The 57,671-nt window shown below is 74.2% G+C and carries 41 protein-coding genes (2 of these 41 running past the window's edge); 20 read left to right on the top strand and 21 right to left on the bottom strand.

The genetic code is table 11. The features are described from left to right. Together OP18_RS14510 and OP18_RS14505 are read right to left on the bottom strand one after the other, a co-directional pair. Positions 1-1,923: the 5' portion of a tetratricopeptide repeat protein gene (locus OP18_RS14510; protein ID WP_033359365.1), read on the bottom strand. The gene continues 723 nt to the left of window position 1, outside the view; only the first 1,923 of its 2,646 coding nucleotides appear in the window; it begins with the start codon at positions 1,921-1,923; the stop codon falls past the left edge of the window. A gap of 220 nt (positions 1,924-2,143) precedes the next feature. Then, positions 2,144-4,855: a glycoside hydrolase family 9 protein gene (locus OP18_RS14505; protein WP_043787524.1), complete on the bottom strand. Its 2,712-nt coding sequence runs from the start codon at positions 4,853-4,855 to the stop codon at positions 2,144-2,146. 150 nt (positions 4,856-5,005) lie between these two features. On the opposite strand from OP18_RS14505, the gene OP18_RS14500 reads away from it, so the two are divergent. Beyond that, entirely contained in the window at positions 5,006-6,106 is a 1,101-nt protein-coding gene (locus OP18_RS14500) for an endonuclease/exonuclease/phosphatase family protein (RefSeq protein ID WP_033359364.1), read from the top strand. Positions 6,107-6,154: 48 nt separating this feature from the next. Here OP18_RS14500 and OP18_RS14495 read toward each other — a convergent pair whose 3' ends face one another. Further along, positions 6,155-6,580: a RipA family octameric membrane protein gene (locus OP18_RS14495; protein WP_156089523.1), complete on the bottom strand. Its 426-nt coding sequence runs from the start codon at positions 6,578-6,580 to the stop codon at positions 6,155-6,157. A gap of 126 nt (positions 6,581-6,706) precedes the next feature. Between OP18_RS14495 and OP18_RS14490 the strand changes: the two genes are divergently transcribed. Next, complete coding sequence (locus tag OP18_RS14490) at positions 6,707-7,177, top strand: TIGR00725 family protein (RefSeq protein ID WP_033359362.1); 471 nt, start codon at positions 6,707-6,709, stop codon at positions 7,175-7,177. A 189-nt stretch (positions 7,178-7,366) separates the two neighbouring features. On the opposite strand, the gene OP18_RS14485 is transcribed toward OP18_RS14490, so the two are convergent. The 3 genes from OP18_RS14485 to OP18_RS14475 are packed head-to-tail and all read right to left on the bottom strand — an operon-like array spanning position 7,367 to position 10,785. Beyond that, entirely contained in the window at positions 7,367-9,316 is a 1,950-nt protein-coding gene (locus tag OP18_RS14485) for a hypothetical protein (RefSeq protein ID WP_033359361.1), read from the bottom strand. Next, positions 9,313-9,807: a hypothetical protein gene (locus tag OP18_RS14480; RefSeq protein ID WP_052386717.1), complete on the bottom strand. Its 495-nt coding sequence runs from the start codon at positions 9,805-9,807 to the stop codon at positions 9,313-9,315. The genes OP18_RS14485 and OP18_RS14480 overlap by 4 nt, the downstream gene beginning before the upstream one ends. 18 nt (positions 9,808-9,825) lie before the next feature. Beyond that, positions 9,826-10,785 (bottom strand): hypothetical protein, encoded by a 960-nt coding sequence (locus OP18_RS14475; protein ID WP_081970751.1) that lies wholly within the window; start codon positions 10,783-10,785, stop codon positions 9,826-9,828. A gap of 540 nt (positions 10,786-11,325) precedes the next feature. Here OP18_RS14475 and OP18_RS57130 point away from each other — a divergent pair. Beyond that, positions 11,326-12,762, top strand: coding sequence for a TIR-like protein FxsC (locus OP18_RS57130; protein WP_052386716.1), 1,437 nt, complete (start codon positions 11,326-11,328; stop codon positions 12,760-12,762). A 13-nt stretch (positions 12,763-12,775) separates the two neighbouring features. Here the strand turns inward: OP18_RS57130 and OP18_RS14460 are convergent, their stop codons facing one another. Beyond that, positions 12,776-13,243: an SUKH-4 family immunity protein gene (locus OP18_RS14460; protein WP_033359360.1), complete on the bottom strand. Its 468-nt coding sequence runs from the start codon at positions 13,241-13,243 to the stop codon at positions 12,776-12,778. Between the two features lie 819 nt (positions 13,244-14,062). On the opposite strand from OP18_RS14460, the gene OP18_RS14455 reads away from it, so the two are divergent. Further along, entirely contained in the window at positions 14,063-15,871 is a 1,809-nt protein-coding gene (locus OP18_RS14455; RefSeq protein WP_052386715.1) for a sensor histidine kinase, read from the top strand. 128 nt (positions 15,872-15,999) lie between these two features. On the opposite strand, the gene OP18_RS14450 is transcribed toward OP18_RS14455, so the two are convergent. Next, positions 16,000-16,728, bottom strand: a complete 729-nt coding sequence (locus OP18_RS14450; protein WP_245635379.1) for a MerR family transcriptional regulator — start codon at positions 16,726-16,728, stop codon at positions 16,000-16,002. Between the two features lie 13 nt (positions 16,729-16,741). Then, a complete protein-coding gene (locus OP18_RS14445) occupies positions 16,742-18,148 on the bottom strand; it encodes a serine hydrolase domain-containing protein (RefSeq protein WP_033359359.1) in 1,407 nt (468 codons plus the stop codon). A 153-nt stretch (positions 18,149-18,301) separates the two neighbouring features. Between OP18_RS14445 and OP18_RS14440 the strand changes: the two genes are divergently transcribed. Both OP18_RS14440 and OP18_RS14435 read left to right on the top strand, forming a co-directional pair. Then, positions 18,302-18,940, top strand: coding sequence for an MmyB family transcriptional regulator (locus OP18_RS14440; RefSeq protein WP_052386714.1), 639 nt, complete (start codon positions 18,302-18,304; stop codon positions 18,938-18,940). A gap of 35 nt (positions 18,941-18,975) precedes the next feature. Beyond that, positions 18,976-22,587: a caspase, EACC1-associated type gene (locus OP18_RS14435; protein WP_033359358.1), complete on the top strand. Its 3,612-nt coding sequence runs from the start codon at positions 18,976-18,978 to the stop codon at positions 22,585-22,587. Here the strand turns inward: OP18_RS14435 and OP18_RS14430 are convergent, their stop codons facing one another. The 5 genes from OP18_RS14430 to OP18_RS14410 form a co-directional block, all read right to left on the bottom strand. After that, the gene (locus OP18_RS14430) at positions 22,588-23,286 is read right to left on the bottom strand and encodes a hypothetical protein (protein WP_156089522.1); all 699 of its coding nucleotides are present in this window, start codon (positions 23,284-23,286) and stop codon (positions 22,588-22,590) included. It lies immediately after the preceding gene. 86 nt (positions 23,287-23,372) lie between these two features. Continuing rightward, positions 23,373-24,215, bottom strand: a complete 843-nt coding sequence (locus tag OP18_RS14425) for an SDR family NAD(P)-dependent oxidoreductase (RefSeq protein ID WP_033359356.1) — start codon at positions 24,213-24,215, stop codon at positions 23,373-23,375. 34 nt (positions 24,216-24,249) lie between these two features. Beyond that, the gene (locus OP18_RS14420; RefSeq protein ID WP_033359355.1) at positions 24,250-25,554 is read right to left on the bottom strand and encodes a flavin-containing monooxygenase; all 1,305 of its coding nucleotides are present in this window, start codon (positions 25,552-25,554) and stop codon (positions 24,250-24,252) included. 84 nt (positions 25,555-25,638) lie between these two features. Further along, positions 25,639-26,154, bottom strand: a complete 516-nt coding sequence (locus OP18_RS14415) for a hypothetical protein (protein WP_156089521.1) — start codon at positions 26,152-26,154, stop codon at positions 25,639-25,641. Between the two features lie 333 nt (positions 26,155-26,487). After that, positions 26,488-27,126 carry a TetR/AcrR family transcriptional regulator gene (locus OP18_RS14410; RefSeq protein WP_033359353.1) on the bottom strand — a complete coding sequence of 213 codons (639 nt, stop codon included), beginning with the start codon at positions 27,124-27,126 and terminating at the stop codon, positions 26,488-26,490. A 45-nt stretch (positions 27,127-27,171) separates the two neighbouring features. Here OP18_RS14410 and OP18_RS14405 point away from each other — a divergent pair, with 45 nt between their 5' ends. The 3 genes from OP18_RS14405 to OP18_RS52475 all read left to right on the top strand — a co-directional run bounded on the left by OP18_RS14405 (position 27,172) and on the right by OP18_RS52475 (position 29,913). Further along, positions 27,172-28,485 (top strand): MFS transporter, encoded by a 1,314-nt coding sequence (locus tag OP18_RS14405; RefSeq protein ID WP_033359352.1) that lies wholly within the window; start codon positions 27,172-27,174, stop codon positions 28,483-28,485. Positions 28,486-28,561: 76 nt separating this feature from the next. Further along, complete coding sequence (locus OP18_RS14400; RefSeq protein WP_162189793.1) at positions 28,562-29,392, top strand: polysaccharide deacetylase family protein; 831 nt, start codon at positions 28,562-28,564, stop codon at positions 29,390-29,392. A gap of 56 nt (positions 29,393-29,448) precedes the next feature. Next, positions 29,449-29,913, top strand: coding sequence for a hypothetical protein (locus OP18_RS52475; RefSeq protein WP_052386712.1), 465 nt, complete (start codon positions 29,449-29,451; stop codon positions 29,911-29,913). A gap of 547 nt (positions 29,914-30,460) precedes the next feature. Here OP18_RS52475 and OP18_RS14390 read toward each other — a convergent pair. Then, entirely contained in the window at positions 30,461-30,763 is a 303-nt protein-coding gene (locus OP18_RS14390) for a DUF1905 domain-containing protein (protein WP_033359419.1), read from the bottom strand. Positions 30,764-30,891: 128 nt separating this feature from the next. On the opposite strand from OP18_RS14390, the gene OP18_RS14385 reads away from it, so the two are divergent. After that, complete coding sequence (locus tag OP18_RS14385) at positions 30,892-31,458, top strand: dihydrofolate reductase family protein (protein WP_033359351.1); 567 nt, start codon at positions 30,892-30,894, stop codon at positions 31,456-31,458. Here the strand turns inward: OP18_RS14385 and OP18_RS14380 are convergent. Together OP18_RS14380 and OP18_RS14375 are read right to left on the bottom strand one after the other, a co-directional pair. Then, a complete protein-coding gene (locus tag OP18_RS14380; protein ID WP_033359350.1) occupies positions 31,448-32,563 on the bottom strand; it encodes a CU044_5270 family protein in 1,116 nt (371 codons plus the stop codon). The two genes, OP18_RS14385 and OP18_RS14380, sit on opposite strands and share 11 nt — an antisense overlap. Next, the gene (locus OP18_RS14375) at positions 32,560-33,081 is read right to left on the bottom strand and encodes an RNA polymerase sigma factor (RefSeq protein WP_052386711.1); all 522 of its coding nucleotides are present in this window, start codon (positions 33,079-33,081) and stop codon (positions 32,560-32,562) included. The genes OP18_RS14380 and OP18_RS14375 overlap by 4 nt, the downstream gene beginning before the upstream one ends. A 125-nt stretch (positions 33,082-33,206) precedes the next feature. Between OP18_RS14375 and OP18_RS59605 the strand changes: the two genes are divergently transcribed. From OP18_RS59605 to OP18_RS14355, 4 genes are all read left to right on the top strand, one after another. Further along, entirely contained in the window at positions 33,207-35,432 is a 2,226-nt protein-coding gene (locus OP18_RS59605; protein ID WP_052386710.1) for an Hsp70 family protein, read from the top strand. Next, positions 35,432-36,103: an ankyrin repeat domain-containing protein gene (locus tag OP18_RS14365; protein WP_033359349.1), complete on the top strand. Its 672-nt coding sequence runs from the start codon at positions 35,432-35,434 to the stop codon at positions 36,101-36,103. The genes OP18_RS59605 and OP18_RS14365 overlap by 1 nt, the downstream gene beginning before the upstream one ends. A 64-nt stretch (positions 36,104-36,167) precedes the next feature. Then, positions 36,168-37,016, top strand: a complete 849-nt coding sequence (locus OP18_RS14360; RefSeq protein ID WP_033359348.1) for a metalloregulator ArsR/SmtB family transcription factor — start codon at positions 36,168-36,170, stop codon at positions 37,014-37,016. Then, the gene (locus OP18_RS14355; RefSeq protein ID WP_033359347.1) at positions 37,013-37,615 is read left to right on the top strand and encodes a dihydrofolate reductase family protein; all 603 of its coding nucleotides are present in this window, start codon (positions 37,013-37,015) and stop codon (positions 37,613-37,615) included. Before OP18_RS14360 ends, OP18_RS14355 begins: the two co-directional genes overlap by 4 nt. Positions 37,616-37,817: 202 nt before the next feature. Here OP18_RS14355 and OP18_RS14350 read toward each other — a convergent pair whose 3' ends face one another. Next, positions 37,818-39,917: an MMPL family transporter gene (locus tag OP18_RS14350; protein WP_033359346.1), complete on the bottom strand. Its 2,100-nt coding sequence runs from the start codon at positions 39,915-39,917 to the stop codon at positions 37,818-37,820. A gap of 134 nt (positions 39,918-40,051) precedes the next feature. Between OP18_RS14350 and OP18_RS14345 the strand changes: the two genes are divergently transcribed. After that, the gene (locus OP18_RS14345; protein WP_033359345.1) at positions 40,052-42,313 is read left to right on the top strand and encodes an exo-beta-d-1,3/1,6-glucosidase; all 2,262 of its coding nucleotides are present in this window, start codon (positions 40,052-40,054) and stop codon (positions 42,311-42,313) included. A 9-nt stretch (positions 42,314-42,322) separates the two neighbouring features. On the opposite strand, the gene OP18_RS14340 is transcribed toward OP18_RS14345, so the two are convergent. Continuing rightward, complete coding sequence (locus OP18_RS14340; protein WP_211273545.1) at positions 42,323-43,507, bottom strand: PP2C family protein-serine/threonine phosphatase; 1,185 nt, start codon at positions 43,505-43,507, stop codon at positions 42,323-42,325. A 222-nt stretch (positions 43,508-43,729) separates the two neighbouring features. Between OP18_RS14340 and OP18_RS57115 the strand changes: the two genes are divergently transcribed. Genes OP18_RS57115 through OP18_RS14320 form a run of 4 tightly spaced genes read left to right on the top strand, consistent with a single transcriptional unit; the run spans position 43,730 to position 52,826 of the window. Next, complete coding sequence (locus OP18_RS57115) at positions 43,730-45,169, top strand: hypothetical protein (RefSeq protein ID WP_033359344.1); 1,440 nt, start codon at positions 43,730-43,732, stop codon at positions 45,167-45,169. Next, on the top strand, positions 45,166-47,295 hold the full coding sequence (locus OP18_RS14330) for a CHAT domain-containing protein (RefSeq protein ID WP_052386709.1): 2,130 nt from the start codon (positions 45,166-45,168) through the stop codon (positions 47,293-47,295). The genes OP18_RS57115 and OP18_RS14330 overlap by 4 nt, the downstream gene beginning before the upstream one ends. Beyond that, positions 47,292-51,815 (top strand): hypothetical protein, encoded by a 4,524-nt coding sequence (locus tag OP18_RS14325; RefSeq protein ID WP_033359343.1) that lies wholly within the window; start codon positions 47,292-47,294, stop codon positions 51,813-51,815. The genes OP18_RS14330 and OP18_RS14325 overlap by 4 nt, the downstream gene beginning before the upstream one ends. A gap of 12 nt (positions 51,816-51,827) precedes the next feature. Next, on the top strand, positions 51,828-52,826 hold the full coding sequence (locus OP18_RS14320; protein ID WP_033359342.1) for a hypothetical protein: 999 nt from the start codon (positions 51,828-51,830) through the stop codon (positions 52,824-52,826). A gap of 63 nt (positions 52,827-52,889) precedes the next feature. Here OP18_RS14320 and OP18_RS14315 read toward each other — a convergent pair whose 3' ends face one another. Next, a complete protein-coding gene (locus OP18_RS14315; RefSeq protein ID WP_033359341.1) occupies positions 52,890-54,611 on the bottom strand; it encodes an MOSC and FAD-binding oxidoreductase domain-containing protein in 1,722 nt (573 codons plus the stop codon). Between the two features lie 86 nt (positions 54,612-54,697). Beyond that, positions 54,698-55,522: a DUF4142 domain-containing protein gene (locus OP18_RS52465; protein ID WP_081970747.1), complete on the bottom strand. Its 825-nt coding sequence runs from the start codon at positions 55,520-55,522 to the stop codon at positions 54,698-54,700. A 276-nt stretch (positions 55,523-55,798) separates the two neighbouring features. Between OP18_RS52465 and OP18_RS14305 the strand changes: the two genes are divergently transcribed. Next, positions 55,799-57,671, top strand: the 5' portion of a protein-coding gene (locus OP18_RS14305; protein WP_052386707.1) for a ricin-type beta-trefoil lectin domain protein. It continues 929 nt past the right edge of the window; the window shows 1,873 of its 2,802 coding nt (coding positions 1-1,873); its start codon is at positions 55,799-55,801; the stop codon falls past the right edge of the window.

Genomic DNA, 57,671 nt, shown 5'->3' with positions numbered 1-57,671 from the left:
GAGCGCGGCCGAGGCGCGGGCCTGCCCGGCGCGGTCACCGGCCCGGCGGTACAGCTGCAGCGCCTCCCGCAGGTGCCGGGCGGCCGGGCCGTCGTCGCCGAGCCGCAGCCGGGTCGCGCCGAGGGCGGTGAGCGCCGCGGCCTGCCCGGGCACGTCCCCGGCGTGGCAGGCGGCCCGGTGCGCCTGGCCGTGGACGCTCAGCGCGTCGCCGTGGTGGCCGCCGTTGAGGTACCCGGCGAGCGTCGCGGACAGCGCCGTGGTGTGTCGGTGCCAGCCGTGGACGGCGGTGTGCCCGGCGACGGCGACGAGGTTGGACCGCTCCGTGTCCAGCCACGCGCGGGCCGCGTCGACGCCGCCGGGCGGGTCGGCCGGTGCCGCGACCCGCGGGCGGAGGTGCGCCTCGGCCGGCGCGAGCACGTCCATCGCGGCCGCCGCGGCGCCGAGGTAGTGGTCGAAGAGCCTGGTCAGGGCCGCCCGGCGGGCGGGCGGGGCGTCCTCGTCACCGGCCCGCCCGGCGGCGTAGACGCGCACCAGGTCGTGCAGCGTGTACCGCCCTGGCGTCGTCTCCTGCAGCAGGTGGTCCCGGCGCAGCTCCCGCAGCCCGCGACCGGCCGCTTCCAGCCGGTCGCCGGCCCCCGCCGCGCCCCCAACACCGGCCGCCGCGAGATCGCCGTCGCCGGCCAGCGCCGCCGCACTGAGATCGTCGCCGGCCGGCGACGCGAGGTCACCGTCGCCGGCCAGCGCGGCCGCCGCGGCGACGTCGAAGTCCTGGCCGGGGTGCAGGGCGACCAGGCGCAGCAGCCGCTGCCGGTCCGCCGGCAGGTCCTGGTACGACAGGGCGAGGGCCAGCTCGACGCCGCTGTCGAGCCGGCGGTCGCGGTGCCGCTCGTCGAGCCGCTCGGCGTGGTCGGTCATCGTCCACCCCGGCTTGGCCCGGATGTGCCCGCCGACGAGGCCGAGCGCGAGCGGCAGGTGCCCGCAGCGGGCGGCGACCCGGGCGGTGGCGTCGGGGTCGCGGCCGGCCGGCACGCCGGGCGCGGCGGCGGTCAGGAAGTGCACCGCCTCCTGCGGGGTGAACACGTCGACCGGCACGTCCGTCACGGCCGGCAGGCCGTGCAGCGCCCGCCGGCTGGTCACCAGCGTGACGCATCCGTCGACGGCCGGGACCAGGGGCCGGGCCTGCTCCGCGTCGGCGGCGTTGTCCAGCACGATCAGGCTGCGCAGCCCGGTGAGGCGTTCCCGCAGGGCGTCGCCACGGCCGGGCAGGTCGTGCGGGACGCGGTGGCCGGGGACGCCGAGCAGGCGCAGGAACCCGTCCAGCACGGCGGCCGGGTCCGCGGGCGGCTGCGCCGGGTCGGGGTGGAAGCCGCGCAGGTTGACGAACAGGACCCGGTCGAAGGGCTGGTCCTGGCTGAGCAGGTGGCCGGCCTGCACGGCGAGCAGCGTCTTGCCGACCCCGGCCATGCCCACGATCGCGAACGTGCCGGGCCGCCGCCGGACCGCGGCGCGCAGCCGGTGCAGCACCCCGGCACGGCCGGTGAACTCCGCGAAGGGCTGCGGCAGGCGGTCCTGCACCCGGACCTGCGCGGCCGCGGCCGTCTCGCCGCCGACGACCCGCAGCGCCTGCTGCCACTGCGTGGCGTAGCCGGGGTCGGGGTGCAGCGCCGCCGCGACCGCCGCCACCAGGTCCGGGTTGAGCCGGCGCCGGCCGGGGCGGAAGCAGTCGGCGACCGTGGTGCGGCGGGTCAGCTCGCCGGGCGGCCGGCCCGCCGCCGTCCAGGCCGCGTTGACGCGAGCGGTGATCGTCTCGTACGACACGTCGCCGGCCCACACCTTGAGTGCGCGCAGGCAGCCGGCCAGGTCGTCGAGGGTGCCCGCGCGCCCGGGGTCGGGCGGCGCCGAGAACGCTGGGGTGGAGGGCATGCACGCTTTCCGGCGGATCGGTGGTCGCTCGCCAGCCAACGTATGCCATCGACGCCGGTGCCGCCCACACCGCCGTCCGGATTCGTCCGGGATACGTGCCCGGCCGGGCCGCGGCGCGCAGAGTCGGCGGTGGACGGGGGCGGGTGAGCTGTGCCGTGCCCGGCGCACCCGGATCGACGCCGGCCGGGCCGAGGGGGCCGGCCGGCGTCGACGTGCGGCGTCAGCCGCAGGTGGTGCCGTTGACGGTGAAGACCGCCGGGTTGGTGTTGGTGCCGCTGTACGAGCCGTTGAAGCCGATGCTCACGGTGCCGCCGGCGGGGACGGCGCCGTTCCAGGTCTCGTTCGTGGCCGTCACCGCCGCGCCGGTCTGCGACCAGCGGCCGGACCAGCCCTGGGTGACCCGCTGGTCGCCGGGGAACGTGAAGTTCAGCGTCCACGACGTCCACGCGGTGGACCCGGTGTTGGTGATCGTGATGCTGCCGGTGAAGCCACCGCCCCAGCTGTTCGCCGAGTACGCCACCCGGCAGCCGCCGGTCTGGACCGACGGGGTGCGCACCGTGACCGCGGCGGAGAACGCGGAGAACTGCCCCGCGGTGTCCTTCGCCCGCACCATCAGCACGTACTCGGTGTTCGGCGTCAGCCCGGTCAGCACCGTCGACGGCCCGGTGCTGGTGGCGAAGACCGACAGCGCGTCGCCCTGCTGGCGGATGATCTCGTAGCCGGCGACGCCGCGGTCGTCCGTGGAGGCGGGCCAGGTCAGCGTCATGCTGGTGGCGGTCACGGCCGAGGCGACCGGGGTGCCGGGCGTGGTGGGCCGGGCGTCCGCGGGCGGGTCGGCGGTGGTCACGGTCACCGGCGCCGACTCGGCCGAGACGAGGCCGGCGCCGTTGCGGGCCGCCACGGTGAACGTGTACGCGGTCGAGGCGGTCAGGCCCGTCAGCGCCGCCGACGCCGTGGTGGTGGTCGCGACGACCGTGGAGGTGCCGCCGGTGACGCGGCGGACCTCGTACCCGGTGACGCCGCTCTCCGCGTCGGTGGACGCGGCCCAGGTCAGCCGCAGCGTGGTCGCGGCGACGTCGGAGGCGACCGGGGTGCCCGGCACGCTCGGCGCGGTCGTGTCCGGCGGCAGGATCGTGCCGGTGTGGTCCGCGGCCCAGCTGGCCAGGGACGCCAGCCCCGAGTTCCAGTTGATGGCGACCTCGTTGACGGAGTACGCGCCGATGTCGTCGACGAAGCACTTCTGCGCCTTGCAGCCGCCCAGCTGCGCCTGCGCGACGGGGTCCTGCAGCCCGCTGTTCGGCCCGCCGGACAGCGACCCGGGCGGCGCGGTCGGCAGCGACGCGTCGGACTGGTTCGCCCAGAACCGGTGGTGCACGTTGCGGACGGCCTTCTCGCCGTACCCGGCGATGTAGGACTGGTTCAGCGGGTTGCGGCCCAACAGGTAGTCCAGGGCCTGGAACGCGCCGGTGCGGTACTTGGCGAGGCCGGTGAAGTCGTACGCGAGGCCGAGGACCGCGGCGTTGTTGGCGATCTGCCCGTTGGAGCCCCAGTTGTAGGTGGTCCCGCCGTTCGGCGCCGGGTAGCCCTGCGCCGCCATCTCGCTGAGCAGGCTGTCGGCGAACGACGCGAACCTCGCCCGGGTCGCGGCGATGTCCGCGGCCGGCAGGCCGTTCGGCACCAGCGCGAGGGTGGTGTCGCCGAGCGCGGCGACCCAGCCCCACCAGAAGCCGCCCTGGTTGAACGCGGCACCCTTGTACAGCGAGGAGCCGGTCACGTCGGTGCGGTAGTTCGCGCCGCCGGTGGTGGTGTACAGCTCCGCCGCCGCCCAGTAGAACTCGTCGGTGACGGTGGCGTCGTCGTACGCGCCGCCGCCGGTGCTGTCGTTGGCGCTGGCCAGCCGGTTCGGGTTGGCCTTCGCCGCGGCGTACGCCTTCTCGGCGGCGGCGAGCGCGCGGGCGGAGAACGTCGGGTCGATCGTGCGCCAGATCCGCGCCGCCTGCGCCGCGACGGCGGCGAGGTTGAGGGTCGCCGCGGTGCTCACCGGCGACAGCAGGCGCCGCTGCGGGTCGGCCTCCGGGCGCATCGGCAGGCCGGTCCAGTTCTCGTCGTGGATCTTGTGGTGGACCATGCCGGCGTCGGTACGGCCGTCCGGCACCTGCATGCGCAGCAGGAACTCGACCTCCCAGCGGGCCTCGTCCAGCACGTCGGGGACGCCGTTGGCGCGCTCCGGGATGGCGAGGGTGCCGTCGCCGAGCGCGGCCCGGTCGCTGCCGGCCACGTTGGCGGCCCGCTCGTAGATGTTCAGCAGCTGCCACGCGGCGATGCCGCCGTTGACGACGTACTTGCCCTGGTCGCCGGCGTCGTACCAGCCGCCGCGCACGTCCAGGGAGTAGCCGCAGGACTGGCGGCACGGCACCGACGTGTCACCCTGGTTCGGCGCGACGCCGACGTGCCCGGCGGGGCGGGCGTAGCGGCTGCCGACGTACTGCGACTCGATCGCGATGCCGCTGCGCTGGTGGTAGAAGAACGCGAGGGAGTCGTACCGCAGCTGCTTGACCGGCGCGGCGGAGATGTCGAACGGGTAGCTGTTCGCGCCACCGGCGGACAGCACGTAGCCGCTGCCGGGCGTGTCGTAGCTGGAGAAGTCGACGATGTGCACGTTGTCGCCGGACAGCGCGTCGGCGCCCTTCACGGTCGTCTGGCCGGACGCGACGGTCGTCCCGGCGGCGTTGCGCAAGGTCCAGGCGATCGGCGAGGTCGAGCTGCTGACGACGGTGGCCTGCTTCGGCAGGCCGGGCACGTAGGCGACCTGGTCGACCTTGACCGGCGACCCCGGGTCGGGCGCGGCGGCGACCGGCGGCACGGACACGGCCAGCCCCAGCAGCGCCCCTACTGCGGCGACCGCCACGGTACGGCGGGCTCTTCGGCTCATCGGGATTCCTCCTGCGGAAACGTTGCCGGCACGGGCGGCCACCGGCGCGTGCCGGACCGTAGGTGGAGCCTCGACACGCTGTAAAGCTCCCGACGCTCGGCAGGCCGTCCGGCCGGTCCGCGGGCATGTAACTTACGGTCGGGAGGCCGGATGCGGATCGCGAGCTACAACGTCGAGAACCTGTTCAACCGGGCCAAGGCGCTGGACCAGCGCACGTGGGCGGCGGGCCGGCCGGTCCTGGAGGCGTTCCAGCGGCTGAGCGAGCTGCTCGAGGAGCCCGTGTACACCGACGAGGTCCGCCACGACATCCTGCGCGAGCTGACCCGGCTCGGCCTGCGCAACGGCGACTCGGCGAAGTTCGCCCGGCTGCGGCAGAACCGTGGCCGGCTGGTCGTGCGCCGGCGCACCGGCCGGGTCGAGGTCGTCGCCGGCGGCCGGGCCGACTGGATCGGCTGGGTGGAGCTGACCACCGACCGCGTCGACGAGCTGGCCCTGCTCAACACCGCCCGGGTCATCCTCGACCTGCGCGCCGACATCCTCGGCGTCGTGGAGGCCGAGAGCCGCCTGGCGCTGAAGCGCTTCGCCGAGGGCGGCCTCAACGGCATGTACGAGCACTTCATGGTCATGGACGGCAACGACGAACGCGGCATCGACTGCGGCATCATGTCCACTGTGGACTTCCCGCCGGCCGGCCAGCGGACCCACGTCGACGACCTCGACGAGCACGGCCGGATCTTCAGCCGCGACTGCCCCGAGTACCACTTCCGGCTCCCCGGCGGCCAGCTGCTCACCGTCCTGGTCAACCACCTCAAGAGCAAGGGCTACGGCGGCAAGGCCGCCTCCGACGCGCGCCGCCGCCGGCAGGCCCTGCGGGTCGCGCAGATCTACCGCGCCCAGCCGACCCCGCTCGTCGCCGTCGTCGGCGACCTCAACGACACCCCCGCCAGCGACGCCCTCGCCCCGCTGCTGCGCGACACCGACCTGCGCGACGTCAGCACCCACCCCGGCTTCGACGACGCCGGCCGCCCCGGCACGTACGGCTACTGCACCGCCCCGAACAAGCTCGACTACGTGCTGCTCTCCCCCACCCTGTACGCCGCCACCACCGGCGGCGGCATCCTGCGCAAGGGCGTCTGGGGCGGCCGCCGCGGCACCCTCTGGCCGATCTACGAGACCATGACGAAACCCGTCCACGCCGGCTCCGACCACGCCGCCATCTACGCCGACGTCGACCTGTCCCGCCTCCCCTGACCCCGCCGGACCGGCCCGGTCAGCCGCACCCGCTCCACGGGGCAGGGCTCAGATGAAGACGAGGAACGCGCCCCACATGACGGCCGCCATGCTTGGCATGACGTACGTGAACACGCTGAGCGCCGAGACGCGCCGCCGTGGCCGCCAGGTCTCACGGGTCTGCTTGTACTCCGGCAGGCGGTTGACCGCCGCCTCCTGGACGTGGCGCAGGTACTGCACGCCCCACCAGCTCACGTAGCCCCACACCGCGGCCAGCACCATGCCCACGACGGCGATGATGGTGGTGGCGACAGCCAGCCGGTGCACCTGCTGACTGACCGACAGCAGGATCGAGTACGCGACGACCAGCATCGACTGGGCCACGAGGAAGTAGTTCCCACGCTGGACGATGCTGTCGTCGATGTGGATGCCGTGCGCCCACAGGCGGTTGTCCTCGTCCCGGCGGTCCTGCTCGTCACGTGCGGAGGTCGTCACGGCCGCCACCCTTCGAGGCTCAACCCGGCGTCACGCTCCATTGTGTGCGCGCCGTCAACGCCGCGGCGGGTCGCACGGCTCGGCCGGTCAGGTCCGCGCGGCGGGGCGGGTCGGTATGTTCAGGGCGTGAACGGGCCGTATGTGGCGGTGATCGGGGCCGGGCAGGCCACCGCCGAGCAGGAACGGGTCGCCGAGCGGGTCGGGGAGCTGCTCGCCGAGGCGGGTGCCGTGCTGGTCTCCGGTGGCCGCGGCGGGGTCATGCTGGCGTCGTGCCGTGGGGCGCACCGGCGGGGCGGGCTGACGCTCGGGCTGCTGCCGGGGCCGGACCGGGCGGAGGGCAACCCGTTCCTGACGGTGACGGTGCCGACCGGCATGGGCGAGCTGCGCAACGGGCTCGTCGCGCGCACCGCGGACGGGGTCATCGCGGTCGGCGGGGGCTGGGGGACGCTGAGCGAGATCGGCTTCGCGATGCGCCTGGGCCGGCCGCTCATCGCCGTCGGCAGCTGGACGGTCGAAGGGCCGGCACGGGAGCCGTCCTACCCGACCGCCGACACCGCGGAGGCGGCCGTCTCGTGGGTACTGCGGCAGCTCGGCTGAACGGCTGTACGCCCGGCGTTCACGGGCGGGCCAACCGGCGACCGGCGGACGATGCAGCGCGTCATCGCCCTCGGCGTGGACGGTGTCATCTCCGACGACCCGGACAGGCTCATCGCCGTCGCCCGGCGGGCCGGCCTGCGCTGAACCCCCGGCGGGGCGGCGGGGCGCCGGGCCGCCGTCCCGCCGGGCTCAGCTGGTCTCGTCGTCGATGAGTCCGTACGGCGGCTGGTCCGGGCGGCGCGAGAAGCGCACCACGACGTCGGCGGCGGCCTCGGGCGGCGGGGCGTTGTCGGCGACCACGATCTGCGCGCCGACCCCGCGACCGGCCAGCCACCGGTCCAGGTGCCGGTAGACGCGTTCGATCGTCACGCTGTCGGCGGGGTCCCCGGTGAAGTCCCCGGCCACGCCCAGGTTCTTCTGCGGGCTGTCCAGCAGCAGGAACCCGGGGTGCGACGAGCGGGACTCCCACGCGATCTCGAACAGCGCCAGCTGCCACGCCAGGGCGATCAGGGTCCGCCCGCCGGAGGACGCCGCGGTGTACGGCTCGCCCCGCATGTACGGCGTGAGGTCCTCGGCGAGGTACGCGTCGGCGAGTTTCGGGTACCGCCACTCCTGCAGGATCTCCCGGTAGCGCGCGCCGACGCGCCGCACGACGGCGGAGCGGTCCGCGCGCCTGGCCTGCGCCCCGGCCGCGGCGAGCTCCTCGCGGTCCGCGGCGACCTGGTCCATCTGCTGCAGGATGCCGGCCGCGCGCCGCTCCAGGCTCGCGATGAGCCGCAGCCCGCTCAGCGCCCGTTGCAGGGTCGCCGCCGCCTCCTCGCGCCGCCGGGCGAGGGCGTCGCGCTGCGCCAGGTACGGCGTGATCGCGTGCGTGGTCGCCTCGTCGACCTCGGCGGCGGCGCGGGCCTCCGCGAGCTGGGCCCGCTCGGCCTCCTCGCGCAGCCGCGGCAGCTGCTCCTGCAGCTCGTCCAGGTAGCCGGTCAGCTCGGCGAGGCGGGTCTTGGCGGCGCGCAGCTCGGCCGTGACGTCGAGCGGGCCGGCCTGGGTGACCGGCAGCCGGCAGGCCGGGCAGTGCTCCTCGCCGCCGGACAGCGGCGCCAGGCACGACGGGCAGGACGCCACCCGCACCGGCTCGAACAGCCGGTCGGCCTCGGTGAGCATCGTCCACTTCGCGACATCCTCGGCGTAGCTGCCGCGCAGCGCCTGCATCCGCCGCAGCTGCGTCTCCCGGTCCCGCAACGCGGCGGCCGCGTGCCGGGCGGCGAGGGCCGCGCCGCGGTGCCGCTCGCGCAGCTCCTCGGCGAACATCGTGTCGGCGCGGGCCTGGGCGTCCAGCGCGGCGAGGGCCTGCGCGCACGCGGCCAGCTCGTCCTTCGCGGTGCGGTGCAGCGCCTCCAGGTGGTCGCGGTCGCCGACGCGCTGCTCCTCGACGATCTGCTCCGCCGCCCGGTACGCCGCCCTCGCCGCCGACAGCTCCGACTCGACGGCCCGGATCCGCCGGCCCAGCTCCACGGACCGGTCGTCGTGCACGTCGAAGACGACGTCGACCACCTGCCGCAGCTTGAGGTGCTTCATCGGCACGCTCTCGAACAGCAGGTCCTTGTCGTCGAGGCGCTCGTTGGGCAGGAAGCACAGCCACATGAGCTCCCGGAAGCTCAGCGGGTCCGTGTCGGCGCCGGGCTGGTCCTGGGCGAGCGTGTCACGCAGCCGGACGCCCTCCAGCTTGCAGTGCGACAGCAGCAGCGTCGAGAGGCTCTCCGGGTGGCTGGACGGGCGCAGCGGCCGGCGTACCGGCGGCGTCGCGCCCGGCTCGTCGAGGCGGCCCGCCCGCACGTAGGCGAACATCGACGGCTCGCCGACGGCCCGCTCGATGAGGTACGGCGAGCCGGACAGCTCGACCTCCAGCGTGGCGGCCCGCACCTTCGGCATGATCTCGGGGTGGCGCGGGTGGTCGGAGGCGCCGAGGCAGTAGTCGACGAACTCCAGCACGGTGGTCTTGCCGGTGCTGAACGCCCCGGCGAGCACGGACAGCGGCCGGGGCGCGTCGTCGGCGGCCCGGAAGTCCACGTCGTAGCTGCGGTCGCCGCTGTGCAGGCGCAGCCGCCTGAGCCGGATGCCGTGTGCCCGCAAACCGATCATGTCAGGTCCTTCAGCGCAGACGAAGGAGCCGGATGGAGCCACTGCCGCAAGCCTTCTCGCAGCCTCCGCGTGCTCAGGCGCCGGAGGCGGCGCACGACGACGCGGGCCGCCGTGCGGTACCGCTGAGCATACATCGCGGTAAATCGAGCGGCCATGTCCGCGCCCTCCTGGGTGAGCTGGTACGTCACCCGTCCGGTGGCCGTGGCCCGCACGAGCCCGCGACCGATCAGCGCGGCGAGGTCGCCGGCCAGGTGCAGCTGGGCGGTGACGTACCGCTGCGCGGGGCTGGCGTAGGCGACGGCCCGGTCGTCGAACCCGGCCAGCCGCAGCGCCGTGCGGTCCGGGTCGTCGCCGGCGCGGGCCAGCAGCAGCGGGTGCGCGGCCAGGAAGTCGTAGACGCCGAGGTGCTCGACGTCCAGCGGCTCACCGGCGCACTGCAGCACGAGCAGGATCCGCGCCTGCCGGAACACCGGCACGTCGTCCGGGGTCATGCCTGTCCCGCCTTTCGCTCAGATGATGTCCCGCCAGTGCCTGACCCAGCCGGCCCGGCGGTCCTGCACGACGCGGTGCATCAGCCCGCACCGGTGCACCGGCCCGGCCCGCAACTGCGCCGGGAACACCCCCGACTCCCGGATCTCGCGCATGACCTCGGCGTGCAGCCCCGGCAGCCGCGGGTCGGCGGCCAGCGCCGCGACGGCGTTGAACCGCGCCTCCCAGATGCCGTGCACGACCCCGTCGGCCTCGGCGAGCGCGAGCACCTCCGCCGGCAGCCGCTTGTCGAGCACCTCGCGCGCCAGCAGCTCGGCGTTGAAGTACTCCCGCTTCGCCGCGCCGACCTCGGCGTGCCCGGCCGCGCGCAGCTGCCGCACGAACAGCGCCTCGTCCAGCGCGGCCGCGTCGTCGCCGCCGAGGTCCCGGACGGGTGCCCGCTGTGCCGGCGCCGGCGTGTACGGGTCGTAGAAGTGCCGCCGCACGTGCGCGCAGTCCGGCCGGACCAGGTGGCCGCGCAGGATGCTCTCGTGCCACAGCTCGATCGCGACGCCGCTGTCGCGCTGCCGGCGCGTGCGCCAGTTGTCCCACCACTGCGCGGTCGGCGGGTCCATGCTGGCCGGCACGCACAGCACCCACTGGCTGAGCCGGTACCCGTTGCGGGCCGCCGCGGCGAGCGCGGCGTCGAACGACTCGCGGATCTGGCCCTGCGACGAGCGGCCCACCACCGGCCAGAAGTACTTCGACTGCCAGATCACCACGAGCCCGGACAGCTCACCGAGCAGGATGTCGATGCCCCAGTCACCCGGGTTCGCCGTGATCGCGCGGGCACCGGGGTAGATCGCCGCGAGCAGCATCGCCAGCATCTGCTCGAAGTCGTCCCGCGCCCCGGCGATGTTGCCGGCCCGCACCTGGTGCGCCGCGAAGTTGATCGGAGGTTCCCCGGAGGCAAGGTTCATCGCGGCCGCGGTCGCGGTCATCACCCCTCCTCACTCGTGCCGCAGCGTCGGTGACCCCCATTGATCTTCGCGACTCCAAGACTGTCACGCAAAGCAATGGATCCGCTACGAAGAGCGCGGTATTCGGCGATAATTCACCGGTTGTCTGTCGCCCGAACGGGTGACCCGCCCGTTCGTAGGTAGCCTCGCCCCGGTGAACCCGCTGCTGTTCGACGACGTCCCGGCAGGGCTGCCCCCGGCGGGCGGAGGTCCGAGGGCTGGCCGACACCTGGTGGCGCGGCGCCGACTCGCTGGTCGCCGTCCACTCCGGAGCGTCCACGTGCCTGGACTGGCCCGCCGGCCGGACACGTTGATCTATTCGGGCCTGGATCGTCGGGGCTTACACGGCGAGTGACGTTTCGCGCCGTGGGGGCGCCTGGGCAGTACTGGCCATGCGAGGGATGTCCGTCCGGCCGCGTATCGGACAGGCTGGCCCGGTGAACGTACAGGTGCCAGTCAGTGGATGCCGGCCGGTCGCGACCAGCGGCACCGCGCCGGTGACGTCGGCGGTGGACGTGACCGGTGCGGCTGCCTGATCCCGACCGGTCGGCGGTCCTGCTGATCGGCACCAGCCGGTACGACGTGCCCAGCCTCGACGACCTGCCCGCGGTCGCGAACAATCTCGCCGGGCTCGCGGCGGCGTTCACGGATCCCGAGTACGGCGTCGTTCGGCCCGACAACTGCCGGGTCCTCGCCGAGCCGGCGAACCCGGGCGTGATCAGCAAGGCGCTGCGCGACATCGGCGAGACCGCCGACGACGCGTTGATCGTCTATTTCGCCGGGCACGGCCTGCTCGGGATGCGCGGCGAGCTGTTCCTCGCCCTGCCCGGCTCGGACCCGGAGGACCCGGCGTTCACCGCGCTGCCGTACGAGGCGCTGCGGGCACTGTTCGTCGACAGCAGCCGGATCAACGCCCGCACCCGCATCATCATCCTGGACTGCTGCTTCAGCGGCCGGGCGATCCCGGCGATGTCCGACGGCCAGGTCAGCGGCATGGTCGACATCGAGGGCGTCTACGTCCTGACGGCAACGGCGGCCAACCGCAAGGCCCTGGCCCCGCCGGGCGAACGGTACACGGCCTTCACCGGCGCGCTGCTGGAGCTCCTGCGCGACGGCGTCCCCGACGGCCCCGAGCTGCTGAGCCTCGACGTCATCTTCACGCAGCTGCACAAGACCATGCGACGGCGGAGCCTGCCGCATCCCGAGCAGGTCAACGTCAGGACCGCCGCGGGCCTGGCGCTGCGACCCAACCCCGCGGCGCGTGCCGAGCGGGCCGGCGTCCGGACCGCCGCGGCGCCGCGACCCGTCTTCGCGGCACGCCCCGAGCGGCCCGCCACCGATGGGCCACGTCGGTCCGACGCGCATCCGGTCTTCTTCGTCAGCCATGCCCGGGCCGACGTCGACGACCGGCACACCAGGTTCTTCGTGACGCTGTCCGGTTACGTCAACGAGCTCATGGGGCTCGGCGCCGGCGAGGACAGCGGGTTCATCGACGCGACGCCGGACGGGCGCTGGACCGAGGAGGTGGCGTTCGCGGTCGGCCATTGCCAGGTCTTCGTGCCGCTGCTCTCCCCGAGGTACGTCAACAGCCCGCGGTGCGCCCAGGAGTGGGACGCGTTCACCCGCCGAGTGCGGTCCCGTAGCGACCGCCCCGGCTGGCGCACGTCGATCATCCCGGTCATGTGGACCGTCATGCCGATCCGCGACCTGCCCCGCCAGATCTCCGCGGTGCAGGTGTTCAGTCCGACCGGCCTGCCCGATCACAGCATGATCGGCATGTACGAGCAGGAGGGCCTGTACGGGCTGTCCCGGCTCGGCCCGACGGGTCGCGAGGCGTTCGACGTCATCGTGTGGCGGCTGGCGCAACACATCGTGCGGACGGCCGACGAACGGTGGATCGAGCCGGACGTCACCTTCGACGTGCGCCAGCTGCGGACCGGCTTCGACCGGGACCGGTGAGGCCGGCCGCCCGTCACAGGATTCCGTCGTCGACCTGCTCCAGGACGAGCGCCCACCACCCGGCCTCGACGGCGCCCCCGTCGACCTCCCGCAAGCTCGTCCTGAGCCGTTCGACGCGGGCGGAGCGGCGGTCCGGCCCGCCCGCCGCGGGGGTGATCTCACCGCGCCGGAACGCGGCCAGCTTCTCGGCCAGCTGCGCGGCCGTGTACGTCGCCGGCGGCGGGTCGTCGGCGGCCGCGAAGAACGCGCCGAACAGGTCGAGGAACCGGCGCAGCGCGTCGACGGACGAGTTCATCGGCATCCGGCCGCGCCGGTCCGGGGAGCACGACCACACCGCGCCGGCGCCGTCGAGACAGACCAGCTCGGTGGCCGGCTCCCACACGTAGCCGATGACCACCAGCCGCTCGCCGTCCACGACGACCTCAGCCGGCGCCGCCGTCGTGTCCAGCACGACACCGAGCGTGGCGTCGTCCGGTCCCATGTCCATCCCTCCCGCGGCGAAGACCAGTGCCGCGCCGGAGCATCATCATCGCCCGCGCCGCCACGACGCCGCGCCGGCAGCCGTCCGTCACCAGCCCCGGACCGTCGACGGGAGCCGGGTCAGCTCGCCGGAGTCGGCCGGCAAGGCAGCGCTCGAGGGCGGCCGCATGTGCGCCACGGTACCGGCGGCGCCGCGGAGAATGTGGCGGTGGTCAGCGCGTACAGCGTGTGGAGCGCGGCGGCCCCGGTGATCCGGCGTCGATCAGTGTCCAGCCAGGCCGGGTGACGTCATCCCGGTCGAGCCGCCGGGGCTGCTGGTCTCGACCGGGGTGTGGTCGGTCCAGCCGGTGCCGCCACTTTTTTCCGGGCGCTGTTGCATTGGAGATCGAACGCTTGCCCGGCGATGATCGTTTGCAGGTCCGGCCGGTCTACAGGCTGCGCATCGGTCCGTGCCGATGCTTGAGCTGGTTCGAGGTCAGGCTGCTCCGGTGGCGCCGGCCCGGGCGCAGCGCCTGGGATCCGAGCACCCGTTGCCCGCGCCGCCACTCATTACATTTATCGACGCCTGACAATTAAATTTTCCGTGACGCTCATTTCGATCGACACGTCCGGCAGTTTGGCAGCATCGTTGCGCCCGAGACGCTCCCCTTATCCGACTAGCCCAGTTGGTGCCGATCTACGTGGTAAAGTCCCGAAACAAGGATTTTGTGCCCTGAAACGAGAGTCACCTGGCTTATGGCGGGTAGGCGAAATGCAAACCTCAATTTCTGGTGAGACCACACAGCAGCGGCGACCGATTCGGTCATGGCTGCTGGCCCTGATGACCCGGCCGGAGCCGCCGCCGTTCTCGCTCGGGGTCCTGGTGGCTGTCGTGTTCATCGCGGTGGAGACCCTGGCGATGTTTGTGTTCTCCCGTGCCACACATCAACATGCCAGCGGGATCGTGTACCTGATCGGCGTGCTCGCGGTCTCGGTTGTGTGGGGAGCCCGGCTTGGCCTGATGACCTCGCTGGCCAGCGCCATCGTCTACAACTACGTCCACACGCCGCCCTTCGCGGCGCTACGCCCGCTCAGCGGCGGGGAGTTGCGCGACATGGGGATCTTCACCATCGCCGCATTGTTGGTCAGCGCCTTGTCCGCCCTCACCCGCTACCACGCCCGCGAAGCGTGGGAACGCCGTAGAGAGACCGACCTCTCCGCAGAGTTGGCCCGGCTCATGCTCGGCTCCGCCAACCTTGACGCTGCGCTGCGTGCGGGGGCGATGCAGCTCAAGCAGGCGCTCGACCTGCCGTTCGCCTCGATCGAGCTGGAGGCGATGCCCGCGAACAGCTACCGGACAGTGTTCCCGCTGCGTGACGGTACGACGGTCCTGGGTACCTTCGTCGTCCCCGCCGACTTGCCCGCCCACACGATGGAGCGCCTCCAACAGCGAGTTGTCCCAGCCCTGCGATCGCTGCTGCGCGCGGCACGCGACCGAGCGGACATGATCCAGTCGCTGCAAGCCAGCCGCGAAAAGGCCACCTCGCTCGCGAAAGAGCAAGCCGCGTTGCGGCGGGTTGCCACGCTGGTCGCCCGCGGCGCCTCGCCGGCCGACGTGTTCAAGGCGGTGGCCAAGGAACTCGGCGTGGTGCTTGGCGGGTACCCCACGACGCTGCTCCGGTACGAGACGGATGGAACGGCCACCAGGGTCGCGGGCGGCAACATCCTACGGGACAGGGAGTCGTTCCCGCTCACCGGCGACAGCCTTCTCGTCATGGTGCGTAACACCGGCCACGCGGCCCGGATCAACGACTACAAAACCGCAAAAGGTGCGAACGCGGAGGTGGCACAAAGCCTGGGCGTCCACTCCGGGGTCGGCGTTCCGGTCATCGTCGAACGCCAGATCTGGGGCGTGGCCCTGGTCATGTCCACCGCGCTCGAACCCTTGCCGGCCGACACGGAGATACGAATGGCCCGCTTCACCGACCTCGTCGCGACCGCCGTCGCCAACGCCGAGAGCCGCACCCAGCTCATCGCTTCCCGAGCCCGCATCATCGCGGCCAGCGACGAAGCCCGCCGCCAGGTCGAACGCGACATCCACGACGGCGCGCAACAACGGCTCGTCGCGCTGGGCCTCCAACTGCGCATGTTGGAATCCTCCATACCACCAGAACTCGAAGCGATCAGGGATCAGGCGTCACAAGCGGCGAACATCGCTACGGGCATCTTTGAAGATCTGCGGGAGATCGCCCACGGAATCCATCCAGCGATTCACGCCAAAGGGGGGCTCGGCCCGGCGGTCAGGACACTCGCCCGCCGCAGTCCGACGCCGGTCGACCTGAAGGTGGACATCGACCAACGCCTACCAGAGCAGGTCGAGGTAGGCGCGTACTATGTCGTGTCGGAAGCGCTGACGAACGCCGCCAAACACGCGAATGCGTCGACGGTTCACGTCGATGTCGAGTCGCGCGACGCCTTCCTCCGGCTGTCGGTCCGCGACGACGGCATCGGCGGAGCCGACACCGGCAATGGGTCCGGCCTCATCGGACTTCGAGACCGCGTCGAGACACTCGGCGGTCACATGGACCTCCAAAGCCCGACCGGCCTCGGGACGACGCTGCTCGTCAAGATCCCGATCGACCACAGCTGAGCTCACCACCGGGCACAGCGGCCGGGCGCTGGCAGGCCCCCGCCGCCGGCGGCATCGCGTGGCACCTGCCGCCCGCCGAACGTACCCGCGCCGTGGCCGCCTGGACCGTCATGCGGCCGGACCCGTGGTCATCCCGCTGAGCGGGCCAGCTCGGCCAGGCGGGACCAGGCCGGGGACGACGCGGCGGCCGAGGCGGCGGCGAGCTGCGTGATCGCCGGGTCGACGTCGCCGGTCGACTCCGGGGTGCCGGAGCGGGTGGCGTACCACCGCCGGGCCCGCGCGGCGAGCGCCGGCAGGCCCGGGTCGTCGGGCGGCAGGTCGAAGGCCGCGTCGTACGCGAGGTAGATGGCCTGGAACTCGGGGTCGTCGAGGGCGTCGAGCTTGTCGGTGACCCAGCCGTCGGCCGAGCCCGGCGACACGGCGTGCAGCAGGACCCACAGGTCGCGTTCCAGCCGGACGGTGCGGTCGCTGACGCCGAGGGCGCGCAGGCGTCGCAGGTACGCGAACACTTCGGGCGTGACGAAGAGGCGGTCGCCGTCGCGCAGCTGGGCGATGCGCTCGCGGCTGCGCCGGATCTTCGCGGCCTGCCGGCTCAGGTCGCGGTCGATCTCGGCGATCGCGGCGACGAACTCGGCCGGGGAGGCGGCGAGCAGCTCCTTGACGCGGGCGAGCGGCACGCCCGCGTCGGCCAGGGTCTTGATCTTCACGAGCTGGATGGCGTGGCCCGCGTCGTAACGGCGGTAGCCGGACCCGTCGCGCTCGGGCTCGGGGAGCAGGCCGCGGGCGTGGTAGTGGCGCACGGCCTTGACGGTGACGCCCGCGTGCTCCGCGAGCCGGCCGATGGTGAGCAACTGCATGACCGCATCCTGCTCAACCGTGGTCCGGCAGGACGCGGCGGGTCATGCGGCCGCCCGAGCACCGGTGCGTGACGGCACCCGTGCCGATGTCATGGCCGTGGAACGAGACGAGGTACTGCCGGGACGTGAGCCCCAGCTCGCCGGGCGGCATCCCCGCCGGGGCGAACAGCCCGTCGCCGATCTGGGTGTACCGCCGCGGCGGGACGGTGAAGGGGCCGCCGACGAACCCGGTGAACGTGGCCTCCTGCACGGCGTCCGCCGGCTCGTAGGTGATCCGCTCCTCCAGCCCGCCGTCCACCACGCTGACCTCGACGCGCAGCTGGTCGGAGCGGTACGTCCCGGCGTAGCGGGCCAGGTCGGGCGCCGCCGGCACGGGCCGGACCGGGGCGAGCCGCAGCGGGCCGGGCACCAGCGCCGGCAGCAGCTCGTCGTGCAGCGCGAGGGCGCGCGGGTCGTTGCCGTACGCGGCGAAGACCAGGTCGAGCTCGGGTGCGACGGCGAGGACGGCCACCCCGCCGGGTGAGGCCCCGGACATGGTCATGACGGTGGTGTCGCCGAAGCGCATCAGCAGCCACCCCATCCCGACGGGCGGCACGTTCGGCGTGCCCATGTCGTGCGAGACGGTCCGCATGAGCGCCGTCGACGCGGCGGAGAGCACGCCGGGCGTGAGGTGCTGCCGGCCGAGGGCGAGCAGGTCGCCGACGGTGCCGATGGCGGTGCCGCCGGCCGGCGCCCAGGTGTCGGGCAGCGTGAACATGCCGGTGCGCCGCACCTCGCCGGTGGTGGGGTCGGCGAAGTGACCGACGGCGGTGCCGCGCAGGATCGCCTCCGCGGCGGACGTGCACGAGCCGGTCATGCCGGCGGGCCCGTACAGGTCGCGGCGCAGCAGCTCGTGGTACGGCGTACCGGTGACGACCTCCAGCAGGCGCCCGGCGACCATCATGCCGCCGTTGGAGTAGCTGACGTGCTCCCCCGGCTCGAACAGCGTGCCGCACCGCCGGGCCAGCCCGGCGAGGTAGACCCGCAGCGCGTCGGGGCCGCAGCCGGCCGGGAAGAACAGGTCGGCGTCGATCCCGCTGGTGTGGGTCAGCAGGTGGCGTACCCGGATCCGGCCGGCGGTGTCGTGCCTGCCGAGCGTGGCGAGGGCGAACTCCGGCAGGTAGGACACGACCGGCGCGTCGAGGTCGACGGTGCCGCGCTCGACCTGGCGCAGCACCAGCATCGTGGTCATGACCTTGGTGATGGAGCCGAACAGGAACCCGGTGTCCTCGCGCATCGGCGCGCCGGTGCCGATGTTCGCCACGCCGTGCGCGAGGACGTGCCGCTCGCCGGCGCGGTACACGCCGGCGACGTAGCCGGGGACGTTCGTGGTGTCGCAGAAGGCTGCGATCCGCTCGCTGAGCTGTGCGATCTCGTTCATGCGCCCATCGTCGGACCCTGCCCCTGGGTCAAGGTCAAGCCCGCGGTTCAGCCCTGTTGCGTCGGTACGATGATGACCTCGGCGAGGTTGACCCGGGTGGGTGCCGCGGCGGCGTAGGCGATCGCGTCGGCGACGTCGTCCGGGGTCGCCCGGGTGTACACGCTGAACGACGACGGCCTCGCGCACCTGCGGGAGCTGGCCCGGCCGGCGGCCCGCCCGCGGCGCCGGTCCCGGCAGCCGGAGCGGGTCAGCCCCGGCCTGCTGCGCCTGCTGGACCTCTGGCCGGACACGCCGGCCGTGGTGGTCGGCCGCCACCTGGACGTCCTGGCCAACAACCGGCTCGCCGCCGCGCTCAACCACTGCTCCGTCAAGGGGCAGAACATGGTCCGGGTGGCGTTCCTGGAGCCGTACGCGCGCCGCCTCTACGCCGACTGGCCCAGGGTCGCCGCCGAGACCGTCGCCAGCCTGCGCGCCCGCGCCGGCACCGACCTCGACGACCCGCGCCTCACCGAACTGGTCGGCGAGCTGTCGCTGAAGAGCGACGAGTTCCGCCGGCTGTGGGCCCGCCACGACGTCGGGGTCAAGACCGCCGGGACCAAGCGGTTCGCGCACCCGATGGTCGGTGAGCTGACGCTGTCGTACGAGACGTTCAGCGTCAACGGCGCGCCCGGCCAGGAGCTGCTCGTCTACCACGCGGCCTCGGGCACCCCGTCGGCGCAGGCCATGGCGTTGCTGGGCAGCGTCGCGACCGAACCGGACCTGACACCCGTCGATGCCCGGCCGACCCGGTGACCACATTTGCGTGACGGCATCGTTACTGTGAAGCGGTGGCCGAACTCGCCGATCCGTCGTCGTCGCAGGTCGTCCTGATCGGCGTCGGCGAATACGACTTCCTCGACCCGATCCCCGCCGTGCGCAACAACGTCAACGACCTGCGGGCCGGGCTCATGCGGCCGGAGCTGTGGGGCGTACCGGCGCAGCAGGTGCACGTCGCGGACGGCCGGTCGGATCCGGCGGCGGCGATCGCGCTGATCCGCACGGCGGCGGACGACGTGGGCCCCGACGGGCTGCTGTTCGTCTACTACGCCGGGCACGGGCTGCCCGGCCCGCACGACGGCGGGCTCGTCCTCGCGCTGCGCGGCACCCACCCCACCCAGCCGGACCGGTCGGGCCTGCCGTTCCAGAGCCTGCGCCGCACCATCGAGGGCAGCCGGGCCGAACGGTGCGTCGTCGTGCTGGACTGCGGCTACGCGGAACGGGCCGGCACCCTGGCCCGCGGCCCGCGGCAGTTCAGCATCCTGGCCGCCACCGGCCGCGACGCGGTCGCCCTCGCCCCCTCGGGGCACCACCACACCAGCTTCACCGGCGCGCTCCTGCAGGTCCTGGCCGGTGGGATCGCCGGGCTCGGCCCGACCCTGCTGATCGACGAGATCATGCAGGCGGTGGCCGCCGCGCTGCAGGCGCAGGGCCTGCCCCGGCCGCAGTGGCAGGAGCTCGACCCGGGCATGGCGCTCGTGCGCAACGCCGCGTACGAGGCCCCACGCCCGGAGGCGGCCCCGGGCCGGTGGCACGCCGGCTTCCTCGCCGACGGCACCACCGGCGAGGACCGCCTCGGCGTCGACCGTGACGTGGAGACGCTCAGCGACATCGTCATGGCGCAGGAGGTCGCCCCGCCGCTGGCGATCGGCCTGTTCGGCGACTGGGGCATCGGCAAGTCGTTCTTCATGGGCCGGATGTACGACCGCGTCGAGGCGCTCGCGGCGATGTCCACCCGGGCCCGCACGGAGGGCCAGCCGACCGCGTACTGCGGCAGCGTCTGCCAGGTCCGGTTCAACGCCTGGCACTACGTCGACGCCAACCTGTGGGCCTCGCTGACCGGCACCATCATGGACCGCCTCGCGGAGCAGCTCGACGACGCCGCCGCCGGCCGGGCCCTCGCCGACCTGCCCTCGGCCCAGGAGCAGCGCCACCACCTGGAGCTGCGGCGGCGCGCGGCGGCCCGGCAGCTGGCGGAGGCCACCGAGGACCTGCTGCGGCAGGAGCCGATCGGGCTGCGCGACGTGCTGGGCGCCGAGCCGGTCGTGGCCGAGGCGCAGAGCGCCGTGTCGAAGGCGCTCAGCAACGCCGGCGTCCCGCCCGAGGGCCTGGACCTGCGGGCCGTCACGCAGGAGGCGCGCGGGACGTTCGGCCGGTTCTTCGTCCTGCTCCGGCGCGGCACCTGGGCCACCCGGTCGCTGCTGGTGTCGCTGGTCCTGCTGGCGGTGGCCGGACCGGCCGGCGCGATCGTCCTGGCCCGGCTGCAGGAGACCCTGGCCGCGGCCGCCACCGCCGTCGCCCCGCTGGTCATCGCCGGGCTCGGGCTGAGCAAGGTGATCGGCCGGGCGAAGCCCGCCCTTGACAAGGCCGAGGCGGTGGTCCGCACGCTCGACGAGCAGCGGCAGGAGCCGATCCGGGTCCGTCGGGAGACCCTGCGCCGCCAGATCGAGCGGTACGAGGACGAGATCCGCACCCTCGGGGTCCGCATCGACCTGCTGGAGCAGGCCGGCAGCGTCCGGTCGTTCGCGGCCGGCCGGTCCGCCGGCGACGACTACCGGCGGCACGAAGGGCTCGTCGCCGTCGTCCGACGCGACCTGGAGGAGCTCAGCCGGCGCCTGTCGGGCTCGACGGACGTCGAGCGGATCGTGCTGTACATCGACGACCTGGACCGCTGCCCGCCCGGCCGGGTCGTGGACGTGCTGCAGGCGGTGAACCTGCTGCTGGCCTTCCCGCTGTTCGTGGTCGTGGTCGGGGTCGACGCACGGTGGCTGACCCGGTCGCTGGAGCAGCACTACCAGGAGGTGATCGGCGGCGCCACCGAGCACGACCCGCAGAACTACCTGGAGAAGATCTTCCAACTGTCGATCAACCTGCCGGCGCTGACCGACGACGGCTACACCAACCTGGTCCGTGACACGCTCCTGCCGGACGTCGAGGTGGACGCGGACCTCGAGCATGCCGACGCCCCGCCGCCGCTGTCGCCCGCTCCCGCTTCGCCGGACAGCGGACCGGCGACCGGTGCCGGGCCCGCCGACGGCGCCGCTGCACCCACCGACGGCCGGCAGTTCGCGCCGGTGCTGGTCCGCGGCGTCGAACTGCCCGACCCGGTCGTGGTCGCCGGCTTCACCGACGGGGACCGGTTCCTGGTGGCGGTGATGCAGGACGGCACCGTCGCCCGGTGGGACACCGCCCGGCCGGCCGATCCGGGCCGCCGGTGGCGGCTGTGGCAGGAGCCGGTGGTGGCGGCCGCCGTCACCGGCGACGGGCGGGTGTTCGTGGTGAGCGCCGGCCGGTGCGGGCTGCTGGACGCGGTGGAGCTGTCGGTCCTGGCCGAGGCGGCGTGGGACGGTGCCGGCGCGGACGGCTGGGTGCTGGCCGGTGTGGGCCCCGACCCGTCGGGGCGCACGGCGGCGTGGATCGTGACCGCACGGGCGTGGGTCGCGGTCGAGTTCCCGGTCGACGGTTCGGAGCCGTCCGTGGACACGACCGCCGGCGACCTCGGCGGGACCGTCCTGGCGACCCGGCAGTTCCGGGTGGTGCAGCGGGGTTCGCGGGTGGCGTTCGTCCCGCTGCCGGAGCCCGCGTCCTCGGACACCGTCCCGCCGCCGCGGCGCACGGCGGTGGCCGCCGCCGACCCGGCGGGTGCGGTGGTCGCCGTGGCCGTCCCCCACGAGCCGGGGGTGCGGCTGTGGCGGGTCGTCGACGGCACGCCGCGGCCGGCCGCGCTGCAGCCGGGCACGGGCACCGTCGCCGCCCTGGCGGTCAGCGCCGACGGGACCCTCGCCGCGACCGCCGACCGGACCCTGCTGCTGTGGGACCTGACCGTCGACCGCGCGCCCGACCGCTTCCAGCTGCCCGCCCCGGCGGAGCCGCACGACGGCCCGCTGAGCCTGCCGGCGTTCAGCGCGGACGGGCGCCGGCTGGTGCTGCGGACCGGCCTGCGCCACCTCGCCGTCTACGCCGTCGCCAAGCCCGACATCCCGCCGATGGCCGTGCTCACGCTGCGCCTCACCGCCCAGGAACGCCAGGCCCTCATCGACGTCGGCCCGCTCATCACCACGCCCCGGTCGGCGAAGCGCCTGGTCAACACGTACCGGCTGCTGCGCTCGGGGCTCACCGCCGCGGAGGCGGAGCGGCTGTGCGACCACGACCTGCGCACCGTCTGCCTCATGCTGGCCATGCAGGTCGGGTTCCCCGCCGAGACCGTCGCCTTCCTGGAACGCCTCGCCGACGACGACGCCTCCGTCCCGGACCTGCTCGCCGGCCTGCCGCCGGCGCTGCGCGACCGGGTGCGGCGCATCACCGACACCACCGAGCTCGACCCGGACCCCGCTACCTGGCGGCACTGGATCCCGACGGTCGCCCGCTTCTCCTTCCGCAGCCGCCCCCTGATGTCCCGCTGATCACGGGCCGGTGTCGACGTATGCGCCCCGGTACGCGGCGCAGCCGGCGTTGAGGGTCCGGGACGGCGTGAGGGTGTCGGGGTCGAACCGGGTGCGCCAGGTCTTGTCGTTGCTGAGGGTCACCTCGATCTCGTCAGGCCCGACGAAGCGGGCGAACTTGAAGGTGAACTCCGGGTGGTCGTTGAAGACCGCCTCGACGCAGCCGAGCGGGCGGGTCGACTCGCGGGTCAGCAGGCCGTCGGGGCGGGCGACGCGCAGCTCCTGGCGAAAGATGAGGTCGCTCTCCACGAGGCTGACGATCTGGTACTCGCCGGTGGTGGCGAGGACGGTGCGTTTCCAGTGCGGGTCGCCGAACACGGCGACGATGCCGCCGCCACCGCAGAAGGCGATGCCGGCGGCGACGGCGCAGGCGACGGCGAGCGTGATCGTGACCGCCTTGCGGCGCACCAGGAGCAGCGCGAGGACCCCGGCGGCGAGGGGCAGGAGGGTGGCGACGGCGACGAGCGCGTAGGGGCCGTCGCCGAAACGCGCGTAGCCCCACGGGTTCCACGACGCGAGGACGCCCAGACCGCACAGCACCGCGGCCAGGACGACGGTCACGACGGCGGCGCGCTTGCGCGCCCTGGTGATCGGCGGGTCGGGCACGGGCGGTGGGGGCGGCGTGGTGAACGAACCTGGCGGCGTCGGGAACGAACTCATGCGCGCGATCGTGGCAACGCGGACCGACCGACGCCCGGTCCCGTCGTGATCATGACAGAAGCCGACCGGACCGCAACCGCCGGCGGCTACCGGCGGTCGCGGTGGCGGCGGATCAGCCCGGCGGCCAGCGGGGCGTCCTGGAAGGCGCCGGCCGCCAGCCGGGACGCCACCGTCCGGCGGACCATCGCGTCGGCGAGAGCGGGCAGGTGCCGGGCCACGGCCATCTCGAAGCGGCCGCGGCGGGTGGTGGCGACGTCGCGCGGAGGTCTGCGGGCGGTGGCGGCGCGCAGGATCGCGGCGATGACGCCCTCGACCGGTTCCAGCCGGGACACGCCCTGCAGGGACAGGCCGGCGGCGGCGGTCGTGTCGTGGATCGGGGAGGCGACCATGCTCGGGTAGACCACGCTCACCCCGACGTGGCCGCCGACCTCGAGGCGCAGCGCGTCGGCGTAGGCGACGAGGGCGCGTTTGCTGACCCCGTACGCGGCGGCGAGGGGCAACGGGAGCACCGCCATCCGGCTGGCGACGAACACGATCCTGCCGCGGGCCGCCTCCAGGGCCGGCAGGGCCGCGGCGGTCGTGCGCCACGCGGCGAGCAGGTTGACGTCGAGCTGGCGGGCGACGACCTCGTCCGGGGGCAGCTCCGCCGGGGCGGGGCCGCCGACGCCGGCGTTGTTGACGAGCAGGTCGAGGCCGCCGAGGTGGGCGACGGCGGCGGCGACGACGTCCGGCACCGCGGGCGAGGTCAGGTCGCCGGCGAACACGGTCACGGGACCGTCGACGGCGACGAGGTCGATGCCGGCGACGGTCGCGCCCAGGTCGGTGAGGCGCGCGCAGAGCAGCCGGCCGAAGGTGCCGTTGGCGCCGGTGACAAGGACCCGCCGGCCGCGCAGACCGGCCCCGGGCCCGCGGCCAGGACCCCCGGTCACGAGCGGCCGCCGGGCTCGTCCGAAGGCAGATCGTTCACGATGCGGCCCGCTTCCGTCCGGCCGCCAGCTCACGGGCGGCGAGGTCCAGGTAACCGTCGAAGTCGATCCGCATCGCCGGGCGGCGCGAGCCCCACCGGTCGGTGGCGGCGCGCAGCTCCTCGGCGCAGTCGGAGCGTTGGGCCGGCATGGGCGGCAGCGCGTACGTGCCGGCGACGTGCCCCGCGACCAGCCGGGCCTGGGCCTCGACGACGGGCAGGGCGGCGCCCGTGGACTGCATGAGGCCGACGAACATGAGCCCGGGCGCGTCGAGGTGGAACACGTGCCGGAACAGGGGCAGCCGGTCGGCGCCGTCGCCGAGCAGCGCCGGGTCGAGGAAGGGCAGGTCGACGCGGTACCCCGTACACCAGACGATGAGGTCGACCGGGTCGCGGCGGTCGTCGGCGAAGACGACGTCGGTGCCCTCGAAGCGGGCGATCGCGGGGCGCACGGCGATCTCGCCGTGGGTGATGCGCGGCAGGAGGGCGTCGGACAGCGTCGGGTGGTCCTGCAGGAACCCGTGGCTCGGGGCGGGCAGCCCGTACCGGGTGGGCGGCCCGACGGCGAGGCGCAGCATCGTCTGGCTGATGCGCTGCCGGGCCCGCCACGGCAGGCGCTTGGCGAGGGCGCCGTTGAGCGTGTCCGACGGCCTGCCGAAGAGGTACTTGGGCACGATCCACACGCCGCGACGCACCGACAGCAGCGTCCGGGCGGCGGCGTGGGAGGCGTCGACGGCGATGTCCATGGCCGAGTTGCCGCCGCCGACGACGAGGACGCGGCGGCCCCGCAGCTGCTCGGGGTCGCGGTAGTCGTGGCTGTGCAGCTGCTCGGCGGTGGTCTCGCCCGGGTACGGCGGGTCGGGCAGCCGGGGCACGCTGTTGTGGCCGTTGGCCACGACGACCGCCTCGGCGGTGACCTCGACCGTCCCCTGTGGACCGTCGGCGGTCACGGTCCACCCGCCGGCCGCCCGGCGGACCCGCGTGACCACGTGCCGGTGCCGGATCGCCCCGGTGAGGCCGAACGTGGTGGCGTAGTCGGCCAGGTACGCCGCGATGTCGGCGTGGCCGGGGTAGTCGGGCCAGCCGGCGGGCATCGGGAAGTCGGCGAACTCGGTGCGGGTGCGGCTGGTGTTGAGGTGCAGCGTGCGGTACGCCGACGAGTGCGGCCCGCCGAACACCCACAGCCCGCCGGGGCGCTCGCCCGCGTCGAAGCACACGGCGGGCACGCCGGCGTCGGCGAGGGCCTTGAGCGTGGCGAGCCCGGCCGGCCCGGCCCCGATCACCACCACCCGGTATTCCAACACATGTTGGATTGTGCGGTCCCCGCCGCGGATGCGTCAAGGCCAGCAGTCCGCTTGTCGTTCTGCCGGCAGTGCGGCCGGCCGTGCTCAGCTGACCGGTCGGACGATCGGATGACGTGGCCGGATGCTCGGACGCAGCCGCTGGATCTCGATCAGGAAATCGTTGTAGCGGTTCTCGTCGGCCTGCTCGTTCTCGACCCGTGCCGTGAGGAGCTCCACCAGCCTCGTGTCGTGCTTGACGGCCGCCGCGAACGCCGCCGCCTCCAACGGTCCGGTGCCCTGAGGGAGGACCGGGCGGAACCGGCCCCACCATCCGGGGTGCTCGCGCCCGAGGTGGATGTCCTGGGCCCAGACGACGAAATCGGTGAGGTCCTTGGCCGCCATCAGGAATTCCAGCACCGGGCCGGCCACGTCGGTGAGCAGGTCCGGCGGCAGCGGCCGATCGCGCGCCGGCAGTGGATACGACTCGTTGCCGCTGGCCGTCTCGGCGGTGCCGCCCACACCGTCGTGGCGACAAACGGTGACCGGCGCGGGCAGGCCTGCCACCGCCACCCGGACCAGCAGCTGCACCTGCGGTCGCGCACCGGTGGCGCGGGTGTACACGCTCAGCGTGCGGTGGAGGCCGCCGTCCGACCGCTCGCAACGCTGACCGGCGCGGATGAAGCCCGCTGACGCCAGGGTCGTCCTGTACGCAGGCACTAGCCGATTGTCGCCGCCGCTGATCACGTTCGTTGCCCGACCCTGGTTGGCTCGCGAGGCGTTCCGTAGGCTTGCGGATGGTCGCGTAGCCGCTGGCAGGCGGGGCCGATCGGCGACGTGGACCACATCCGGGCCCGGTGCACGCGTTGCGGCCACGCGGCCGGAGCCCCCGTTCTCACCGACGATGCCAAGCCCCGCCGCGTCACGACCGGGCACGAAGCGAGCGGCAGCGGCGCCTCACGGCCGGGCGTACATGCGGTCGAGCCAGCGGTGCACGAACGCGCGCAGCGCGAACCGGCTGTCGGCGGGGATGTCGCCGTGCAGGCCGGTCACCGCGTGCGCGTGGACGGCCCAGATGAGGCTCCGCACGGCGAGGTGCGGCTGCGGCTCGCGCAGCACGCCGGCCTTGTCAGCGGCCGCGAGGACCTGCTGGACCTGCTCGTACAGCGGCATCGAGAACTGCTCGTCGATGCCGGCGTGCCGGTCGGGCTCCAGCCAGCGCCGCAGCCACAGGCCGGTGGTCTCGGGCCGCTCCTCCAGGAAGTCGACGAACGCGTCGAGCACCCGGTGCAGCGCGTCGAGCAGGTCGCCGTCGCCCGCGGAGGCGGCCGCGATGACCGGCTCGAGGGCGCGCCGCTCGGCCTCGAAGACGAGCGCGAAGCAGGCCCGGTACAGCTCGAGCTTGCCACCCGCGTGGTGGTGCACGGTCGCCACGTCGACGCCGGCGGCATCGGCCACCGCCCTGACGGTGACGGCGTCGAAACCGTTGCGGGCGAACAGGTCCGTCGCGACCCGGAGGATCACCTCGCGGGTGGCGACGGCGTCCGCCGCGCGGGGGCGGCCGGGGCGGCGTCGCGTGCTGTTCAGATCGTCCATCGTCGCCTATTATCCATCGAACGTTGGATTCCGGGAGCGTGGTTGATGTCGGACGTCAGGCTGCCGCTGCGCGGTCTCATCCCGTTCGCGACCGGGTCCGTCGGCATGGGCGTGTGGGTCACCGTGCCCGGGCTGCTCCTGCTGTACTTCCTCACCGACGTGCTGGCCGTCCCGCCGCTGCTGGCCGGGTTCGTGCTGCTCGCCCCGAAGATCCTCGACGTGGTGCTGCACCCGTGGGTCGGCCGGCTGTCCGACGCCGACCTGGCCGCCCGCGGCCACCGCCGCCGGCTGATGCTCGCCGGCTGCGCGCTCGCCGTGGCCTTCGCGGCGCTGTTCGCGGTGCCCGGCGGCCTGCGCGGCGCCCCGGCCGGGCTGTGGGTCGCGATCGCGTTCATCGCCGGCAACCTCCTCTTCGCCGCGTACCAGGTCCCCTACCTTGCCACCCCCGCCGACCTGAGCATCGGCTACCACGAGCGCACCCGCCTCATGGGGTACCGCATGGTCGTGCTGACCGTCGGCATCCTGCTCAGCGGCGTCGCCGCGCCGCTGCTCGCCGGGCAGGACGACCCGACCGTCGCCGGGTACACCCGCATGGGCCTGCTGCTCGGCGCCGCCATGCTGGCCGCGATGCTGGTCGGCGTCACCGGCGTCGGGCGGCTCACCGCCGCGGCGCCGCTGGCCGCCGCCGCCCGCACCACCCGGCACGGGCTGCTGTCGTCCCTGCGCGACCCGCAGTTCCGCACCCTGACCGCCGCCTACCTCGCCATGTCGACGACGACGCACCTGGTGCTCGCCGCGGTTCCCTACTTCGCGGAGTACGAGCTGGGCCGGCCCAGACTCACGACCGTGCTCGTCGCGGCGTTCGTGGCACCGGCGATCCTCGCGACCCCGGTCTGGGTCGTGGTCGCCCGCCGCATCGGCAAGCAGCGCGGGCTGCTCCTCGCGCAGGCCGCGTTCGTCGCCGGCTCGCTCGTGCTGGCCCTCGGCGCCGCGGCCGGCCTGCCGCTCATCGTCGGCGCGGTCGCCGTGCTCGGCGTCGCCTTCGCCGCCATGCAGCTGCTGCCGTTCTCGATGGTGCCCGACGTCATCGCCGCGTCCGGGCCCGACGGCACCACCCGCGCTGGCGGCTACACCGGCGTGTGGACCGCGACCGAGGCGACCGGCGGCGCTCTCGGCCCGTACGTCTACGCCGCCTGCCTCGCCGCCGGCGGCTTCGTGGCCAGCGGCGCCGGCGAGCACGCCACCCAGTCCCCCGCCGCGCTCGCCGCGGTCCGCTACGGCTTCGCCCTGGTGCCGGCCGTGCTCATGACCGTGGCCGTCGTGCTGCAGCGCCGGTACACCCTGGACGGCCGCCGGTAGCACGGTACCGTGCAACCCTTCGCCCGGTGACCGCGTCAAGATCTGTGCCACGCGATCCTGCCCCGGAGGTGCCCCCGTGACCGGACTGTCCCGCAGACGCCTGCTCGGCGCCACACTCGCCGCGACGGGCACCGCGCTCGTCGCCGCCGGTTCAGCGGGACCCCGCCGGCGACCCGAGGAGCCCGCGCTCGCGCTGGCGGCCAGGCCGGTCGCCGCCCCGGCGCCGTCACCGTCCGCCGCCGCGCCGTCACCGTCGCCGCTCACGCCGCTGGACCGGCCGGTGTTCACGCTCGAGGAGTACCGCCGGCTGGTGCCCGGGCCCGCGTTCCCGAGCGACGCCGTGGCGCTGACCATCGACGACGGCCCGCACCCCGTGTGGACGCCGAAGGTGCTGCGGCTGCTGGACCGCTACCACGTGCCCGCGCTGTTCTGCCTCATCGGCAACCAGGTCCTCGGCCACGAGACCGTCGCCCGGGACCTGGTCGCCGCGGGCCACCACGTCGCCAACCACACCTGGAGCCACCCGGCGAAGATCGCCCAGTTCGCCCCGGACCGCGTCCAGCAGGAGGTCGACCGCGCCCAGGACAAGATCTACGCCACGACCGGAAAGCTGCCGACCATCTTCCGCTCCCCCGGCGGCGCCGTCTCCCCGGCCGTCTTCACCGCCGCCGCCCAGGCCCGCATGGTGCCGATCAACTGGACGAACGACCCCCGCGACTGGACCCGCCCCGGCACCCGCTCGATCACCGACCGGCTCCTCGCCGCCCGGCCCGGCCAGATCCTGCTCTGCCACGACGGCGGCGGCGACCGGGCCCAGACCTGCGCCGCCCTGGAGACCGTGATCCCGGCGCTGCAGGCACGCGGATACCAGTTCGTCGCCCTGGACGGCACGCCTCAGATGTCGTAGTCCCCGAACAGACCGCCGAGGTCGGCGCGCGCGCCGATGCGGCCGGTCACTGCTGGATGGTCGACGACCCGCAGTGGCGGACGTGCAGGACCACGACCCAGGCCTGCGCCGACCCGGGGCAGCCGCCCCGGCAATGGGTCGCGATCAGCCCGATGGGCGGTGAGTACCGCGTCTCCCCGCACACCGTGCAGGACCCTGACGACGACGAGTTCGGCGACCTGCCCAACTTCACGTCCCTGGACCCGGTCGACGAAGCCTACGTCGGCGAAGGCCGCGAGCTCGCCGCCGGCCCGGACGAGGCCGAAGCGATGGCGCTCGCCGAGCGCCGCACGGCCGCACGCCCCGACCGTTGGGTCAACCACGCGGTCGCCGGGGAGAAGTACGTGGACTTCGTCCGGGGCCGGCGAGACACCGCCCAACTTGGCCCTCAACCTGTGCGGCGCGGTCGAGGGTCGGTCGGCTTCTTCTGTTCCGACGCCGGTCTTGCGGGTTCTCTGCTGGTGACGGTGTGGGCGTCGTAGCGGCGGATGGGTGGAGGTTCGGTCGACCGGGTGGCCGGCCGGGTCCTGCCCGCGTGGGTCTCGGTGCGTTCGCGGGACGTGTGCCCGCCGCGCGGAGGTGCCGAAATCCGCGTCGGACGCGCGGCGGGTGAGTCGTTCGAGGGGCGCTGGTCGCTCCCATGGGCGGCGTCGGTCCGCAGCCGATCGGGCGGGAGGTGCGCGACGGCCGCGCCGTGGCGTGATGTGCCCGACCTGGGCGGCCCGTCCCCGCGGATGCCGGCCGGCATGCACGCCGACCGGCAGGCGAACCGGCGCCGCCACGGTGGCCCCGGCGGACGGCCGCCGGCCTCCGACCCGGGCCTCCACCGGCATCGCGACATCGCGCAACGCCGCTGCGACCGGCTCGAACAGCGCCGATCCGCAGCCGCCGATCCGCAGCCGCCGATCCGCAGCCGCCAATCCGCAGCCGCCAATCCGCAGCCGCCAATCCGCAGCCGCCAATCCGCAGCCGCCGATCCGCAGCCGCCGATCCGTGGCCACCGCCACGACGCCGAGGGCCGGCGCGGCGTCAGACGTCGAGCAGCTCCACGGTCACCGTGGCGGTGTCGCCCACGTCCAGGGCCTCCGCCGTGCGCACCGGGCGCTTGAGCGGCAGCACGAACCCGCCGCCCCCGCTGCCCGGGAAGATGGACGTCTTCCAGCTGGTGGTGCCGACCGTCGCCCGCACCCGCAGCGAACCGAAGCCACGCCGCACGCCCCCGGCCACCTCGCGGATCTCCTCCGACTCGTCCTCGGGCAGCGTCACGAACACCCAGCTGTCGGCCCGCCGCGCGTCCCACGACCACAGCTTCCCCTCAAACACGACCACCACCCGCACACCTTGGCACACAGGTACGACAAAACCTCCGTGCGGCATGTGTGCCAGGTCACACTGACTGGGTGTCGAGGTGGGCCGGGCCGCGGCGACCTCTGGGCGGCAGAAGGACGAAGGAGGTCGCCATGCGGAAGATCCTGTACTGGGTGCACACGTCGGTCGACGGGTTCATCGACGGGCCGAACGGGGAGTTCGACTGGCCGGTGATGGGGCCGGAGCTGTCGGCGTACTCCGAAGGGCTGGACCGGCGGGTCGACACGCTGCTGTTCGGCCGGCCGGTGTGGGAGATGATGGTCGGCTTCTGGCCCACCGCCGAGACGATGACCGACGACGCGCACGTCGCGGCGTTCGCCCCGTTCTGGCGGGCCACCCCGAAGATCGTCTTTTCGCGCTCGTACGAGGGCGACGCCTGGACCAGTCGCGTCATCCGTGACACCAACCTCGCCGAGGAGGTCGCCGCGCTGAAGGCGCAGCCGGGCGCGGACCTGCTGCTGACCGGCGGCGCCTCCGTCGCGGCCACGCTGACCGGGCTGGGGCTCATCGACGAGTACCACGTGGCCGTGCACCCCGTCGTCCTCGGCGGCGGCCGGCGCCTGTTCGCCGGGCCGCAGCCGCGCCTCAACCTCGAGACGGTCGACGCGCGGCTGGTCGACGGCAGGGTCACCGTGACGCAGTACCGGCCTACGCGGTAGGCGCCGGGTCGTCGGTGTACCCGGCCCGCACCGCCACCGTCCAGCTCATGAGCGTGCCGGTCGCGGCGGGTGCCACCGCCGCGCCGAGGAACCACGACTCCTGGGCGAGCGCCAGGCCCGTCGCCGGGTCGACGATCAGCCGCTGCTGGCCCCAGCCGCCGTCGCCCCGCCGCGTGTACGCGACCGCCATGCCGGACCTGCCCCGCCGGTCCTGCACCGTACCGAGGAAGCCGACCCCGGGCAGGTCGGCGAGCATCCGGTACGCGGCGGAGCGCACCGGCGCCGGCACGGGCAGCTCGGCGACGAGGTCGCGGCCGGCGTGGAACAGCGCGGCGTCCTCGATGGCCGGGCCGCCGGTGCGCTGCAGCCGCGCGGTCAGCCACGACCGCAGCGCGGCCGGGTCGGTGGGCACGCCGGCCAGCTCGGCCGCGGTGACCGGGGCGCCGGCGAGCATGAGCGACTCGCGGGCGGCCCGCTCCGGCAGCGCGCGCACCTGCCGCGGGCCGGCCGCGCCGCCGTACGTGACCGGCGCGGTGCCCGCCGGCCCGGACTCGGTCCACTGCGCCGGCGACCCGGCGGCCTTCCAGGCGGCCTCGTCCTGCGGGGTGACCGGGGCGGCGCCCAGGTACTGGAAGACCTCGACGCTCGGGTCGCCGGCGCCGCTCGCCTGCCACCGCTCGACGCTCATGCGCACCGCGACGCCGTAGCGGCCGCCGGGCGGGCCGACCTCCTTGCGCTCCCCGTGTTCCTGCAGACGCACCCAGTACCGGCCGCCGGCCGGCGCGGCGCTCGCGTCGCTCCGGGCGGCGGCGACGAGCAGCAGGTCCCGGGCGGAGGCCGGGGCGGCGGCACCGGACGGTGCGGCGGCACCCGGTGCGCCGGGCGGCGCCGGCGGGCGGCCGGTGCCGAGGACCAGCGCCCCGGCGGTCGCCGCCGCGGCGACCGGCAGCGCGCCGGTGAGGATGAGCCGGCGCGGCACGGGACGCCGGGCGCGGGCCGGCCGCGGGTGCGCGGTGTAGACCGCCGGGTCGGGCCGCCCGTCCGGGTCGAGGCGGCCGGGGCGGGCGGCGGACAGCAGCCGCAGCGGGTCGGGTCGGGTCGTCATCGGCTGTACTCCTTGGTCTGGGTGGGGCGGGACTGGCGGGTGGCGGTCATGGCCTGCCGCAGCCGTTTCCTGGCGCGGTGCAGGCGGACGAAGAAGGTGGCCGTCGAGCAGCCGACGACCCGGGCCGCGTCCCGGGCGGACAGGCCGTGCCACGCGGTGAGCGTCAGCACCTCCCGGTCGTCCTCGCTGAGCCCGCCGAGGGCGGCGAGGACCACCGCCCGGTCGGTGACGTGCTCGGCGACGTCGTCCTCGGTCTCGCGTACCCACGCCCGCAGCTCGGCGGCGATGGCGGCCTGGCGGGCCTCGTCGCGGTACCGTTCGCGGGCCACGTTGCGGGCGACCCCGAGCAGCCACGGCAGCGGGGTCGCCGGGATCTCGTGCAGCCGGCGCCAGGCGACGAGGAAGGTGTCACCCGCCACGTCGTCGGCGTGCGCGCGGCCCGCCCGGGTCACCGCGTACGCGTACACCTGCCGGTGATGCGCGTCGTAGATCCTGGTGAATCGTTCGGCATCGGTCACAGGGCTCCTGCTCCTCGCGTGGATGTGCGCCGTCACGGGGTAGTGCGAGCCGGGGCCTGATTCTTACCGGCGACGACGGCCCGGGTGGGCTGGTCTTCGGTGGCGGGTTCGGATATTGATAGACGGTGACCGCGTTGCGACTGGGTGTCGACTTCGGCACCTCCAGCACCGTGGCAGTGCTCCAGCGTCCGGACGGCACGTCGGGCGCGTTGCTCTTCGACGGCTCGCCGCTGCTCGCCTCGGCCGTGTTCGCCGCGCCGGACGCGGTGCTGACCGGCCTCGACGCGGTCCGGGCGGCGAGCGGTGACCCGGGCGCGTTCGAGCCGCACCCGAAGCGCCGCATCGACGACGGGACGCTGTGGCTGGGCGGGCGCGAGATCCCGGTGACCGACGTGGTCGCCGCGGTGTTCGCCCGGGTCGACGCCGAGGCCCGGCGGGTGGCCGGCGCACCGCCGGAGCAGGTGGTGCTCACGCACCCGGCGGCGTGGGGGCGGGTCCGCCTCGCGGTGCTCGCCGCGGCCGCGCGGCAGGCCGGCTGGCCGCGCGTGGTGTTCGTGCCGGAGCCGGTCGCGGCGGCCGCCTACTTCGCCGACGTGCTCGGCAGCGCGGTCACCGGTCGCCGTTCGCTCGTCGTGTACGACCTGGGCGCCGGCACCTTCGACGTGAGCGTCGTGCGGGGCGGGCCGGTGGTGACGGCGACCGCCGGGCTGCCCGACGTCGGCGGCCTCGACCTGGACGCGGCGGTGATCGGGCACGCCCGCGCGCACAGCGGCGCGCCGGACGACGTGTGGGGGCGGCTCGCGTGGCCCACCACGCCCGCCGAGCAGCGGGCCCGGCAGCAGCTGTGGCAGGAGGCGCGGGCGGCCAAGGAGCAGCTGTCCCGGCATGCCACCGCCGACCTGCACGTGCCCGTCGCCGACACCACCGCGCACCTGACCCGCGACGAGCTGGAGGAGCTGGCCCGCCCGCTGCTCGAGCCGACCGTCGCGCTCACCGTCCAGACGCTGCGCGAGGCCGGCGTGCAGCCCGAGTCGGTGGCCGGTGTCCTGCTCGTCGGCGGCGGCAGCCGGCTGCCGCTCGCCGCCACGCTGCTGCACCGCGCGCTACGCATCCCGCCGACCGTCATCGACCAGCCGGAGCTGGTGGTCGCCACGGGAAGCCTGCACGCGGTGCCGGCGGACGCGCCGGCGCCCGACACCACTGCGCCGGAGCCCGCAGCGGCGGAACAGGACCTCGCAACGCCGGAGCCCGCGGCGCCGGCGGAAGCTCCGGCCCAGCCCGCCGCCCAGGAACCCGCGCCACAGCCAAGGCCTCAGCCACAGCCGAAGCCACAGCCGAAGCCACAGCCGAAGCCACAGCAGGCACCGGAGCCCGAGGGCGGAGCGGCAGGCCAGGCCGCACCCGGGCGCGGGACCGGCCTGGTGCTGGCGGTGCTCGCGCCCGCCACCTGGCTGGTCCTGCTGTGGATCATGTCGGGCACCGACGGCGCCGCGGAGTTCTTCAGCTACGGCGTCAAGGCCGCCACCGCCCCCGTCGCCCTCGCCACCGCGCTGCCGCTGCTCGTCCTGCTCGTCGCCACCGCCCTGCCCGACGGCCGCCGGATCCCGGCGGCGACCCTGGCCGGCCTGGGCCTGCCGGTGCTGGCCGCGGTCGCCACCAGCCTCGTGCTGACCTCGCACGACTACCTGCCGTACTGGTTCGGCGCCGACGGGGACGCCTGGGCCGCCGTCACCCACCTGCTCGCCGGGTGGGGTCTCACCGCGCTCGGCGGCTGGCTGCTGCTGCGCGGGCGCCGGCCCCGGCCGGCCAGGGCGCTGCGGGCCGGCGCCGGGCTGCTCGTGGTCGTGGCGTTCGCCGGCGGCACCCTGTCCCGGCTCTGGTACACCGACGCCGCGCCCGCCGACCCGATGCTGGACCGCGACGGGTACGGCGTCGCGCTCTACCTGATCTCGATGAGCGACGGCGTCCTGCACGGCATCGCCGTCAACGCGTGCTTCGCCGTCGGGCTGGCCACCACCCTCGCCCTGCTCTGCGTGCCGGCCACGGTCGGGCGCATCGCCGTACAGGCGCGACATCCGCGGACCGGACCGGTGCTGCGGGCCGTCGCCGGCGGTGGCCTCGCCGTGGCCGGCGTGCTCGGGGTCCTGTTCTGGGCGCGGCTGCTCACCGCCCCCACCGACGAGCTGTCGCCGCCGACCGGGCCGCTCGGATGGGGCGTGACCGTCTTCGGCGGCTCCGGCCGGGTCCTGGGGGCGGTGTCCGTCCGTGAGGCGGTCGCGCTGATCGTCCTGTTCACCGGGATCAGCCTGGCGGTGGAGCGCTGGCACGCCCTGCGCCGGAGCGGCGGCTGATGCGCGGGCGCCGGGAGGTGGACTTCCGGCGGGTCCGGCAGATGGTGCGCGGCAACGACTTCCGGGGGCTGCGGGCGCTGATCCGCCACGGCTGGGACGTCAACCAGCAGGAGTACGGCACCCACACCACGGCGCTGCTGGCCGCGTGCGAGCTGGGCCGGGTCAAGCTGGTCACGCTGCTGCTGCGCCACGGCGCCGACCCCGACCTGTGCCACGTCGACGGCTGGAACTGCTACGACTCGACCCGCAGCGGGACGATCCGGCGGCTGCTCGTCGCGCACGGCTTCAGCTGGACACCGGCGCACTGGTCGGAGGGGGCCGGCCGGGCGGAGCTGCGGTGGATGTCGGCCCGCACGCCGGTGGAGGTCGTGCGGGTGCTGACGTTCACCGGCACCGACATCCACCTCGAGCACCAGGTGCGGCCGTTCCCGCCGGTCCACGGCGCCGTCGAGCTGGAGGTCGCCGTCGGTGGCGTGGTGCGGCACCGGCGGACGCTCACCGTGCCCGGGCACGGCCGGCTGCCCGTGTACCGCGCGGCGCCGCCCGCCCAGACGACGCTGACCTGCACGCTGCGCGGGTTCCGGGGTGACGTGCGGGTCCGCGCGTACTGCCCGGAGACGGTCGCCGCGCAGCCCGCGCCGCACCTCGTGCTGCCCGACTGGGGGGCCTGACGGGTCGCGGGCGGACCAAGTTATTCCTTGACAAGAATATTCTTCTCACGGAATACTTCCTGGCATGGACGTACTCCTCGCCGCCCTGGCCGACCCGGTCCGCTGGCGGCTCGTGTGCCTGCTGGCCGAGCGCCCGCGCTCGGTGGGGGTGCTCGCCCAGCTCATCGGGGCGCGGCAGCCGCAGACGACCAAGCACCTGCAGACCCTCGAACGGGCCGGGGTCGTCGCCTCGGAGCGGATCGGACAGCGCCGCGTCTACGCGCTGCGGCCCGGTCCGCTGCGGGACCTGGCGGCGGCCCTCGGCCGGCTCGCCGACACCGCCGAGCGGGCCGGCGGCCCGACCGCGACCTTCGAGCGGCACGGGCTCACCCTGCACGCCGAGCGGCTCGCCGCGGACGGCGACGGCTGGGCCGACGGCCGGGTGTTCACGTTCCACCGGTCCCTGACCGCCGGCGCCGACCTGGTCTGGCGGCACCTCACCGAGCCCGCCCTGCTCGCCCACTGGTGGACCCCCGAGGACCTGCGCGTCTCCGACCTGGTCTTCGACCCGCGCCCGGGTGGGCGGGTGGTGCTGGAGTACCGCGACGCCGAGGACGCCGACGGCAGCGACCTCGTCGCCGGCCGGGCGGAGGGCGTCGTCGAGGACGTCCTGCCCGGCGAGCGCCTCGCCTACCGCAGCTCGCCGCTGCTGCCCGACGGCTCGCCGGCCTTCACGTCCCACGTCGAGCTGCACCTGCGCCCGGCCGGGGACGCCACCGATCTCGACGTGCGGTACCGGATCACCGGCAGCACCGTCGACTCCGCGGACTTCGTCGCGGGCATCGAACTGGGCTTCGGCCAGAGCCTCGACAAGCTCGTCGCGGCCGTCACCACGTACACCAGCAAGCACACCGACACCAGGAGCGCGCAATGACCGAGCAGACCAGCGGCCGCCGGGTCGTGACCAACATGTCCCTGTCCCTCGACGGCCACTACGCCGCGCCGGACAACCCCGTCGACATGCGGTGGGTGCTGCCGTACGCGATCACCGACGTCGCCCGCGACCACCTGACGGGTCTGTGGCAGCCGGCCACGACGGCGCTGCTCGGCCGGGTCAACGCCGAGGGGTTCCTCGGGTTCTGGCCGACCGTCATCGGCATGGCCGGCGCCGACCCGCGGGACGAGGCGTTCGCCAGGTGGCTCGTCGACACCGAGAAGGTGGTGCTGTCCTCGACGCTCGGCGCGGCGCCGTGGGAGCGCACGACGGTCGTCGACAAGCCGACCGCCGAGGTCGTCGCGGACCTCCGGGCCACCGAGGGCGGTGACATCCTCGTGCTGTCCAGCGCCAGCGTCATCAAGGCCCTCCTCGCCGCCGACCAGGTCGACCGGCTCGCCCTCACCGTCTTCCCGGTGTTCCTGGGCGGCGGGCCGCGCCTGTTCGACGACGGCCTGCCCGCGGCCCGCTGGACGTTGACCAGCCAGCAGGCCGGCGAGCACGGCACCCTCGCCCTCGTGTACGACCGGGTCCGCTGAGCGTCGCCGGCACCATCCGCACCCCGGGGTGAGCGGTTCGACACAGTTTGCCGTCAATCCGGGGTGGGTAGGAGACCTCCCGCAACGAAGGGGAGGTTTGCACGATGTCGCACGACGAACGCGAGTACGACGACGATCTGCTGATCATCGAGGAGGAGCCCGTCAGCGGCCCCTACCGCGACGGGCGCCCGATCCTCTGAGGCTAGGCAGCCACCGGGTCCTTCTCCGGGACCGCGGGACTGGTGGCCCGGCCGAGTCCGCTGGGCCACCACATGCGCTCACCGACGTCGAGGTTCAACGCGGTGACCAGCACCGATCGCACGATGATCGTGTCGAGCAGCACCCCGAACGCCACCGCGAAGCCGATCTCGGCGAAGGCGGTCAGCGGCAGCGTGGCAAGGACCGCGAACGTGCCCGCGAGCACCAGGCCGGCCGAGGTGATGACACCGCCGGTGGCGGACAGCCCGATCAGGGCCGCGCGGCGGGTGCCGTGCTTGACCGCCTCCTCCCGCACCCGGGTCATCAGGAAGATGTTGTAGTCGATGCCGAGCGCGACGAGGAACACGAAGACGAACAGCGGCAGTGACGTGTCGGCGCCGCCGAAGCCGAACACGTGCCGGAAGACCAGCGCGCTGACGCCGAGCGCGGCGCCGAAGGACAGCACGACGGTCGCGATGAGGATGACCGGCGCGAGCACCGAGCGCAGCAGCAGGATCAGGATGAGCAGCACCACGGCCAGCACGATCGGGATGATCAGGTCGCGGTCGTGCTTCGCGGCGCGCTGCACGTCGAGGTTGATCGCGGTGGTGCCGCCGACCTTCGCCGCGGCGCCGGGCACGGCGTGCACCGCGGCGCGGACCCGGTCCACGGTGTCGTAGGCCGCCTGGCTGTCGGGCTGGGCGACGAGGTCACCGGTCACGTACGCGACGTCACCCTTGACGGCCGGCTCGCTGATCGAGGCCGGGTCGATGCCGGGCACCCCGGCGAACGCGGCCTTCGTGGCGGCGGCGGCAGCGGCGGTACTGATGACGACGACGGGACTGCCCGCGCCGCCGGCGCCGTGCCGGGCCAGCACCTCCTCGCCCACGATGGAGTCCTGGGTGTTGCGGAAGGACTCCTTGTTGGTGAGGCCGGTCGCGTCGAGCTGCACGACACCGATGGTGGCGACGGCGAGGACCAGGGCGGTCACGATCCACACGCCGCGCGGGCGGCGGGCGATGCGGTCGCCGACGCGGGCCCACAGGCCGGTCGCGGTCGGTTCGGCGGAGCCGACCTTCGGCCGCAGCGGCCAGAAGATCCACCGGCCGCAGATGGTGAGCAGCACCGGCAGCAGGGTCAGCATGACGGCGAGGCCGACCGCGATGCCGATCGCGGCGACCGGGCCGAGGCCCTTGGTCGAGTTGGTCTCGGCGAAGAACAGGCACAGCATGCCGAGCACGACCGTGGCGGCGCTGGCGATGATCGCCGGTCCGGAGCGGTGCAGCGCCTCGGCCATCGCCTCGTGGCGGTCCTCGTGGCGGCGCAGCTCCTCCCGGTACCGGGCGATGAGCAGCAGCGCGTAGTCGGTGCCGGCGCCGAAGACGAGCACCGTGAGGATGCCGGCGCTCTGCGCGTTGACGACCAGGTCGGCGTACTTGGCCAGCAGGTAGATGACGGCCTGGGCAGCGATGAGGGCGACACCCGAGGAGATGACCGGCAGCAGCCACAGCAGCGGGCTGCGGTACGTGATGAGCAGGATCACCACGACGACGGCGATGGTGCCGAGCAGGAGGCTGCTGTCGATGCCCTCGAACGCCTTGCTGGAGTCGGCGGCGGTGCCGGCGGGGCCGGCCACGTGCACGGCGAGCCCGTCGGCGCCCGCGGTCGCGGTGGCCCGCAGCCGGTCGACCAGCGCGCCGGCCTTGGACCAGCCGTCGGCGCCGAGGTTGACCGGCACGATGATCTGGGCGGCCTGTCCGTCCTTGGTCGGGATGGGGCCGGTGACGGTGCCGTCGAGCTCGGCGAGGTTGCCGAACGCGGCCGCGTCGGCGCGCAGCTTGGTCTCGTCGGCGGCGGTGAGGCCGGAGGTCCGCTCGTACACGACGATGGCCGGGATCGTGTCCGGCGAGGCGAAGCTCGACTGGACGTCGATGACCTGCACGGACTCGGCGCCACCCGGCAGCCACGACTTGGTGTCGTTGCGCTCGACGTCGGTGAGCTTGCCGGCCAGCGGGCCGGCGAGGGCCGCGACGGCCAGCCAGAAGATCACGAAGACGTACTTGATCCGGCGGCCCGAGATGGCGCCGGCGACAGACTTCCCCATGGGTCGATGCTTGCATAGGTAGTTGCACTACGCATTGTGACCCGGAACACGCTGCGTCACCGCCGGCCGCGGGGGGTTCTCCAGAGAGCGCTCTCCCGCGTATCGTCTGGGTTGACCAGCCTGAAAGGAACTCCGTGCCAGCGCCTCTGCCCTACCTCGACCCAACGCTCACCGTCGCCGAGCGCGTCGCCGACCTGCTCGCCCGCATGACGCTGCCCGAAAAGGTCGGCCAGATGCTGCAGCTCAACGCGCGCGACGGCGTACGCCACCTCGTGGAGGACATGCACGCCGGCTCGATCCTGCACGCCTCGCCGGAGCGCGTCCTGGAGGCCACGGCCCTGGTGGAGCGCACCCGCCTGCGGATCCCGCTGCTGGTCGCCGAGGACTGCATCCACGGCCACTCCTTCTGGATCGGCGCGACGATCTTCCCGACCCAGCTCGGCATGGCCGCCTCCTGGGATCCGGCGCTCGTGGAGCGGGTCGCCCGGGTCACCGCCGTCGAGGTCGCCGCCACCGGCATCCACTGGACCTTCTCCCCCGTCCTGTGCATCGCCCGTGACCTGCGGTGGGGCCGGGTCAGCGAGACGTTCGGCGAGGACCCGTTCCTCATCGGCGAGCTCGCCTCCGCGATGGTGCGCGGCTACCAGGGCGACGGCCTGGCCGACCCCACCGCGATCCTCGCCACCGCGAAGCACTTCGCCGGCTACTCCGAGACGCAGGGCGGCCGCGACGCCAGCGAGGCCGACATCTCCCGGCGCAAGCTGCGCTCGTGGTTCCTGCCACCGTTCGAGCGGGTCGCCCGGGAGGGGTGCCGCACGTTCATGCTCGGCTACCAGTCGATGGACGGCGTGCCGATCACCGTCAACAGCTGGCTGCTCGACGAGGTGCTGCGCGGCGAGTGGGGCTACACCGGCACCCTCGTCACCGACTGGGACAACGTCGGGCGGATGGTCTGGGAGCAGCGCGTCCACGTCGACTACGCCTCCGCGTCAGCCGCGGCCGTCAAGGCCGGCAACGACATGGTGATGACCACTCCGGGCTTCTTCGAGGGCGCCCAGGACGCGGTCGCCAAGGGCATGCTCGACGAGTCCGACATCGACCAGGCGGTGCGCCGGATCCTCACCCTGAAGTTCGAGCTGGGCCTGTTCGAGCAGCCCCGCCACCCCGACCCGGCCCGCCAGGCGGTGGTCATCGGCGCCCCCGCGCACGCCGAGGTCAACCTCGAGATCGCCCGCCGCAGCCTGGTGCTGCTGCGCAACGACGGCACCCTGCCGATGGCCGGCGAGGGCAGGACGGTCGCCGTGGTCGGGCCCAACGCCGACGACCAGCACGCCCAGCTCGGCGACTGGGCCGGCGCCTCCGGCCAGACCGAGTGGCTGCCCGACGGCCACCCCCGCGAGCTGACCGAGACGGTCCTGGACGGGCTGCGCGCCGTCGTCCCGGCCGGCTGGACGGTCACCACCGCCCGCGGCGCCGACATCCTCACCGTCGGCCCCGACCCGGAGGGCGAGTTCTTCCCCGACGGCCAGCCCCGCCCGCACATCGTGCACCCCAGCCCGGCGGACCCCGCGATGATCGCCGAGGCGGTCGCCGCCGCCGAGGCCGCGGACTACGTCGTCGCCGTGGTCGGCGACCACATCGAGCTGGTCGGCGAGGGCAAGTCGACCGCGACGCTGGAGCTGATCGGCGGCCAGGTCGCGCTGCTGGACGCGCTCGCGGCCACCGGCACGCCGCTCATGGTGGTGCTGATCAGCTCCAAGCCCCTCGTGCTGCCGCCGTCGGCACTCAACGCCGCCGCGATCATCTTCGCGGCGAACCCGGGCATGCGCGGCGGGCGCGCGATCGCCGAGCTGCTGCTCGGTGTCATCGAGCCGACCGGCCGGCTGCCGATCTCCTTCGCGCAGCACTCCGGTCAGCAGCCCACGTACTACAACCAGATCCGCGGCCAGCACGGCAGCCGCTACGCCGACCTGACGCAGCGTCCGGCGTTCGCGTTCGGGCAGGGCCTGAGCTACACCACCGTCGAGTACGACGACCTGCGCATCGAGCAGACCGAGGTGACGGCCGCCGACACGCTGCGGGCCACCGTGACCCTGCACAACAGCGGCACCCGGCCGGCCCTGGAGACGGTGCAGGTCTACGTCAGCGACACCGTCACGTCGGCGACCTGGGCCGACAAGGAGCTCAAGGCCTACACGCAGGTGTCGCTGTCCCCCGGCGAGCGGCGCACCGTGGCGCTCGAGCTGCCCGTGGCGGCGTGCACGTTCGTCGACGCGGCAGGTGCACGGGTGGTCGAGCCGGGCGACTTCGAGCTGCTGGTCGGCTCGTCGTCCCGCGACGAGGACCTGCTGCGGGCCGGCTTCAACGTCAGCCGGCCGGTGCACGGGCCGGCCTGACGGGCCGGCTCAGGGCCGGGGGTCCCAGGCCAGCAGCAGGGCGGTCGCGTCGTCCTGCAGCTGGTCGCGCTGGTAGGACAGCAGCGTGCGCACCAGCCGGCGCATCGTCTCGGCCGGCCGCACCTGGTCGGCCAGGGCCTTCGTGACGCACTCGACGAGCCGGTCGATGCCGAACTGCTCGCCGTCCGCGGTGCGGGCCTCGACCATGCCGTCGGTGTAGAGCAGCAGCGCGTCGCCGGGCTCGAGCCGCTCCTCGGCGACGACCGGCCGCCCGTCGCCGAGGTAGCCCAGGCCGAGCGGCAGCGCGGTCGGCCCGGGCAGGGACCGCACCAGCCGCCCGCCGCGCAGCAGCAGCTCCTCCGGGTGCCCGGCGTTGATCCTGCGGTAGCCGCCGGTGTCGATGTCGAGCTCGCCGAGCGCCGCGGTGACGTAGCCGTCCGGGTACTGCGCGTGCACCCACTTGTCCACCGACCGGCACGTGTCGACGAGGTCCAGCCCGCAGCGGCGGGCGTTGCGGTACGCGCTGATCGCCAGCGACGTCAGCGCGCTCGCCGCGATCCCGTGCCCGACCGCGTCGAACACCGCCACGTGCAGCGTCGAGCCGTTGATGGCGTAGTCGAAGGCGTCACCGCCGACGTCGTAGCAGGGCTCGAGGATCGCCGCGACCGCCGCGTCGCCGGTCGCGAACGTCAGCGGCGGCAGCTGGTTCCAGATGATCTCCGCGGCGAGCTGCATCGGCAGCCGCCGCCGGGTCCGCTCCAGGGCGTCGCCGTAGGTGCGCCGCGACGCCACGATCCCGGCGAACGCCGCCGCCAGGACCCGCAGGTCCCGCACGAACGCCGCGTCGTCGCGGGGCGGGGCGCCCACGTGCGCGGCGAGGACCCCGAGCCGGTCGGAGCCGCTGACGACCGGCACCCAGATCCGCTCGTCGCCGGGGGTGCCGGCGCGCACCGGCTCACCGCTGGTGTAGGCCCGCCCGGCGAGGGTGCCGTCGATGTGGACCGGCTCGCCGGGCATGTCGTGCTCCCCGGCCAGCGGCAGCAGGTCCACCTGCTCGTAGTCGACCAGGAACAGCTCGATGTCCAGCGCCCCGAGCCCCGCCGCGACCCGGGTCGCCATCGCCGGCAGGTCTTCCGGACGGGCATGATGCAGCGCGTCGACCAGCTCGTTGACCGCCCGCAGTGCACCTGTCACCCTGCCACCCCGCCAGACGTAGCGTGCCGCCGGTGCGGTCACGCCTCCACGATCGTCCGGCAGCATCGCCGAAACGCCAAATGCGAACACCTCCGTCGCACCGACCCGCTCCCCCTCCTCCGACCTGGGTTAGGCCGTTCGTCCCGGATCGGATCCCGCTTCGGCGACATCCGAACAAAGGTCTTGACACGATCCGTGGGCGGATCGCTACGCTGCCGACTCATGGCGCTCGATCGGCGAGGCCGCGTCGCCGGCCGCGTCGACGAGGTCGCGGAGTCGGCCGCGGCCGTCCGCGCGGAGTGGGGCGACTGGTTCGACCATCACACCGGCGCGCCCGGGTTCCTCAGGTTCCGCCGGCACTTCACCGTGCTGAGGGCCACCCTCGACGCGATGGCCGACGAGGTGACCGCCGACCTCGCCCGTGTCCGCGCGGACGCCGACGCCGACGCCGACGCCGACGCGGTCTATGCCCGCTGCCGGCACCTCGACGACTGCCTCATGCTCGCCAGGCGGTTGTTCCGCTGGTACGCCGAGAAGTACGAGCAACGCCACGACGCGACGGCCGGCGCGACGCTGCGGGCCGCCGACGCCCTGGTGTGGTCGTGCTGGGCGACGGCGTTCGACGCCTTCCGGCGGCCCGTGCCACCGGCCCCGGTCGTGTACCTGGACCACCGGTTCGACGCGCTCGCCACCCCGCGGAAGACCCCGCCGACGGACCTGCGGGCCGCCGGGGACTCGCTCGTCGCCGAGTTCGTCGCCGAGCTGCCCGTCGCGGCGATCGCGCTGCCCGCCGCCGCGCAACGACGGGCCTGGTGGCTGGTCCTCGCCGCGCACGAGACGGCGCACCACGTGCAGCTCGAGCTGCCAGGCCTGCGCGAGCAGACCCACACGGCGATCCGGGGCGCGATCCAGGCCGCGGCCCCGCCGGCAGGGGCGGCGCCGGGACCGGCCGCGCCGTGGCTGAGCTGGGCGGCGGAGATGTTCGCCGACGTCTACTCCGTCGTCATGGTCGGCCCGGCCGCGGCGTGGGCGGTACGCGAGCTGCAGCAGGACCTGCCGCCGGTGATGATCCGGGTCGAGCAGGGCGGCCTGTACCCGCCGCCGGTGCTGCGGCTCGCGCTGCTCGCGGCGGCCGCGCACACCACGGGTCAGCTGCCGGAGGGCACCGACCCGCTGGCCGACCTGCGGACGCTGGTCGAGGCGGCGCCGGTCGGCGCGCCCGCCCGGCAGTGGACCGCCGCGCACCTGGACACGGCGGGGGTCGTCGCCGCCGCCCTGGTCGAGCTGCTGCGACCGATCACGCCGCTCGGGCAGCAGCAGCGCCGGACCGAGTGGAGCCGCAAGCTGCTGCGCGACGCCCCGAAGCTGACGGGACTCCAGGACCGCGCCGCCGCGCGGGTCGCGACCGCCGCCGGTGTCGCCGCCTACCAGTACGCCGCGGGCGAGGAGGCCGCGCCGGCCGCCGGCACCGTGCGCCTCCTGCACGGCAACCTGGTCTCCACGCTCGGCGCGTGCGGCGAGGACCCCGTGCTCGGCACGGCGCTGCCGGCCGCCGAGGTCGCCGCCATCGCACAGCGTCTCGCCGCCCGCCTGCTGGACCGTCCGGTCACCGGGGGCGCGGCATCAGGACCGCCCGGCGCCGGGGCGGAGGTGACGGGGTGAGCCTGCCCAGGGTCGTGGTCAGCGTGCAGCGCAGCGGCACCGGCTGGCGCGTGGACGTCGGCGGGCACGTGCACGAGGTCGCGGCCCGCCAGGTCGGGCACGGCCGCATCCCGGTGACCGCCGACACCGACGTCGCGTACATCGACGCGCTGCTCGGCCGCCTCGAGACCCGCCAGCCCAACCCCGGCGACGCGCGGGCATACGGGCGCTGGCTCTTCGACTGCATGCTCGCCCCGTCCTGGCAGGAGGTGTGCCGCCGGCGGGACGTGGTCGCCGCGGGACGCGTCGAGCTCGCCCTGTCGTGGGACGTCGAGGAGACCGACCTGCATCCGCTGCGGTGGGAGGCGATGCACGACGGCCAGGGCCCTCTCGCCCTGCACCGGCGGCCGCTCGTGGCGATCACCCGGCTCGTCCCGGTGACGGTCCCCATGCCCGAGCCCGCGGCACAGCCGAGGCTCCTGCTGGCCCTGGGCTCATCCGCCGACGACGAGGTCATCCGGCCCGGCGTGCACCACATCGGGCTGCTGCGCGCGTTCGAGTCCGACAGCCTGTGCACCTCCCGCTTCGAGACGGAGGTGACCGCCGGCGAGCTGGAGGACCTGTGCCGCACCTTCGCACCGCACATCGTCCACCTCGTCGCGCACGGCGACACCGACTCGGGGCGCACGGTGCTGGAACTCGGCGGGTCCAAGCCCGACGCCGGCGACGTCGACGCCAGGCAGCTGCTGCACGCATTCACCGAGGGTGGCCGGCCGCCGGTCATGGTCGTCGTCAGTGCCTGCCGGTCCGCCGGCGGCTGCTCGCCGGAGGACGCCATGCCGTTGGCCACCCAGCTGGTGTCGGGTGGGATCCCGATCGTCGTGGCGATGACCGGCGACATCGGCGAGCAGGCGTGCCGCCTGTACACCCGCCGCCTGCTCGATGCGGTCCGGACCGGCATCCCCGTGGTGGAGGCGGCGGCGGCCGGGCGCCGGGCCGCGCTCGCCGGCAGCGGGGTGCCCGAGAACCTCGACTGGGCGATGCCCGCGCTCTTCCTGCCGGCCGGGTTCGCGGGCACCGGCCCCGGCGAGCCGCCGCCGCTGCGGGTCGTCGACCCGGAGCCGGCCCGCCGGATGTTGCTGCTGGCGTCCAGCCTGGAGCTGCGCCGCAAGCCGCTGTTCATCGGCCGGCACAACATGCTCAAGGTCGCCGACGACCTGTTCGACCCCGCCGTCTATCCACCGGTCGGGTTCGTCGGCATCACGTCGGCGCACCGGCTCAGCCGGCTCGGCGGGACCCGGCTGCTGCAGGAGATGGCGTACCGGCTGCTGCGGCTGGGACACGTGCCGCTGCTGCTCGGCCCGTTCCAGGACGGCAGCGCCCCCACCTCCCTGCGCCAGCTCGTCGTGCAGGTGGTCACCGCCGCGGTGACGTTCGTCGAGGAGCTGGGTGTCGACCGGCCGGACCTCACCGTGTTCGCCGCCGACGACACCCTCGACACGCTGCCCGGCGACGCCGGAGGCATCGAGCTGGCGCGGCACGTGCGGCGGTTCCGCGAGTCCGGCGGTCTGCTCGACCCGGACACCGTGCGGGCCGGCCTGCGCGACGACCTCAACGCCCTCGCACGGTCCGTCGCCGCCGCCGGCGCCCCGTTCGCCGCCGGCTCCCGGCCGGTGCTGCTCGGCGACGAGGTCCACCAGTGGCTGGACGGCCTCGACGTGCTGCTCGCCATGGCCGGGCCGAACGGTCTGGGCACCACCCAGGCCCGGATCCCCGTCGTCGTCACCGCCTGCACCACCGCCGGCCGCGGCCTGTCGATGGACCGCTTCGAGCAGCGGCACCGCGGCAAGGACGGCTACGAGTTCCGTGAGCTGGCCCCGCTCACCCCCGCCGAGGCGATGATCGGCTTCCAATCCGTGCTGCTCAACCCGTGGCGGACCTGGACGCCGGAGAAGGACCCGGTCTACGCGCCGGCGCGGCACGCCTCGCCGACGCGGATCGGGCACCTGTTCCTGAAGGCCAAGGGCTCTCCCGCCGTCGTGGAGGACCAGCTGTACGAGATCGCCGAAACGCTCGTGACCTTCGACCAGTTCGTCCGGGCCGACGACGACGCGGTCTTCGACCAGCAGACCCGGAAGCTGCGATGAGCAGCGTCACCGGCGCCGCCGCGGCCCACGAGGACCGGACCGTCGAGGCCCGGCGGCAACGGTTCGGCCAGCTCCCGGCGGACCTTCTGGCCAGGTTCGCGCTGCTGCCGGAGTGGACGGTCCGGCTCGCCGTGCAGGCCGGCCTCGGCGGCCGCGGCGCACTGGTCGCGCTGGTGGACCGGCTCACCGAGGCGGGCGTCCTGGAACGCCGCAGCGTGCTCACCGACGCCGGCCGCGACCACGCGTTCTGGGTCCGGCCGCGGGACCGGCCGGACCTGGCCCTGTACCTCAGCGGGCGGGTCGACGTCGAGGCGGTGCTGCGCGACCTCGCCGGCGCGCTGCGCGGCATCGACCGGGACAGCGGCACCACCGACCTGGGCTTGTGGTTCGACGTGGTCGACCGGCACCGTCGCGACGACTCCGGCGTCACGCTCGTCAACGACGTCGACCGGCTCGTCGACGAGGACGACCTGCCCCAGGCGGTCAGGCTGGTGGCGGCCGCGCGGACCGTCGCCGACCTGTGCCCGGGTCCGCTCGTCGACGCGGTCCGCCGGGCGCAGTGGCGGCTCGACCGGGCGCACCGCACCGTCCAGGACAACCGGTTCCTGCAGCACTACGTGCGCCGGCCGGGCATCGAGGCCGCCGTCGAGGCGCTGCTGGACGGTGACGGCCGGCAGTGGGCGCTGCACCTGCGCGGTGACGGCGGCGTCGGCAAGACGATGGTGGTGCGGTACCTCGCGGCCGGCCGCTTCGCCACCGACCGGGGCCGGACACCGTTCCCCGTGGCCCGTGTCGACTTCGACGATCTCGACCCGCGCTTCCCCGCGGAGCGCCCCGCCGACCTGCTCCTCGCCCTCGTCGGTGAGCTGCTGGGGTACGGCTCCAGCCGCGACCTCACCGCCCGCTACCGCCGGTTCATCGACGGGGCGACCCGACTGCACCAGGAGCTCGCCGGCGCCGAGCCCGACCCGGCGCAGGTCGCGCGGCAACGCGCCGACGTCGCCGCCCAGTTCGGCCGGCTCGTCGAGGCGCTGCCCGGCCCGGTCCTGCTCATCCTCGACACCTGCGAGGAGCTGTCGAAGCTGTACGCGCCCGGCGCGTCCGCCCCCGCGATCGACGAGACGTTCGCGCTGCTGCGGCTCGTCCACGAGGCCGTGCCGGGGATCCGGGTGCTGTTCTCCGGCCGCCGCCCGCTGATCCGGCCCGACGACGAGAAGGTCCGCGCCGCCGGCCCGCGGCTGGCCGCGCACGACTTCGTCGGCGAGCTGCCGGTCGGCGGCTACACCACCGCCGAGGCCGACGCGTTCCTCGACCGGATGGCGATCCCGGCCGCCGCCCGCGACGCGGTGCTGCGGCTCGCCGCCGACGGTCACGGCACGATCAACCCGTTCGAGCTGACCGGCTACGCCGAGTGGGTCCGCGCCGAACCCGACGTCGACCTCGACACGCTCGCCGCCGACACCTCCGACCCGTACGTGCGCCGCCGCATCATCGGCCGCCTGCACGGCCCGGCCCGCGACGCGCTGCCGGTCGCCGCCGCGTTCGGCCGCTTCGACCGCGCCCTCATCGGCCCGGCCCTGCAACGGCTCGGCGTCGACGTCGACGCCGCGTTCCAGGCACTCGTCGTCAACGAATGGGTGCAGATCCAGACCCTCGGCCCCTCCGGCGAGCCGCACGTCATCGCCGTCGACGAGCATCTGCGCGACCGCCTGCACGCCGCCACCGCCGACACGCTCGGCAGCGACCTGGAGCGCCTGGGCCGCGACGCCGTCGACGTCGTGGCCGCCACGCCGCTCGCCGGCGTGCCGGTCGAGACGATCGAGGCCGCGCTGCGCCTGCTGCCGGTGCCGGAGGCGGCCGCGTGGTGGGCGGGCATCGAGCAGCGCGTCGCGGACGAACGCGCCTGGGCGTGGGCCGCTCAGGTCACCCCGCGGGCGGCCGCCACGGCCCGGGCGACGGCCGTCGCCAGGGGCGGTGCGGACATGACGGCGGCGGTGCTCGCCACCCAGGCCGCCGCGCAGCTGCACACCGGCTCGACCGCGGGGGTCAGCCGGATCTGGTTGGCGGTCGGGCAGAGCGCTGCCGCACACCCGGATCCGGTGACCGCCCGCAGACTCAGCCACCGCGCGAGCCTCGCCTTCGTCGAAGGCCTGCCCGAGTTCCACCCGGCGCTGCCGGACGTCCCCATCGACGCCCTGCTCACCAGCACCGAAGACAGTCTGGCCGCCGGTGTACCCGTGCCCGTCGGTGTGCGCGCGGCCCTGGCCGCCGCGCCGCCCGCGCCCGGGACCCCGTTGGAGGCGGGCCGGCTGCTCGCACTGGCCGGTGCGGCGTTGCTGGCCGGGCACACCCGGCAGGCACTGGAGTACGCCGAACGGGCGTGGCAGGCCGTCACCGCGATCACGCGGTACCCCGAGTACGTCGACTGGGTCCGGCCGCGCCGGCTCGACCTGCGCTGCCACCAGGCGCTGCTGATCTGCGCGATGCGGGCCAACGAGGCCACCGTCGCCATGGGTACCGAGGCCATCGGCGCCGGCGAGCGCGCCGGCGACGACCACGACGGCGCGGTCCTCGCCTCGCTGGGCGTCGACTGCCTGCTCCGCTTCGGCCTGCGTCCCTTGTCGATCGCTCCCCCGCGGTACCTGCCCCGGACCACCTCGCCGTGCTGGACCCATGCGTACGCGCGCCCCCTGGTCGTCAGCTACACCGACCGGCGACTGCTCGACGCCGGCGGGCGGTGGCTCGGCCGCCCTACCGGCGCCGGTGCGGCCGCCTCGTTGCTCCAGGAGCACCTGGAGGCGGCCAACCGCAGCGGTGTCGACACCGCCACCATCGACGAGTGCACCGTCGCACTGATCCGGTTGTGCCGCCGGTACCGTACCCGCGAACATCTGCCGAGCCTGGCGTCGATCGCGGCGTCCACCGCGAGCACCGTCCACGACGAGGCGGCGATGGCGCTCGCGCTCATGCACGGCACGGGGACGCCGCGGCTGGCCGGGCGTGCCGCCGGCTGGCTGGCGCCGCTGCTGCGGATCCCTGACCCGGGCGCCCCGGTCGCGAACCGGCCGGCCGAGCACGACCCGGACGCCGTCCCTCACGCGCTGGCCGACGCGCTGCTCACCGGCGTCGGCGCCGAAGGCTGCGCCCGCCCCCGTGGTGCCGGCCTGGAGCACGTCCTGGACCTGTGGCAGCGCATCGACCTGCGGGCCGGACTCCATCCCGCGCTGGAAGCGCTGCCCCGCGGGCTGTGCGGCGCGGCACTGCTCAACGCGGGCGAGCTGCTCGCGCTCAGCGACCCGGACCGCGGCGCGGCGCTGCTCCGGCTCGCCGCGGAACGGCTCAGCGACCTCGACCCGGTCGGTGCCGCCCAGGCGGACACGCTCGCCGCCCTCGCCGACCGGCGGGCCGGCCGGATGCCGGAGCCCCTGCCATGGTTGACACGCCGCCGGGTGTCCGTCCTGTCCTCCGGCTGGCGCGACCGGGCCAGCGCGGCGCGGGGCGGGGCGGTGACACTCTGGGCGCCGGAGCTCGCGGTGGACGGGCTCAGATATCGACGCGAATGGTCGCAGATTCCGGTCATGGTCACCGGCACGGTCGTCACCTTCTCGATCGGCATGCTCGCCGGCGGCGTCGGCGGGGTCCTGTGGATCCTCGCCGGGCTCGGCGTCTCGGCTGCCATCGCCTCCGCACTGCTGACGATGCGGTGGCGGCGGGCCCGACCGTTCACGGTCGTCGTCGACGACACCACAGACCCGGGCGACGCGTTGGCGGGCCTGGCCCGCGACGCACGGTCGGCCGGCTTCGCGACGCTCAAGCTGGCCCTCGAACCCGCGTACGCCGAGGGCGCATGGGAGGCCGGCCTGCTGGCCGGGCTGGGGCCGGACGATGCGCTGTCCACCGCCGTGTACCGCAGCGTGCCGGCCCGCCATCCGCGGCCGAGCTGGCTGCGCTGGCTCACCGCGACGACCGACCGCTGGACGATCACGGTCAACGACCGGATCGTCAGCATCGTGGTCGGCCGGAAGGACCAGTTCGCCGCCGTCATGTTCACCGGGACCCCGGTCGACACGTACGCCGGCGCCCGCTTCCGCATCCAGGACGTGCCGGCGAGCTACTTCCCGCCGGCCGCGGCGGCGGCGATCGGCACCGACAACACCGGCGGCGAAGGCCTGCTCAACGTCGGGAGGCTGATCGGCGGACACACGATCCTCCTGGTGCTCGCCGCCGAGCCCGTCGACGGTCCACCACGACCGCTCGCCGACCAGCGCGCCGGCTTCATCGAACTGGCGCAGTCCGCGGTGGAGGCCGGCGCGGCGGCCGTGCTCGTCGTGCCACCGCTGCCTGACGAAGCAGCCCGTGGCCTCGAACGACTGCTCACCGAACGCATCATCGACCGGCAAGGCAGGTGGCGGCGACCGCCGCGGCCGAAGGACGTCCTGCGGCTCTCCACCGACGTCAAGCGGCTGGTCGCCGAGCCGCAGGCCGTCGGCGACGTGATCCTGTACCTGCGTGACCGCTGAGGAGTTGGACCTGTGTTCACCGTCGTCAAGGACTGGTTCTACACGAAGGCCGGGCACGTCACCTTCGCGTTCCTGCCCGACCCGCGCGGCGAGGAGCTCGACCCGGAGCAAGGGTACGTACGGATCTGGCTCGACGAGGGATTCCTTGCCGAGGCGCGCACGTGGGGCAACGACCACTTCGCCGCGCTGCACGGCGGGGTGAAGCTCGGGTTCGGTGATGCGGGACGGGCGGAGTTCAGCACGTTCACCCGGTCGCCGCAGGTGGTCAAGAGCGCCGGCGCGCAGCTGAACTTCCCGCTCACGCCGCTGCTGCCGTACTTCGGCGGGCTCGTCGAGGTGCAGGCGGCCCTGTACCGGGCGACCGTGAAGGGTGCCCTGGCCAGCGCCGCGCACGTCGCAGGGGCACTCGCCGGCCTCATCGGGCCGCCGCTGGCGACCGCGGCGGCGATCGCGGGAAAGGTGAGCGCCGGGCTCGACGTGGTCCTCGACGCGACCGGGAACCAGCCGGTGCTGGGCGTGCACTGCACGTTCGAGTCGGCCGGCGGCGGCGGGCGGGTGCTGCGCTCCGGGCACACGGTGATCGTCGACGCGCCGCCGGGGTCGCTCGGCGGCACCCTGTGCATGTCCGACGGGCTGCTGCACCTGGACACGGGCAGCGGTCCGCGGCGGCTCACCGGCGTGGACTACCTGGTGCTGCGGGTCGAGTGCCGGACGGAGCCGGAGATCTGGCTGACCCCGCCGATCCAGGCCAGGATCGACGCGGCGGGTCTGGCCTACCTGGCCGGTCGCAACGACTTCAAGGCGTTGCGCACGGAGGCGGTCGCGGCCGCGTGGACGCTGCCCGACCTCGTCCACCGCGACCGGATCAGGCTCGCCAAGCTGGTCGCGGCGAAGATCGACGAGGTCAAACAGCTCGGGGCGGTGCCGTCGGGCGGCGACGAGACCCGGGCGCTGCCGGCGGTCGACGACCCGGCGCTGGCGGCGCTGCGCTTCGAGGACCTGCTCGCGTGACCACCCTGCCCGGCGTCACCGGGCCCGGGAGCGGGGCGTTCGGCTCGCGGCGCTCAGCGCGGCTCACAGGTCCAGCACGAGGTCGGTGCGGGGGCGGGCGCAGCAGATGAGCACCGTGCCGGCGGCGGGCGGGTCCAGGGGCTCGGGGACCGACTCGACCTCGCCCGAAAGCAGGCCCGTCTCGCAGCTGTGGCAGACGCCGGTGCGGCACGACCAGCGGACCGGGACCCGGCAGTCCTCGGCGAGTGCCAGGACGCTGCCGTCACCGTCCGACCAGCCGGCCGTGACGCCGCTGCGGGCGAACGTGACGGTGGGCCCCGGCCCCGGGCGGGAGCGGGGCGGGCCGGCGGTCGCGGCGCTGATACCCGGTGTCGACCCGGCGAGGGCGGTGAACTGCTCGCGGTGGACCTCGACGATCCCGGCCGCGGTCAGGCCGGCGGTGACGTCGTCCATGAACCCGGCGGGTCCGCAGACGTAGGCGACCGCCGAGGGCGGCAGGTCCAGGCCGCTCAGGACGCCGGCGTCGAGGCGGCCGGCGCGGGTGTAGTCGACGCCGGGGCGGTCCTGCGGGCGGGGGCGGCTGTAGCAGACCACCTCCCGCGCCGACGGCAGCCGCGTGAGCAGAGCGCGGACCTCGCCGGCGAACGCGTGGCCGGCACCGTCGCGGGCGCCGTGCAGCCACCAGACCGCCCGCCCGGACCCGTGCCCGGCGAGGTCGTGCAGCATCGCCAGCAGCGGGGTGGCGCCGATGCCGGCGGAGACGAGCAGCACGGGCCGGTCGGACCGGTCGAGGGTGAAGGCGCCGCGGGGCGCGGCGGTGTCCAGGGTCGTGCCGGCCCGCACGTGCTCGCGCAGGAACGTGCCGCCCGCGCCGCCCGGTTCGAGCTTGACGCTGATGCGGTACGACGCACCGCCGGGCGGCCCGGACAGCGAGTAGCTGCGCACCAGCCCCGCGGCGAGCCGCACGGTGAGGAACTGGCCGGCGACCGGCGGCGGCAGCGGCGCCCCGTCGGGCGCGGCGAGCCGCAGCGACGTGACGTCGGCGGTCTCCTGGTGCACGCCGGTCACCACGAGCGGGCGGAACCCGGCCCACGCCGGCGGCGGCGCGACCGGGCCGAGCCCCGGGTTGCCGGGCCGGCCCTCGGGCTCCTCCAGCAGCGCCCGCAGCGACCCCTTCCAGCCGGGGCTGAGCGCGTCGACCCGCAGCGCCCGCGCGACGGCGGCCCGGTCGTGCCCCGGCAGGTACAGCAGCGCGTCGATCTCGGCGACGGTCACGTGCTCCGGCCCGTCGGCGACCTTGACCAGCTCGTCGCCGGCCCGGACCGCACCCTCCCGCAGGACCCGCAGGTAGAAGCCGGGACGGTGGTGCGCGACCAGCAGCGCCGGCAGGCGCGGCTCGCCGAGCCGCATGCCGACCCGGTAGCAGGTGACCCGCGGCTGGGTCACCTCGACCAGCGCACCCCCGACGCGGAACCGGTCACCGACGCACACCTCGTCGTCGGGCAGCCCGTCGACGGTGAAGTTCTCCCCGAACGCGCCGGGTGCCAGGTCGTCGCGGTCCAGCACGTCGCGCCAGTGCCGGTACGAGTCCAGCTGGTACACCAGCACCGCCCGCTGCTCGCCGCCGTGGCCGGCGAGGTCGCCCTGCCCGTCGCCGTCGAGGTTGGTCCGGCGCAGCATGACCGGCCCGTCGACGGGCGCCTTCCACACGCCGGTGTGCACGGTCCGGCCCTGCCACGCGACGTCCTTGGGCAGGCCCACGTTCACCGACACCAGCGTCGCCACCGCACCGACTCTAGCGCCGGCGCCGGCGCGCGCCTCCCCTTCGGCGGATGACGTGCACGGTGTCGCCGGCGGGCGCGGTCAGGTCGTCAGCGCGCGGCCGGCACGCCCGGGGTCGGCACGTCCGGCACGATCGGGACCGTCGGCAGGGTGGGCAGCGTCGGCGTGATCACGACCGGTACGGTGGGCGCCGGCACGGTCGGGTTCGTCGGCATCGGGTTTGTCGGCATCGGGTTCGTCGGCATCGGGTTCGTCGGCATCGGGTTCGTCGGCATCGGGTTCGTCGGCGACGGGTCCGTGGGGGTCGGGACCGGATCCGTGGGGGTCGGATCCGTCGGGGTCGGCACCGCCTGGCCGGTCACGTCGGCGCAGTCCAGGCCGGTGAGGGCGTCGGCGATCATCTCCCGGTGCTCGCGCAGCGTGGGCAGCAGGGTGCTGGCGAGCGTGCGCAGCTGCGGGTTCGCGCCGCGCTGGGCCTCCCGCTCGAACGCCCCGATGGTCGCGACGTGGTCGAAGTACTCCACCGGCGTGTACACGCAGTCCAGGGCCGTCCCGGTCAGGGACGTGAGCACGGCGAGGGCCGCCCGCTGCCCCGTGTCGGGCGCGTCGGGCAGCGGCACGCCCAGGGCGGCGGCGAGCGGGCCGAGCGAGCGGCCGGCGGCGGTGTGGTCGGCGACCATCCGCTCGCCGATGTCCTGGATCGCGGTGTCGGCCGCCTCCGCCGCGGCGTGCCGGCCGGCGGCGATCTCGAACGCGTTGCCGTGCCCGGCCGCCGTGATGAACGCCCGGTCCTGGTCGGACACCACCGGGTCGGCGGATGCCGGTGCGGCCGGTGCGGCGGATGCGGCGGATGCGGCCAGCAGGGCGGCGACCGACACGGACAGGACGGGGCGGCGAAGACGTACAGCGGGCATGACGCGACCTCCGGATCGTGAAGTGCTCTCACCCGCCTACGGTTTCCTGGCCTTTCGCCAGCTAACGCTGCCTTCAGGCGCAAAACGGTCGCAGTCGGACCGCTTCTGCTTGGGTTTTGCAAACTTTCGCTGAGGACTTCGAAAGGTGTAGACATGTCGATCAAAACTGCCTTAACCTTCCCGCGGGCGGTCCAGTCGTCGGCGTCGATGGACCCGCCTGAGCTCGGCGTCCCCTGACCGCCATCCGGGGACGTTACCCATCCCTCAGGAGGAAGCATGGGCATCAGGCCTCTGCGCTGGTTCTCCCTCGCCGCCGCCGCCGCGACCGTTGCCGCCATCGGGTTGTGGGCCGTGCCCGCGAGCGCGATCCCCGCCCAGGAGCCGGGCGTGACCCTGCGCGTCTACGACGTGCAGACCCCGCTCAGCACGATCTGCACCCTCAAGGCCGGCCAGACCCCGAACGTCGACAAGCTGATGCCGACGATCAACTGGACCACCCCGGCCGACTTCGGCTTCGACAACCTCTTCGTCTCACAGGTCACCGGCAACCTCAACATCAGCACCGCCGGCAGCTACACGTTCCGGCTGAGCAGCGACGACGGCTCGCGGCTGGCGATCGACGGCAGCACCGTCATCAACCACGACGGGCTGCACGGCGCGACGCCGCCGAAGGAGGGCACCGTCACCCTCACCACCGGGTACCACGCGCTGCGCATCGACCACTTCGAACGCGACGGCGGGCAGCAGATCACCCTGGAGTGGAAGACGCCCGGCTCGTCGGCGTTCGTGGTCGTGCCCAACTCGGCGCTCAGCACCGACGCCGGGGTCGTGCGGGTCACCGCGCCCGGGCGCAAGGAGTGCGAGGGCGCGGGCGACTCCCCCGGCGACGGCCTGCCGCTGACCTCGGTGCACCCCGGGTTCACGCTGACCAACCTGCGCCCCGACAGCTCGTTCCAGCCGAAGGTCACCGGGATGGACTGGCTGGCCGACGGGCGCCTGGTCATCTGCACCTGGGGCGGCAACGACCAGTCCGGCACGTCGCAGGCCGGTGAGGTGTGGATCCTCGGCAACACCGGCGGCGCCACGTCGCCCGGCAACGTCACGACCAAGCGGATCGGCAGCAACCTCAAGGAGCCGATGGGCCTCAAGGTCGTCAACGGTGTCGTCTACGTCAGCGAGAAGGGCCGCCTGACCCGGCTCGTCGACACCACCGGCGACGAGGTGGCCGACCAGTACCAGACCGTCGCCACCTGGCCGTTCAGCGGCGCGTTCCACGAGTTCGCGTTCGGCCTGCTGTACCGCGACGGCTACTTCTACCTGAGCCTGTCGGTCCCGATCGACTACGGCGGCGCGAGCACCGTCCCGCAGCCCGTGGCGAACCGCGGCACCTCCATCAAGGTGAACGCGACCACCGGCGCCGTGGAGTACGTCGCCGGCGGCCTGCGCACCCCGCACGGCATCGGCTGGGGTCCGGAGAACGGCCTGTTCGTCACCGACAACCAGGGCGGCTGGCTGCCCGCCTCGAAGCTCGTGCAGATCAAGCCGGGCCGCTTCTTCAACCACTACAACACGCCGGCCGGGCCGTTCGACTACAACGCCGTCACGCCGCCCGTGCTGTACATGCCGCAGAACGAGATCGCGAACTCCCCGAGCACGCCGATCGTCATGCCGACCGGCGTCTACGCGGGTCAGCTGCTCATCGGCGACGTCACCTACGGCGGCCTGCAGCGGGCGTACCTGGAGAAGGTCAACGGCGAGTACCAGGGCGCGCTGTTCCGGATGACCCAGGGCCTGGAGGCCGGCATCGCCGAGGTGAACATCGGCCCCGACGGCGCGATCTACCTCGGCGGGCTCGGCGCCGGCGGCAACTGGGGGCAGGCCGGCAAGCTCACCTACGGCCTGCAGAAGCTGACCCCGAACGGCACGGCCACGTTCGACATCCTGGCGATGCGTGCCACCTCGGCGGGCTTCGAGATGGAGTACACGTCTCCGCTGTCCGCGGCGACCGCGACGGACCTGGCCTCCAGGTACACGTTCAAGCAGTGGCGGTACGAGCCGACGTCCGCCTACGGCGGGCCGAAGATCGACGAGGAGACCCTGACGGTCACCGGTGCCACGCTGTCCTCCGACGGCAAGAAGGTCTCGCTGA

The sequence above is a fragment of the Dactylosporangium aurantiacum genome (genome assembly GCF_000716715.1).
GTDB lineage: Bacteria > Actinomycetota > Actinomycetes > Mycobacteriales > Micromonosporaceae > Dactylosporangium > Dactylosporangium aurantiacum.
This window is presented reverse-complemented; position numbering and strand designations above follow the sequence as displayed.

Excerpts from the sequence above, each read along its gene's own strand:
- OP18_RS14505 (WP_043787524.1), bottom strand. The coding sequence starts at position 4,855 with ATGAGCCGAAGAGCCCGCCGTACCGTGGCGGTCGCCGCAGTAGGGGCG.
- OP18_RS14500 (WP_033359364.1), top strand. The coding sequence starts at position 5,006 with ATGCGGATCGCGAGCTACAACGTCGAGAACCTGTTCAACCGGGCCAAG.
- OP18_RS14485 (WP_033359361.1), bottom strand. The coding sequence starts at position 9,316 with ATGATCGGTTTGCGGGCACACGGCATCCGGCTCAGGCGGCTGCGCCTG.
- OP18_RS14480 (WP_052386717.1), bottom strand. The coding sequence starts at position 9,807 with ATGACCCCGGACGACGTGCCGGTGTTCCGGCAGGCGCGGATCCTGCTC.
- OP18_RS14475 (WP_081970751.1), bottom strand. The coding sequence starts at position 10,785 with ATGACCGCGACCGCGGCCGCGATGAACCTTGCCTCCGGGGAACCTCCG.
- OP18_RS14460 (WP_033359360.1), bottom strand. The coding sequence starts at position 13,243 with ATGGGACCGGACGACGCCACGCTCGGTGTCGTGCTGGACACGACGGCG.
- OP18_RS14455 (WP_052386715.1), top strand. The coding sequence starts at position 14,063 with ATGACCCGGCCGGAGCCGCCGCCGTTCTCGCTCGGGGTCCTGGTGGCT.
- OP18_RS14450 (WP_245635379.1), bottom strand. The coding sequence starts at position 16,728 with ATGCAGTTGCTCACCATCGGCCGGCTCGCGGAGCACGCGGGCGTCACC.
- OP18_RS14445 (WP_033359359.1), bottom strand. The coding sequence starts at position 18,148 with ATGAACGAGATCGCACAGCTCAGCGAGCGGATCGCAGCCTTCTGCGAC.
- OP18_RS14430 (WP_156089522.1), bottom strand. The coding sequence starts at position 23,286 with ATGAGTTCGTTCCCGACGCCGCCAGGTTCGTTCACCACGCCGCCCCCA.
- OP18_RS14410 (WP_033359353.1), bottom strand. The coding sequence starts at position 27,126 with ATGGACGATCTGAACAGCACGCGACGCCGCCCCGGCCGCCCCCGCGCG.
- OP18_RS14405 (WP_033359352.1), top strand. The coding sequence starts at position 27,172 with ATGTCGGACGTCAGGCTGCCGCTGCGCGGTCTCATCCCGTTCGCGACC.
- OP18_RS52475 (WP_052386712.1), top strand. The coding sequence starts at position 29,449 with ATGGTCGACGACCCGCAGTGGCGGACGTGCAGGACCACGACCCAGGCC.
- OP18_RS14385 (WP_033359351.1), top strand. The coding sequence starts at position 30,892 with ATGCGGAAGATCCTGTACTGGGTGCACACGTCGGTCGACGGGTTCATC.
- OP18_RS14380 (WP_033359350.1), bottom strand. The coding sequence starts at position 32,563 with ATGACGACCCGACCCGACCCGCTGCGGCTGCTGTCCGCCGCCCGCCCC.
- OP18_RS14365 (WP_033359349.1), top strand. The coding sequence starts at position 35,432 with ATGCGCGGGCGCCGGGAGGTGGACTTCCGGCGGGTCCGGCAGATGGTG.
- OP18_RS14360 (WP_033359348.1), top strand. The coding sequence starts at position 36,168 with ATGGACGTACTCCTCGCCGCCCTGGCCGACCCGGTCCGCTGGCGGCTC.
- OP18_RS14355 (WP_033359347.1), top strand. The coding sequence starts at position 37,013 with ATGACCGAGCAGACCAGCGGCCGCCGGGTCGTGACCAACATGTCCCTG.
- OP18_RS14350 (WP_033359346.1), bottom strand. The coding sequence starts at position 39,917 with ATGGGGAAGTCTGTCGCCGGCGCCATCTCGGGCCGCCGGATCAAGTAC.
- OP18_RS57115 (WP_033359344.1), top strand. The coding sequence starts at position 43,730 with ATGGCGCTCGATCGGCGAGGCCGCGTCGCCGGCCGCGTCGACGAGGTC.
- OP18_RS14325 (WP_033359343.1), top strand. The coding sequence starts at position 47,292 with ATGAGCAGCGTCACCGGCGCCGCCGCGGCCCACGAGGACCGGACCGTC.
- OP18_RS52465 (WP_081970747.1), bottom strand. The coding sequence starts at position 55,522 with ATGCCCGCTGTACGTCTTCGCCGCCCCGTCCTGTCCGTGTCGGTCGCC.